Source organism: Pseudomonas sp. MYb541, from assembly GCF_037479595.1.
GTDB classification, from domain to species: Bacteria; Pseudomonadota; Gammaproteobacteria; order Pseudomonadales; family Pseudomonadaceae; genus Aquipseudomonas; species Aquipseudomonas canadensis.
The window spans coordinates 55,669-112,788 of sequence record NZ_JBBGYS010000001.1 but is presented as its reverse complement, the minus strand read 5'-3'; the positions used below and the strand labels follow the sequence as shown (position 1 = coordinate 112,788).

Here is a 57,120-nt window from a genome sequence, read left to right as displayed (position 1 = left end):
TTGCCGAACGGGCATATCGTGCCGGCGTTGCTGGCGGGTAACACCGTGCTGTTCAAACCGAGCGAACTAACCCCCAAGGTTGCCGAGCTGACCGTGCAATGCTGGATCGAAGCCGGGTTGCCGGCGGGTGTGTTGAACCTGCTGCAAGGCGCGCGGGAAACCGGCATCGCGTTGGCGGCCAACCCCGGTATCGATGGGTTGTTCTTCACCGGCTCCAGCCGTACCGGCAATCATCTGCACCAGCAATTCTCCGGGCGCCCGGACAAGATCCTCGCCCTGGAAATGGGCGGCAACAACCCGTTGGTGGTCGACGAAGTGGCCGATGTGGATGCAGCGGTCTACACCATCATCCAGTCGGCATTTATCTCCGCCGGCCAGCGCTGCACCTGTGCGCGCCGCCTGCTGGTGCCGCAAGGTGCTTGGGGCGACGCGTTGCTGGCGCGCCTGGTGGCGGTCAGCTCGACCATTGAGGTGGGCGCGTTTGATCAGCAACCCGCGCCGTTCATGGGCTCGGTAATCTCCCTCGCCGCCGCCAAAGCGTTGATGGACGCCCAGGAACTGATGCTCGCCAATGGCGCTGTGGCGCTGCTGGAAATGACTCAGCCTCAGGACCAGGCCGCCTTGCTGACCCCCGGCATCATCGACGTGACCGGCGTGACCGAGCGTGAAGACGAGGAACTGTTCGGCCCACTGTTACAGGTGATCCGCTACGCTGATTTTGAAGCGGCGATTGCCGAGGCCAACAACACCCAATACGGTTTGGCCGCTGGTCTGTTGTCGGACTCCGAAGCGCGCTACCAGCAGTTCTGGCTGGAAAGCCGCGCGGGCATCGTCAATTGGAACAAACAGCTGACCGGCGCCGCCAGTACCGCGCCGTTTGGTGGGGTAGGTGCGTCGGGCAACCATCGCGCCAGTGCGTATTACGCGGCGGATTATTGCGCGTACCCGGTGGCCTCGCTGGAAACCCCAACCTTGGTGGTGCCAGCAACGCTAACCCCCGGCATTACGCTGATCTAATGCAGGAACCGGCTTTGTGGTGAGTGGGCTTGCCCCGCGCTGGGCTGCGAAGCAGCCCCAGAATTCGGCGGTGTACCCGTCGGGGGGCAAGCCCCCTCACCACAGCAAGCCCGCTCCCACATTAGGTCGGTGGTGTGTTCAAGTAATTTGATGCCTATAAAAATACAGATGTTCGTGGAGCCTCGCCGATGAAATCCTATGAAGTCAATTTTGACGGTCTAGTGGGGCCGACCCATAACTACGGCGGTTTGTCCTTCGGCAACGTCGCGTCCCAGAGCAACAGCCAGCAGCATTCCAACCCCAAGGAAGCGGCGTTGCAGGGCCTGCAGAAAATGAAAGCCCTGATGGACATGGGCTTTGTACAAGGTGTATTGGCGCCCCAGGAACGTCCTGATGTGGCCGCCTTGCGCAACCTGGGTTTCAGCGGCACCGACGCCCAAGTGATCCAGCAAGCGGCCAAGGATGCGATGCCGTTGCTGGTCGCGAGCTGCTCTGCGTCGAGCATGTGGGTGGCCAACGCCGCCACCGTCAGCCCAAGTGCCGACACCTTTGACGGCCGCGTGCATTTCACCGCCGCCAACCTCAACTGCAAATACCACCGCAGCATCGAACACCCGACCACCAGCCGTGTGTTGGGCGCGATGTTTGCCGATGATAAACACTTCGCCCACCACGCCGCCTTGCCGGCCGTGGCGCAGTTCGGTGATGAAGGCGCGGCCAACCACACGCGCTTCTGCCGTGAATATGGCGAGGCGGGCGTCGAATTTTTCGTGTTTGGTCGCAGCGCGTTCGATCCCCGTTACCCGGCGCCGCAGAAATATCCGGCGCGCCAGACCCTGGAAGCGTCCCAGGCGGTCGCACGGCTGCACGGCTTGAAGGATGACGGCGTGGTCTACGCCCAGCAGAACCCGGCAGTGATCGATGCGGGCGTGTTCCACAACGACGTGATCGCGGTCGGCAACGGCGAAGTGCTGTTCTATCACGAAGATGCCTTCCTCAATACCGAACAGATGCTCGCGGAACTGCACGGCAAACTGGGTAAGTTGGGCGGTCACTTCCAGTCCGTCTGCGTGCCGCGCGCGCAAGTCAGTGTCGAAGACGCGGTACGTTCCTACCTGTTCAACAGCCAGTTGCTGAGCCGCGCTGACGGCTCGATGCTGCTGATCGTGCCGGAAGAGTGCCGTGCCAATGAGCGCGTCTGGCAGTACCTGCAAGGCCTGACCGCTGCCGGTGGCCTGATCCGCGAAGTGAAGGTGTTCGACCTCAAGCAAAGTATGCAGAACGGCGGTGGCCCGGCGTGCCTGCGTTTACGTGTGGCGTTGAACGAAACGGAACTGGCGGCGGTGAATCCAGGCGTTATCATGACCGCGCCGTTGTACGAAACACTGACCCAGTGGGTAGGCAAGCACTACCGCGACAGCTTGCGCGAAAGCGACCTGGCTGACCCGCAGTTGCTGCTTGAATGCCGGACGGCACTGGATGAACTGACGCAAATCCTTAAACTGGGCTCGGTTTATCCTTTCCAGATCAATTAAACGCCGCATGGCTGAGAGCTATTTATGACCACCGACACCCTGAAACTGATTCTTGAAGACACCGACGGCACCCAGCTGGAAACTTCCTGCACCCGCGTCGCCGTGGTCTGGCAGGGCAAGGAAATCTGGATCCAGCACGACGGCCGTGGCCAACTGCTGATCGGCGTTGACGTGGAAGAAGGCGATGCCGAATACGCCAATCTGCTGATGCGCCCACTGGCCACCAACCTGATGAGCCTGCAACTGGAAATGGAACCGGCCGACGTTGAAGGTGATGACGACGATCACGTCCACGGCCCAGGCTGCAACCACTAAGGAAGCTGCGTATGCTCGCCCTCGGCAAACTGCTTGAACTGACCCTCGCCGGTCGTGAACCGGCGCAAAAAATTCAACTGACTGTCGACGGCGTGCAGATGCGCTGGCTCAGCGAGGGCGCGCTTGAAGTGCGCCCACCTGAAGCGAAGGACAGCGGCGGCGACCTGCTGCTGTCGTCCGGCATCCATGGCAACGAAACCGCGCCGATCGAATTGCTCGACCGCCTGTTGCATGGCATCGCCCGTGGGGAGATCAAACCCCGCACCCGTATTCTGTTCCTGTTCGGCAACCCCGAGGCCATGCGCCGCGGCGAGCGTTACCTGGAACTGGACGTCAACCGGCTGTTCAACGGCCGTCACGAAAAAAATATCGGCCCGGAGGCCATGCGCGCCGCCGAGCTTGAGCAACTGGCCCGCAGCTTCTTCAGCCAGCCTGGCCGCTCGCGCCTGCATTACGACCTGCACACGGCTATTCGTGGCTCGAAGATCGAGCAGTTCGCTTTGTACCCGTGGAAGGAAGGCCGTCAGCATTCGCGCCATGAACTGGCACGCCTGAACGCTGCCGGCATGCAAGCGGTGCTGTTGCAGAACAAAACCTCGATCACCTTCACCGCGTTTACCTACGAGCAACTCGACGCCGAGGCTTTCACCCTGGAGCTGGGCAAGGCGCGGCCGTTCGGGCAGAACCAGGGTGTGGACGTATCTCGCCTGGAAACCCGCTTGAAGCAGATCATCGAAGGCACCGAGCCGGAAACCGAGAGCCTGGACGGCCTGCAATTGTTTGCCGTATCGCGCGAAGTCATCAAACACAGCGATGCCTTCCTGATGCACTTGCCCGCTGACGTGGAGAACTTCTCGCCGTTAGCGCAGGGCTACCTGCTGGCCGAAGACGTGGCCAAGACCCGCTGGGTGATCGAGGAGGAGGGTGCGCGCATCATCTTCCCTAACCCGAAGGTGAAGAATGGCTTGCGGGCCGGGATTCTGATTGTGCCCACCACCGACGCAGCACTGGTTTAAGCACTTGTCTGTGTCGACCTGGATGCAGTACGCGGCGGCAGCCCCAACGCTTTGCGCAAACCGTTCTCGCTGAAAGGTTCGGGGTTGGTCGTAGTGGGTTCGGTGCTTGGGTCGTTATCATGCAGCAGCGCCCCCATAAAAAACGCCCCGGCAAGCGAGCTTGTCGGGGCGTTTTTTTCGGGCTCAGTCTGTGTCAGACCGCCAGTTTTTGCTCACTGCGGCGGATCGCGCGGACCTTGTGCAGGGTGTCGGCGCAGGTGCGTGCAGCTTCCTGACCTTTGTGCACGAAGTGCTCGTAGAAGAAGGTCTGGTGTTCGCTGCCGGCGTGGAAGTGATGCGGGGTCAGGGACACCGAGAACACCGGCACTTCGGTTTCCAGCTGCACCTGCATCAGGCCGCTGACCACCGATTGGGCGACGAATTCGTGGCGATAGATGCCACCGTCCACCACCAGCGCGGCGGCAACGATACCGGCGTAACGGCCGGTCTTGGCCAGCAGCTTGGCGTGCAAGGGCATTTCAAAGGCGCCGCCGACTTCGAAGAAATCGATGTCCGATTCCTGGTAGCCCTGGGCGATCATTTCGGCGAGGAAACCTTTGCGCGATTGGTCGACAATATCCTTGTGCCAGCAGGCCTGGATAAACGCGACGCGCTCGCCGTGGTGGTTTTTGCTTTTGCTGTCGATTGCGGTGGGTTGCATGTTCTGACTCCTGTTTAAGAAAAAAACAGGGCGTTATGAATCGAATGGGATTTAAGGGTACGCAAGCACAATTCGTGCGCGGCCCTTAGGTGCCAATCCCGTTCTCTCTTCATCCGGACTATGACCGTCGGCCCCGGGATCACACCGGGTCTGCTGACCTTGTCGCCGTCCTGCCGGAGCAGTTCGAGGCGCCAAGCGCTCGCGGGCTATACACATTGCGTGTAATTACCGCCGGTGGGGAATTGCACCCCGCCCTGAGAACGTTGCCACCAGAACCCTGGCGGCGGAGAGTTTTTAACACGCTTTTTCGAAAACTGCACGACCGCTGTATCGATAAGCTATATCGCTTTGTTTGGTTGGTATTCGATTGAATGCATTGGGGGCTTGATATTCCGTGGCGTTGCCCGCAGTAATCACTCACAAAAGGAACTTACTCAACCCTTCAGAGGCTTGTTTCATGTCTGTGATCGACCTGCGCAGCGACACCGTGACCCAACCCACCCCCGGCATGCGGGACGCGATGGCCGCTGCCGTCAGCGGCGATGACGTGTATGGCGAGGACCCCAGCGTCAATCGCCTCGAAGCCGAACTGGCCAAGCGCCTGGGTTTTGCCGCCGCGTTGTTCGTGCCGACCGGCACCATGAGCAACCTGTTGGCGTTGATGGCCCACTGTGAACGCGGCGAGGAATACATCGTCGGCCAGCAGGCCCATACCTACAAATACGAAGGCGGTGGCGCGGCGGTGCTCGGTTCGATCCAGCCGCAACCCCTGGAAGTGCAGGCCGATGGTTCCCTGGACCTGGACCAGGTGCTGGCGGCGATCAAACCCGACGACTTCCACTTTGCCCGCACCCGTTTGCTGGCGCTGGAAAACACCATGCAAGGCAAGGTATTGCCGCTGGATTACTTGGCAAAGGCACGGGCATTCACCCGTGAACATGACCTGGCCCTGCATCTGGATGGCGCGCGGCTGTACAACGCAGCGGTCAAGCTCGGCGTGGATGCGCGCGAGATTGCCCAGCATTTCGATTCGGTGTCGGTGTGCCTGTCCAAAGGCCTTGGCGCGCCGATTGGTTCGGTGCTGTGCGGTTCCACGGCGTTGATCGCCAAGGCCCGGCGCCTGCGCAAGATGGTCGGCGGCGGCATGCGCCAGGCCGGCTCACTGGCGGCGGCGGGGCTGTATGCCCTGGATCACCAGGTGCAGCGCCTGGCTGATGACCACGCCAATGCCCAATGGCTGGGCGATGCGTTGCGCCAGGCCGGTTATGAGGTGGAGCCCGTGCAGACCAACATGGTCTACGTGCAGATCGGTGGCCAGGCTCAAGCCTTGAAGGCGTTTGCCGCCGAACGCGGGATCACGTTGAGCGCCGCCCCGCGTCTGCGCATGGTCACGCATTTGGATGTCAGCCGGGCGCAGATCGAGCAGGTCGCGCAGACATTCGTCGAATTTTCGCGGAAATGACCGTGCAGACCGTCTAATTGAACGTTTCAATCGTATAAACACGCTGTACCACCGGCAAAGGGCCGATATAATGCGGCCCTTTGCCGTCGCTCCGTCTGATGATGTTGCGCACTGGCCTTTGGCCGCAGCCTCCGTGGAAGAACCTAATGAAAAGCGCAGAAATCCGTGAAGCCTTCCTTCGCTTCTTCGAAGAGCAAGGCCACACCCGTGTAGCCTCCAGCTCCTTGATCCCAGGCAATGACCCCACCCTGCTGTTCACTAACGCGGGGATGAACCAGTTCAAGGACTGCTTCCTGGGCCAGGAAAAGCGCGCCTACACCCGCGCCACCAGCAGCCAGAAGTGCGTACGCGCCGGCGGCAAGAACAGTGACCTGGAAAACGTCGGTTACACCGCGCGCCACCACACCTTCTTCGAAATGCTCGGCAACTTCAGCTTCGGCGACTATTTCAAGAAAGACGCGATCACCTTTGCCTGGACCTTCCTGACCGGCGTGCTGAAGCTGCCGAAGGAAAAACTCTGGGTCACCGTCTACGCGACCGACGACGAAGCGTATGACATCTGGACCAATGAAATCGGTGTGCCGGTGGAGCGCATGATCCGCATCGGCGACAACAAGGGCGCGCCGTACGCCTCCGACAACTTCTGGACCATGGGCGATACCGGCCCGTGCGGCCCTTGCACCGAAATCTTCTACGATCACGGCGCCGACATCTGGGGCGGCCCGCCGGGCTCGCCGGAAGAAGATGGCGACCGTTACATCGAGATCTGGAACAACGTGTTCATGCAGTTCAACCGCACCGCCGATGGCGTGTTGCATCCGCTGCCGGCGCCGTCGGTAGACACCGGCATGGGCCTGGAGCGGATCAGTGCGGTGATGCAGCACGTTCACTCCAACTACGAAATCGACCTGTTCACCAACCTGCTGAGCGCCTCGGCTGCCGCGATTGGCTGCGCCAACGAAAACCAGTCGTCGCTCAAAGTAGTGTCGGACCACATCCGTTCCTGCGGTTTCCTGATCGCCGATGGCGTGCTGCCGTCGAACGAAGGCCGTGGTTATGTGCTGCGTCGCATCATCCGTCGTGCCTGCCGTCACGGCAACAAGCTGGGCGCCACCGGCAGCTTCTTCTACAAAATCGTCGCCGCGCTGGTTGCCGAGATGGGCGAAGCCTTCCCGGAACTCAAGCAGCAGCAAGACAACATCGAGCGCGTGCTCAAGGCTGAAGAAGAGCAGTTCTCCAAGACCCTGGAACACGGCCTGAAGATCCTGGAGCAGGACCTGGCCGGGCTCAAAGGCACCGTGGTGCCGGGCGACGTGGTGTTCAAGCTTTACGACACCTACGGATTCCCCATGGACCTGACCGCCGACATTGCCCGTGAGCGCGAGCTGACCGTCGATGAGGCCGGTTTTGAGCGTGAGATGGAAGCCCAGCGCGTGCGCGCTCGCTCCGCCAGCTCCTTTGGCCTGGACTACAACACCCTGGTCAAGGTTGATGTGCCTACCGAGTTCATTGGTTACCAGGCGACCGTTGGCTCGGCCAAAATTGTTGCTATCTATAAAGACGGCAAATCGGTCGACGTGTTGAACGAAGGCGATGAGGCCGTTGTGGTCCTGGACCAGACGCCGTTCTACGCCGAGTCCGGCGGCCAGATTGGTGACTGTGGTTTCCTCAGCTCGACCTCCGGTCGTTTTGAGGTGCGCGACACCACCAAGACCGGCGGCGCGTTCCTGCATCACGGTGTGCTGGTGCTGGGCAACCTGACGGTCGGTGCGCCGGTAGACACCCAGGTCGATGCCGACGTACGGCATGCAACCGCTTTGAATCACTCCGCCACTCACCTGCTGCACGCCGCGTTGCGTCAGGTACTGGGTGATCACGTTCAGCAGAAGGGTTCGTTGGTCGACAGTCAGCGCCTGCGCTTCGACTTCAGCCACTTTGAAGCGATCAAGCCGGAGCAGATCAAGGCCCTGGAAGACATCGTCAACGCCGAGATTCGCAAGAACACAGCGGTGGAAACCGAAGAAACCGATATCGAAACCGCTAAAAAGAAAGGCGCCATGGCGCTGTTTGGCGAGAAGTACGGCGATGAAGTGCGCGTGCTGAGCATGGGCGGCAGCTTCTCGGTGGAGCTGTGTGGCGGTATCCACGCCAACCGTACCGGCGACATCGGCCTGCTGAAAATCATCAGCGAAGGCGGTGTGGCGTCCGGCGTGCGTCGTATTGAAGCGGTGACCGGCGCTGCGGCGCTGGCTTACCTCAACGCGGCTGAAGAACAACTCAAGGAGGCGGCGGGCCTGGTCAAGGGCAGCCGTGACAACCTGATCGACAAGCTGTCCGCCGTTCTGGAGCGCAACCGTGCGCTGGAGAAACAGCTGGAGCAGTTGCAGGCCAAGGCAGCCAGTGCGGCGGGCGATGATCTGTCGGCCAGTGCGCTGGACGTCAAGGGTGTGAAAGTCCTGGCCGTGCGCCTGGACGGTCAGGATGGCAAGGCGCTGTTGGCCTTGGTCGATCAGTTGAAGAACAAGCTCGGCCGCGCAGTGATCCTGCTCGGCGGTGTCCATGAGGAAAAGGTCGTTCTGGTTGCCGGTGTAACCAAAGACCTGACTGGCCAACTCAAGGCCGGTGATTTGATGAAGCAAGCCGCCGCGGCAGTGGGCGGGAAGGGCGGTGGTCGTCCGGACATGGCGCAAGGCGGTGGTGTAGACGCCGGTGCCCTGGACGCGGCACTGGCCCTGACCGTGCCGTTTGTCGAGGCAGGCATTTAAGGCGCTGTTAATGAGCCCATGGTCTAGTCATGGGCTCGCTCGGTTGCTTGAATTTGTTTATTGGGCGCCCCTTTACGGGCTGAGGCGGCTTAGAAATGGCTTTGATCGTACAGAAATTTGGAGGCACCTCGGTCGGCTCTGTTGAAAGAATCGAGCAGGTGGCCGACAAGGTTAAGAAATTCCGCGATGCCGGCGACGACCTAGTGGTGGTGCTGTCGGCCATGAGCGGCGAGACCAATCGCCTGATCGACCTGGCCAAGGCAATCAGTGGTGATCAACAGCCGCTGCCACGTGAGCTGGATGTGATCGTGTCCACCGGCGAGCAGGTGACCATCGCTTTGCTGGCCATGGCGTTGAACAAGCGCGGTGTGCCGGCGGTGTCCTACACTGGCAGTCAGGTGCGCATCCTCACTGACAGCGCGCATACCAAGGCGCGGATCCTGCAGATCGACGATCAGAAAATCCGTACGGATCTGAAAGCCGGGCGCGTGGTAGTTGTAGCAGGGTTCCAGGGTGTGGATGAGCACGGCAACATCACCACCCTGGGGCGTGGCGGTTCGGACACTACCGGCGTGGCACTGGCCGCGGCTCTGAAGGCCGATGAATGCCAGATCTACACCGATGTGGATGGCGTTTACACCACGGATCCGCGCGTTGTCTCCGTGGCCCAGCGCCTGGACAAGATCACCTTTGAAGAGATGCTGGAAATGGCCAGCCTCGGTTCCAAGGTGCTGCAGATCCGTGCGGTGGAATTCGCCGGCAAGTACAACGTTCCGCTGCGCGTATTGCACAGCTTCAAAGAGGGTCCGGGCACCCTCATTACTATTGATGAAGAGGAATCCATGGAACAGCCGATCATTTCCGGTATCGCTTTCAACCGTGATGAAGCCAAGCTGACTATCCGTGGCGTGCCGGATACCCCGGGCGTGGCTTTCAAGATCCTGGGCCCTATCAGCGGCGCGAACATCGAAGTCGACATGATCGTGCAGAACGTTTCGCACGATAACACCACCGATTTCACCTTCACCGTGCACCGCAACGAGTACGATGCGGCGGAGAAGATCCTGCAGAACACCGCGAGCGAGATTGGCGCCCGTGAAGTGGTCGGCGATACCAAGATTGCCAAGGTGTCGATCGTGGGTGTGGGCATGCGTTCCCATGCCGGCGTTGCCAGCCGCATGTTCGAGGCACTGGCCAAGGAAAGCATCAACATCCAGATGATCTCCACCTCGGAAATCAAGGTCTCGGTGGTCATCGAAGAGAAGTACCTGGAATTGGCTGTACGCGCACTGCATACCGCTTTTGAGCTGGACGCTCCGGCCCGACAGGGCGAGTGACGAAGTGCCAGGAAGGCGCGGTTTACCGCGCCTTTCCTTTTTTTGTAGAGCGCATGTTCTTTTGCGTGCGCTCGACAATACTTAGGCGGGTAGGGCTATGGCCTTTGGGTTGTAGGTCGAAGGCCTTTTTTTTGCAGACTGTTGTTCCTGAACTGAAATGCGTGAGGAGAAAGGTATGCTGATTCTGACTCGTCGTTGCGCAGAAAGCCTGATTATCGGTGATGGCGAAATCACCGTGACCGTGCTCGGCGTCAAAGGCAATCAAGTGCGTATCGGGGTTAACGCTCCGAAAGAGGTGGCGGTACACCGCGAGGAAATCTACCTGCGGATCAAGAAAGAGAAGGACGAAGAACCAAGCCTTTAATTTTTATCGTTTTTTATGTTTGCAAACGGGGATGAACGTGGTTAATATACGCCCCGTGTTGCGGAGAGCTGGCCGAGTGGCCGAAGGCGCTCCCCTGCTAAGGGAGTACACCTCAAAAGGGTGTCGGGGGTTCGAATCCCCCGTTCTCCGCCATTATTTGCTTAGTACGTTGCAATCTGGTTTTTTCGCTAAGTTGTTGAAAATTAACGAAAAAATAGCTTTACATAGAGATTGAACGGCCTATAATGCGCGGCAACAAATGCACTCGTAGCTCAGCTGGATAGAGTACTCGGCTACGAACCGAGCGGTCACAGGTTCGAATCCTGTCGAGTGCACCATTTAAGAGTCAGTTGCAGCAATGCAAGTGATTCGGTTACAACCAGTTGTGATCTGGTCTAAAAACACAATCTGCACTCGTAGCTCAGCTGGATAGAGTACTCGGCTACGAACCGAGCGGTCACAGGTTCGAATCCTGTCGAGTGCACCATACAAACAAAAAGCCCGCCTAGTGCGGGCTTTTTGCCGTCTGGGGTTTGTGTAGGACTTTTTCTTTTTCTCTCGCGCCCATGTGTTTTCCTCCTCCACTGCGTCGTCGCAGTTCATAGATGCAGCCAATACTCAGCTTTGGCTCGCAAGCGCTTGTTCTTCCCAGTTTTTTGACGTTTAAAGTGGCCGGGCGGTGTATCATTGCGCCCGTCAGCCCCGCCGGGGCTTGTGGAATACCTCCATGGACTTACCCAGTAGTTGCTCAGTACCCCGTTTTACCAATCATGAATTGACTGATTGATCCTTCCGGCGTGCCCCGCTGCTGGGAGTGGAGTTCGCCTATGACCGAAGTAGAAGTAAAGAAAACACAAGAAAGCCTGCAGGATCGTCTGGCTCAAGTCATCGAGCTGCTGCAGCGCCAGCGCGTGGTCGAAGACCTCACGCACCGCCAGGATGGCCCGAACAACAATCTGGTCGAAAACCTGGTTCACCGGCAAAACCTCGTTGAGTTGCAACGCAAGCTCGACGACCTTCACTCTGCCGACGTCGCCTACATTCTCGAAGCCTTGCCGCTCGACGATCGACTGACCCTCTGGCAGTTGGTCAAGGCTGATCGAGACGGCGACATCCTGCTCGAAGTGTCCGACTCGGTTCGTGAAACCCTGATCGCCGACATGGACGATCACGAACTCCTGGCTGCGGCCAGGGAGATGGACGCCGACGAACTGGCCGACCTGGCCCCTGAACTGCCCCGTGATGTTGTCCATGAGCTGATGGAAGCCCTCGATGGCCAGCAACGTGAGCGTGTGCGCTCCGCGCTGTCCTACGACGAGGATCAAGTCGGCGCACTGATGGACTTCGAGATGGTCACCATCCGCGAAGACGTCAGTCTGGAAGTGGTCTTGCGTTACCTGCGTCGTCTCAAAGAGTTGCCGGGCCATACCGACAAGCTGTTCGTGGTCGACTATGAAGGCATTCTCAAGGGTGTTTTGCCGATCAAGCGGCTGCTGGTGAATGATCCAGACAAGAAAGTCGCAGACCTGATGGCCAGCGACACGGTGAGTTTCCACCCGGATGAAGACGCGTACGAGGCCGCCCAGGCGTTTGAGCGTTATGACTTGATCTCGGCGCCGGTGGTCGACAAGAACGGCAAGCTGATCGGCCGTTTGACCATCGATGAAATGGTCGACCTGATTCGTGAAGAGAGTGAGACCGAAGTCCTCAACATGGCAGGTTTGCGTGAAGAGGAAGATATCTTTGCCTCGGTCTGGCGTTCACTGCATAACCGTTGGGCGTGGCTGGCCATTAACCTGATTACCGCATTTATTGCGTCGCGGGTTATTGGATTGTTCGAGGGCTCAATCGAGAAGCTGGTGGCGCTCGCAGCGCTGATGCCGATTGTGGCTGGTATCGGCGGTAACTCGGGCAACCAGACGATTACCATGATCGTGCGCGCCATGGCGCTGGATCAGGTGAGTACGGCGAACTCGTCGCGTCTGCTGCGCAAAGAGTTGGCGGTTGGTTTGATCAATGGCCTGGTGTGGGGTGGGGTGATCGGTGTGGTGGCCTACTTGCTGTATGGCAGCTGGTCGCTCGGTGTGGTGATGACCGCCGCTATGACGCTCAACCTGCTGCTGGCGGCGCTGATGGGGGTATTGATCCCGATGACCCTGGCCCGCCTTGGGCGCGACCCGGCAATGGGTGCCAGCGTGATGATCACGGCCATGACCGACAGTGGTGGCTTCTTCATCTTCCTGGGTTTGGCAACGATCTTCCTACTCTGATCTTGCATGGCGCGCCGGCTTCCTCTTTAGGGGCCGGCTTGCCAGCGATCGCATCCCCTCGGTTTAAGTGATAGGCCGCATCGCTCGGATCGCCGGCAAGCCGGCTCCTACAAAAAATCCCACGCAAAAAAAAGCCAGCACATGGCTGGCTTCGGCTTTCAGTTGCAGATCAATTGGCTTCTGCGGCCGCCTCAACGTCATGCGCGATAAGCGAGACGAGAGCATTTTGCTGGCGGTGGGAGAGCTGACGAAAACGCTGCAGCAGTTCGCGTTCGTGCAGCGACAGCTCGGGGCTGTCCAGGCGCATGCTCAACTCGTCGCCCAGCGCACCTTCCTGAATGAGGCTTTGTTCCAGGCGCGCGATGATTTCGGAGTTCATGCTGCGGTGATGATTGCGAGCCACCTCGGCAATGCGTTCCCGCATTCCGTCTGGCAGACGTACGACGAACTTGTCAGCCGTACGGCTGGAATAAATTGCCTGTTTCAATGGGCGCATATATTTAACCGGTTAGTTCAGGGGAGCGGTTTTTGGAATTGGCCGCAAGATGAGTGTTAAGACAAGGCTCACGACCAAAGTTCAACCTGAATTGCAAAGAGGCCGCATCATGCCTCAGATTTGACATTTCCTTGGCGTCAATTCTGTGACAAATATTGAACTGGCTAAAGGCTTTATGCCAGCACTCATTTGCATTTTTGCGGACTGGTTGGAGAAATTTTCAACGCGTGAATCCGCGATGGAACTTCCCGTCAGCCCATGCCACCACAGGGTTTGAGGCCGCACATCCTATAGCAAAGTGGCCTTTTGCCCTTAAGTTTAAGACTAGTGGCAATTCGCCGATTAGCGAGGGGAAGGCGACATAAGGTAGGGAGGGGGGTTAGCGCAGGACTGGGTCAAATTTGATGCGTCGACCCACGATCAAGGTGAGCAGCAACAGGCTGGCGAACACGCCACTGGCGACGAATGCGGTCGTTTGGCCGTCTTGGGATTCAGTCCCCAGGCCCAGAATCCCTATCGATACGGTCAGGCATAAAAACAGCCAGGCAAATTTGTTCATCAGAGGTTCCTCAGAAAACCCAGTGCCCAGAGGCGGGTGCGGACTGAGTGCCTTGGGTCAGGCGTACAGGCGATTGCGCATTGGGGGTCATCACCGCCAGTTGCGGGCGTTGCTGCAGGTGATGTGGCACGGCCTGGCTGATCTGCGCAGGATCGTTGCTGCCGGTCGATTGAAAGTGAAACATCAGCAATGCAGCCAGGGCTACGGTGTTGAGGGCTAACAGAAGGGCACTGTTCATGGTCATGTTCTCCGCTTAACGCCGTGGCTTATTGGGTTTGTAGGAGAAGTATTGCAGGTGTCGTGCCAATCTATTAGTTCAATAAAATCAAAGGCTTGAGTCTACTTTAAACGACTGGAAGGTTGCAATTTGCAATGATGGCTTTTTGGGGGAGTGCATTTTGCACGATGGGCTCGCGGGCCTGTATTTTCGGGGGCAAGGCGGGATAAATGAGGTCGGTATCGGCCTACACTCAAAAAGCCCACGGACGACATGACAAAACTCACCTCGGCCGTTAACATGCACGCCGTCCGTCGCCGCGCCTTCAGCGCAGCGGCTGTCATTTGTCCCAGTAGCTCAATTGGATAGAGCATCCCCCTCCTAAGGGGAAGGTTGGCCGTTCGAACCGGCCCTGGGACACCAGATCCAAAGCCCCGCACAGATCCGTCTGGCGGGGCTTTTTTGTGGGCGTTTTCTGAAGATGGGTCGAACCTTGCCAGGGTTCTGGGTTCACACCCCTTGCGTCGTGTATTTATCGCAATCCGTGTATCCCGCGAGCAGCCAGACAGCGTCTGAGCCTTTAAGCAAAATAATCCCCGGAAACAGCGCATACCGCCTGTCCGGACCCGGCCACCCCGGACTATCATGCCGATAGCCCTGTCTCTCACCGCAAGGAGCCGCTCGGAACGCCGATGCGCCAGATCTGGAAATCTTTTCGAGCCCTTTATTTCGCCTCCTTGATGATGCTGATCGGCTCCGGCCTGCTCAGTACTTACCTAGCCCTGCGCCTGGCGGCTGATCATGTCGACAGCCTGTGGGTGGGTGCGTTGATGGCGGCCAACTATTTTGGCCTGGTGCTGGGTGGCAAGATCGGGCACCGCCTGATTGCCCGGGTCGGGCATATCCGCGCCTATGCAACCTGCGCCGGGATTGTCGGTGCGGCCGTGCTGGGCCATGGCCTGATCGACTGGCTGCCGGCGTGGATCGTGCTGCGGATGATCGTGGGCCTGGGCATGATGTGCCAGTACATGGTTATCGAGAGCTGGCTCAATGAGCAGGCGGACGCCAAGCAGCGTGGCGTGGTGTTCAGCGGTTACATGATCGCTTCCTACCTGGGCCTGGTCCTCGGTCAACTGATCCTGGTCATGCACCCTCAGCTTGGCCTTGAATTGCTGATGCTGGTGGCGCTGTGTTTCGCCCTGTGCCTGGTGCCGGTGGCCATGACCCGGCGGATTCACCCGGCGCCGCTGCATCCTGCGCCGATGGAGCCACGCTTCTTTATCAAGCGCGTGCCGCAGTCGTTGAGTACGGTGCTCGGTGCGGGATTGATCGTGGGCTCGTTCTACGGTCTGGCGCCGCTCTACGCGTCGCAGCAAGGGCTCACAACCGAGCAAGTCGGCTTGTTCATGGGTAGCTGCATTTTTGCCGGGCTGTTGGTGCAATGGCCGTTGGGCTGGTTGTCTGATCGTTATGATCGCGCGCTGTTGATCCGTTGTTTTGCCTTGGCTCTGGCTGTGGCGGCATTGCCTCTGGCGATCATGACTCAGGTTCCGCTGGAAGTGCTGTTTGTCGCCGGGTTCCTGTGTTCGTTGGTTCAGTTTTGCCTGTACCCGCTGGCCGTGGCGTTTTCCAACGACCACGTCGAAGGCGATCGTCGGGTATCCCTGACAGCGATGCTGCTGGTGACCTACGGTGTAGGCGCCAGCATCGGGCCGCTGCTGGCCGGCGTGGTGATGAAGCTCTTTGGCAGTCAGATGTTGTATGCGTTTTTCAGCCTGTGCGCTTTGATCCTGGTGTGGCGTATCCGGCCGAAAGCTGTGACCAACCTGCATCAGGTGGACGACGCACCGTTGCACCACGTCGCGATGCCAGACAGCATGTCCAGCTCGCCGCTGGTGGCGTGCCTCGACCCGCGGGTGGATGAGGCCGTGGTGCAGGAGCAAATGCAAACCGCCGTCCCGGACGCTGAGCCGCAAACGGATCCGAACCCAGAGCCGGATGAGCCGCTCTTTGAAGGGCCGCCTGAACCCGTGGGACCAGACGAGCACCCTCACGACTTGAGCCGGGCGCGTCCCTGAAAGCAAAAACGGGCAGATCCCATCAGGATCTGCCCGTTTTTTTGCCGCGATCTTTAAGCTTTAAAAATCATCGTCTTTGTCGAAGCGCCTTGCTTCGCGTTGCAGCTGATACACAAAACGCTCGACTTGGCGCTGCACCAAGCCACTCATGTTGTGGAAGCGCACACCGGCGAAGGTGGTGTTGATCTTCTCTTCGAAGTGCAAATAACGCAGTTCGACCGAGGTGGTCATGCTGCCAAAGGGCAGGGCGGCGATAAAGCGGTCGTAGACCTGGCCCAGTTGCAAGCGCTCGGAGATATCCCCTTCAAAGCGCAGTTTGCAGCCGGTGGCGGAAATATCCAGCAGCTTGCCGCTGATCGGTGCATTGAGCTTCTCGCCGCCCAGTTCGATGTTGACCAGTTGGGCCAGTTTCAAGGCGGCGCGGAAGGCATTGCGGCGCTGGTGGTAGACTACTTCGTCAGGCATGCCGCCGGTGTAGATGCGGTGGCCGTCTTTTTCACTGATGGTGTAAGTACCGTTGCTTTCCCATGCGACGCGCACGCCTTCATGAAAACCTTCGATACGAAACGGCTCGCCGCTTTCGAGGAAGCGCTCACCGTCACGCGGGATCATTTCGTCCAGTGCCAGGGTCTTGCTGTCCCGGTCCACGTCGACCAGGTAGCTCTGGAAGCGCTGGCTGCGCTCATGAAAGGTGATGATCAGCGGGTCATGGCTGTCTTGCAGCATCCGCAAGGTGCTGGCGATTTCCAGAGGCGTGGTGAGGACCTTGGGTGGCTGCGGGGCATCTTCCGCATTAAGGGCGTTGAACACGGTTCTTCCATCTCCAGACAAAATACGACTACACGCAAGAGCAGGCATTCTGCCAGTATGTGGTGCGCCTTGGAAAGGTGCGCTGTAAACCGGCGTCAGGCTTGGCTGCGGGTGCTTGGCTTGACCAGGCGCGAGGTGGAACCTTGGGCATTGTAAAGCGCCGGAGGCTCTCCGCCGTGAAGTATACGCAACTGGTTGGCGGTCGTGGCTTGCTGAAGCTGGATCGACTGACCGTTGAGCAAGTTGGCTTCCTGGCACTGGGTGAGCAATTGATTGAGTTCTTTGCTCTGGGCCAGTAGTTGATCGCCAACCGAAGAGTGGCTAGCCAACTGCGTCAGGCCATCATGGTCTGCGGGCAGGCCCAGGCTGACGAGGATCTGGCTGCGTTTTTTGCCGTGCTGTTCCAGCAGGACAATCAGCGACTGCTTGCGCGCCAGGATTTCTTCCAGCAGGGGCATGTCCCGGCCGTAGAGGGCCAGGGATTCTTCCCTGAGCAGCTCGAGCAGCTGTTGCGTCGGCGCTAGATCATCAATGATCAGTTGAAGCAGATTTTCGTCGTGATGCATGGCTGGCCTTGGGGTTTAAGCGTCCAAAAGCCCTGCGCAGGCCTGTGCCTAGCGCTCGGCTTCGAAATTAAGCAGCTTGCTGGCTACACGGTTGCTGTCGACTTTATAGCTGCCATCGGCGATTGCCTGTTTCAATTCGGCCACACGGGCTTTATTGACCACCGGTTGATCGCGCAGCGAGTCAGTGACCTTCTGCAACTGTTGAGCCTCATTGCTCAGGTGTACGGATTCCCCGCTCTGGCTGACGCTGGCCTGTTCTGCCTTGGCGGGCAGTGGCTGGGCCTTGGCTTCTACGCTGTCTTTGGTGCCAGTAGCTCGCGTAGGGGCCGACGTGGTCGGGGTGTTATTTAAACGACTGAAATCGATGACCATGATCAAAAAACCTCTGGGTATTTGGACGCTTGCCATGTTTTCGGCCATACCCGGACAAACTTTAGGCTCGATTGACAATAAAACCTGCAGGCCGGCATCCAACCGACAGTGTAGGAAAAGCGCGCGCCCGATACCAGTAGTCTATAAAGCCACCTCCACCTGACCCGGTGCGGTGACCCGTGCCTTGATCACTCGGTTGGAGTTGAGGTTCTTCACGCGAATCTGTTCGCTCATGCCGCCATTGGACAGGGCTTCCCCCGGCATCTTTACCTGCAGCGCACCGCTGCTGGCGGAAATCACCACTTGGTCGCCCTTGCGAATCACCTCCGCCTGCTCCAGATGCACCAAAGTGATGACCTGGTCGGTGACCACTGGTCGGGTCAATTTCTGCCCGACCGCCTGGTCGAGGGAGGTCAGGTAGCCCTGGCTGATCATGCTGATATCGCGTTCGCGTAGTACCACGTCCTCGAAACCGATGATCCCGGTACGTTTGAGCGGGCGGGCAACCACCACCACATCACGGAAGAGCTTGACCTGCGCCGGCACGAACACGGTCCAGGGCGAGGCGCCGTCGCAGCGCACCTTGACCGTCACACGGCCGATCGGCTGGGCGGGGCTTTCCAGGGTGGCTGTCAATTCCTTGTCGCACATGGGCATGCGCAGGCGTGGGTCCAACTGGTTGACCTGGATTTCATAACGCCCTGGTGTCTGGGTAGTTGCCAGATAATCTTCTACAGTGAACTCAAGAAAGCCTTGGGTGACGCCGATAAGTAGATCAGGCAAGGTGACGTTGTCTGCGCGGGCCGCGGTGCCCAGGCCGAAGGCAAGCAGCGCCAGCGGTGCGCAAAGCAATGTGCGGTACCGTGTCAGGATGGGGCGTCGGGAAAATGTCGTTTTAATATCCATGACCAATAAATAGCAAAGGCCGTGCCGTTTAGAGTTGGGTGCGCGTCACTGCCCTTATAGGTATGGCCAAAGGTTTTAGCGTGGGAGTCAAGGCATGGCAGGAGTAATGGATTCAGTAAACCAGCGCACACAGCTGGTAGGGCAGAATCGCCTGGAGTTGTTGCTTTTTCGCCTGGATGGCAAGCAGTTGTATGGCATCAACGTGTTCAAGGTGCGGGAAGTGCTGCAATGCCCCAAGCTGACGATCATGCCCAAGTCGAGCCCGGTGGTGTGTGGCGTCGCCAATATCCGTGGCGCGACGATCCCGATTCTTGACCTGTCCCTGGCCACGGGTTCGGCGGGTTTGCAGGACCGTGAGAACCCGTTCGTCATCATTACCGAGTACAACACCAAGACCCAGGGTTTCCTGGTGCGCTCGGTGGAGCGCATCGTCAACATGAATTGGGAGGAGATCCATCCGCCGCCCAAGGGCACCGGTCGCGATCACTACCTCACTGCCGTGACGCGGGTGGATAACCAGTTGGTGGAAATCATCGACGTGGAGAAGATCCTCGCCGAAGTGGCACCTACCTCGGAATCGATTTCCGTGGGGGTGGTGGACGCCGAAACTGCGCACAAGGCCGTTTCTCTGCGCGTGCTGACCGTGGACGATTCCTCGGTAGCGCGCAAGCAGGTGACCCGTTGCCTGCAGACGGTCGGCGTGGAAGTGGTGGCCCTCAACGACGGTCGCCAGGCGCTGGATTACCTGCGCAAGTTGGTGGACGACGGCAAGAAGCCGGAAGAAGAATTCTTGATGATGATCTCCGACATCGAGATGCCGGAAATGGACGGCTACACCCTCACGGCCGAGATACGCAACGATCCACGCATGCAAAAATTGCATATCATCCTGCATACTTCGTTGTCGGGTGTATTCAATCAGGCGATGGTCAAGAAGGTCGGTGCCGATGACTTCCTGGCCAAATTCCGTCCTGATGACCTGGCATCCCGGGTAGTCGACCGGATCAAGGCAGCAGATCACGGCTAGGGGGATTTCCCCCTGGCGGTCACACGATTTAAGAGGCGGTATCATTGTCTACGGGTAATTTGGATTTCGAACAGTTCCGGGTCTTCCTGGAAAAAGCCTGTGGCATACTGCTCGGTGAAAACAAGCAGTACCTGGTATCCAGCCGTCTCAACAAACTGATGGAACAGCAGGGCATCAAGTCGTTGGGTGAGCTGGTCCAGCGCATCCAGGGGCAGCCGCGCAGTGGGCTCAAGGAGATGGTGGTCGATGCCATGACCACCAACGAAACCCTGTGGTTTCGCGACACCTATCCGTTTGAAGTGCTCAAGAGCAAAGTGTTGCCGGAGGCCATCAAGGCCAGCCCCGGCCAGCGCCTGCGCATCTGGTCGGCCGCTTGCTCTTCGGGGCAGGAACCGTACTCGATTTCGATGTCCATCGATGAGTTCGAACGGACGAACATGGGCCAGTTGAAGGCCGGGGCGCAAATCGTCGCCACCGACCTGTCTGGCACGATGCTCAACAACTGCAAGACTGGCGAGTACGACAGCCTGGCCCTGGGCCGTGGTTTGTCGCAGGAGCGCCTGCAACGTTACTTCGATCCGAAAGGGGCGGGGCGCTGGGCGGTCAAGGCGCCGATCAAGAATCGTGTGGAGTTCCGCTCGTTCAACCTGCTCGACAGCTACGCCAGCCTGGGCAAGTTCGACATGGTGTTCTGCCGCAACGTGCTGATCTACTTCTCGGCCGAAGTGAAGAAAGACATCCTGCTGCGCATCCATGGCACGCTCAAGCGTGGCGGCTACCTTTTCCTGGGTGCTTCCGAAGCGCTGAACGGACTGCCGGATCATTACCAGATGGTGCAGTGCAGTCCGGGGATCATTTACCAGGCTAAGTAAGTCGTACGTGGTAAAAAATGTGGGAGGGGGCTTGCCCCCGATAGCAGTGGTTCAGTTGATGCATCTTTGACTGAAACACCGCCATCGGGGGCAAGCCCCCTCCCACATTTTGTTGCGGCAAACCGAAGTAAAGCGGCAACCCTTCATTGCCGCTTTACTGGCACCACGCGGAAACCGCTTGCCGCTTTTCTGGCATTGCCGCCCGGCAATCCGCCCCCAAGCCCTTTAAATACGGGCTTCCCACAAACTGGCACACACCTTGCTATAACCCTGTTAACGAAAAGCAGGTCAGCCCCTAAAGGTTTCCACCATGAGCATCAGCTTCGATAAAGCGCTCGGTATCCACGAACAAGCCCTGGGCTTCCGCGCCCAGCGTGCCGAAGTCCTGGCCAACAACATTGCCAACGCCGACACCCCGAACTACAAGGCTCGGGACCTGGACTTTTCCGCCGTGCTCGCTGCACAGCAGGACAAGACCAAGAACGGCACCTTCGCCTTGAACATGACCAACAGTCGTCATATCGAAGCCCAAGGCCTGAGCAATGGTGACGAGTCGTTGCTGTATCGCACGCCGATGCAGCCCTCGATCGACCAGAACACCGTCGACGCGCAGCTGGAGCAATCGGCCTACGCCGAGAACTCGGTGAACTTCCAAGCCAGCTTCACCCTGCTTAACAGCAAATTCAAAGGGCTGATGTCAGCCCTGCGTGGAGAGTAAGCCATGTCCCTGTCCAGTGTTTTCAATATTGCCGGCAGTGGCATGAGCGCGCAGACCACGCGTTTGAACACCGTCGCCAGTAACATCGCCAACGCCGAGACCGTGTCTTCGAGCATTGACCAGACTTACCGTGCCCGCCACCCGGTGTTCGCCACCATGTTCCAGGGCGGCCAGGCGGGCGGCAGCGATTCGTTGTTCCAGGACCAGGGTGCAGCAGGCTCCGGCGTGCAAGTGCTCGGTGTGGTCGAGGACCAGAGCAACCTTGAAGCCCGCTACGAACCCAACCATCCCGCCGCGAACGAAAAGGGTTATGTCTACTACCCCAACGTCAACGTGGTCGAGGAAATGGCCGACATGATTTCCGCCAGCCGCTCGTTCCAGACCAACGCGGAAATGATGAACACCGCCAAAACCATGATGCAGAAGGTCCTGACCCTGGGTCAGTGATAAGGGGCGCCAAATAATGGCCATTGTTGATACGAGTAACAACACGCCAGTCCAGGACCTTTTCAATTCCAAGGTCAAGACCGCCACAGACAACGCCAGCAGCCTGGGCGACGCTTCCAAGGCCGCGACCGGCAAACAGTCGCTGGGCAAGGATGCGTTCCTGCAACTGTTGGTAACCCAGCTGAAGAACCAGAACCCTCTGTCGCCGCAAGACAACGGCGCGTTCGTGGCTCAGTTGGCGCAGTTCAGCAGCCTGGAAGGCATCAATACGCTGAATGACTCGGTGAATGCGATCTCCAGCAACTTCAGCTCGTCGCAAGCGCTGCAGGCATCGTCGCTGGTAGGCCGCTCGATCATCATCCAGACCGACAAGGCCATGGTAGATACCAGCAAGAGCATGACCGGTTCGGTGGATGTGAAAACGGCGACGGGCAACGTCACCGTCAAGGTCACCGACAAAGACGGCAACCTGGTGCGCACCATCGAAATGGGCGCCCAGGCTGTCGGTAGTCAGAGCTTTATCTGGGATGGCAAGAACGAGAAGGGCGAGGTCGCTCCTGCGGGCACCTACACCTTCAATGCCACCACCAAGAATGACAAGGGCGACGCCGTTGCCCTGACCACTTCGCTGCCAGCAACGGTAACGAGCGTGACCTTGAGCAAGACCGGCGGCGAAATGCTGTTGAACCTGGCTGGCGGCATGGGCAGCGTCAAGCTGTCGCAAATTCAGACTATCGGTACATAGAGCCGGCTAAATACGGCAGAGGGAGAGAAACATGTCTTTTAACATCGGCCTTAGCGGCCTCTATGCGGCCAACAAACAACTGGACGTGACTGGCAACAACATCGCCAACGTCGCGACCACTGGCTTCAAGTCGTCCCGTGCGGAATTCGCGGACATCTACGCGGCCTCCAAGCTGGGCACCGGCCAGAACAGCATCGGTAACGGTGTGAACCTGGCGGCTGTATCCCAGCAGTTCACCCAAGGTGACGTGAACGGTAGCGGCGGCATCCTGGACATGGCGATCCAGGGCGGCGGCTTCTTCGTGCAGAAGGGCAGTGACGGTTCGCTGGAATACACCCGTAGCGGTGCCTTCCGTGCCGACAAAGACGGCTACATCACCAACAACACCGGCACCTCGCGCCTGCAAGGTTATGCGGCGGATGCGGATGGCAAGATCATCAAGGGCGGCCTGACCGACCTGCAACTGAACCTGTCGAACCTGCCGCCCAAGGCGTCCACCAAAGTGGACTCCACCAGTAACCTGAACTCTTCGGAACCGGTGATCGACCAGGCGGCCAAGCCGTTCAACCCGAACGACACCAGCACCTTTACCACCCAGTACAGCACCACCTTGTACGACTCCCAGGGCAATGCACACCCAATGGTGCAATACCTGGTGAAAACCGACGGCAACAAGTGGAATGCCTATACGCTGATTGACGGCCGCAACCCGGACGGTTCACCTCCTTTCGGCACCGGTGCCGATGTGAAGGCGCCAGTACCGTCGACATTGAGCTTTGACGGTGCCGGCAAACTCACCAGCGTCGTGACGGGTACTGTTTCCAACAAGACCTTGACCATCACCGGTTGGGTCCCTGGCACCGTGACCGATGGTGTGTGGAAGAAAAATGGTGCTGATGCGAACCCGACCGGCATCGCAGTCAACATGGCCAACATCACCCAGTACAACTCGGCCACTTACCGTAACCCACCGGTCACCGATGGCTACGCCACCGGCCAGATCACCGGCCTGAAAATCGACGGCAGCGGCGTACTGTTCGCAACGTTCAGCAACCAGCAGAGCAAGGCCATCGGCCAGATCTCCCTGGCCAGCTTCAACAACGAACAAGGCCTGCAGCCGGCTGGCGGAACCACCTGGAGAGAGACCTTCGCTTCGGGCCAGCCGGGTTATGACACCCCGCAAGCCGGCACTCTGGGTTCGATCGTGGCCAACTCCCTGGAGAACTCTAACGTCAACCTGACCAACGAGCTGGTGGACCTGATCAAAGCGCAGAGCAACTATCAGGCGAACGCCAAGACCATCTCCACCCAGAGCACCATCATGCAGACCATCATTCAGATGACTTGATGCTGTTGATCTGATACCGCTTAAAAAACCCCTCGATGAGGGGTTTTTTTTGGTCCGCGTTTACACATTCGATGTGCCCTTGAGGATGGAACCATTGATGACTTTTTCTTCACCCATTGAGCCGGTGATCAACTCAAAGGTGGGGATTCTATGCAGGGCGCACAGAGGTTGGCTCAAGTCGATCGGGTGTACTTCGGCGGCGAGAGCAATACGCATGAGACTAAAAAAAACCAAGACAAGACCGATGGCGGTGATGCAGATACGGCGGCCATTTCAACGTTGCTCAAGGCGCTGGAGGATGCTGAGAAAACCAATAAGAGCCAGACTGTCCAGGATTTGCGCGACAAACTCAATGAAATGCGCAAGAAGCTCGGCGAGGAGAAATTCAAGGAGTTGATTGAGCAGTTAAAGAAAGATGCTTCTAGCGATTGGCTGGCTTTTTTGAAGAGGATGTTTCCAGAACTTTTTCCAGATGATGTATCTCCACCGGCGCCGCCAATAGATAACGGCGGCGGTGGTGGCGGTGGTCGAGGTGGAGGGGGCGGCGGCGGAGGCGGGGTAAACCGAAATGACTTTGGTGGTTCGGAGCCCATGTCCAATGTGCCGCCCAGCAAAGGGGCAGGTTTTTATGACTACAAGACCAATACGGGTAAACCTGGGGAAAAGCCCAGCACAGAGTTCGGGGCCGGTAACATCTGGAGTGGTTTTTACCAGGGTGACAATGGAAGTTGCGTGACCGTTTCGGCCATAAAAGCGGCGATGATGAAATACGGCAAGAACCCTCAGGATATCTTTGACAAGGTAACCGAGACGGGCAATGGCTATGACGTCACCATGAAGGACGGCTTTAAGCTTCAGTTGTCTAAAAGCGAGTTGCAGCAGGCTGCGGCTTATGCAGGCTTTAGCGGGGATGATCCACAAATGCTGACCAACGCCAACTTTCTCTATGCGGCAAGCGCCAAGCGTGCCCAGATGGAAGGTAATGGACTGGATGACAACCCCAATGATGCAAAGCGCAGTTTTGCCCATGCGATGCAAAGCCTGAACAACGGTGAAATGCCCCATGAAGCGCTGGATCGCCTCGGTTTGAGAGGCCGTTATCACCAAACGTCGAGCAATGGGTTGGCAAACGGTCAGTTAGGGGTGGTGGGTTACAACAAACACTCAATGGCCGTTATTGGTGGGCAAGTCGAGTTGTGGGGGCAGCGAGGCGGTCGCCCTCAACCCGGTATTGCATATGCATTGACCTGATTGTAGGCATAAAAAAACCCGATAAACCCATGCAGTCGGGGGTTATCGGGTTTTTCAATCCCGGGCTTTCAAGCCCGGGACCGCCTCAGCTTATTGGCAGGCTTCACAATCCGGCTCGTCGATCGCGCAGGCTTTTGGCACTGGGGCCGGGCCGGCTGGAGCGGCGAGGACCGAATCATCACCGTGGTTGCCGCTGGAAACCGCGTTCAGCTTACCGGTGTTGATGGTCGACTTCTCGGTGCTGGTCGCGGCCAGGGCACGGAGGTAGTAAGTGGTTTTCAGGCCACGGTACCACGCCATGCGGTAGGTCACGTCGAGCTTCTTGCCCGAAGCGCCGGCGATGTACAGGTTCAGCGACTGAGCCTGGTCGATCCACTTCTGACGACGGCTGGCGGCGTCAACGATCCACTTGGTGTCCACTTCGAAGGCCGTCGCATAGAGCTCTTTGAGTTCTTGCGGGATGCGCTCGATCTGCTGCACGGAGCCGTCGTAGTACTTCAGGTCGTTGATCATGACCGAGTCCCACAGGCCGCGGGCTTTCAGGTCGCGGACCAGGTACGGGTTGATCACGGTGAATTCGCCCGACAGGTTCGATTTCACATACAGGTTCTGGTAAGTCGGTTCGATCGACTGCGATACGCCGGTGATGTTGGCGATGGTCGCGGTCGGTGCGATGGCCATGATGTTGGAGTTACGAATACCTTTCTGCACACGGGCACGTACTGGCGCCCAGTCCAGGGATTCTTCCAGGTCAACATCAATGTACTTCTGGCCACGTTGCTCGATCAGGATCTGTTGCGAATCCAGCGGCAGGATGCCCTTGGACCACAGCGAACCCTGGAACGTCTCGTAGGCGCCGCGCTCGTCGGCCAGGTCGCAGGAAGCCTGGATCGCGTAGTAGCTGACCGCTTCCATGGACTTGTCGGCGAACTCGACCGCCGCGTCCGAACCGTAAGGAATGTGCTGCAGGTACAGCGCGTCCTGGAAGCCCATGATGCCCAGGCCCACGGGACGGTGCTTGAAGTTGGAGTTCTGCGCCTGTGGCACCGAGTAGTAGTTGATGTCGATCACGTTATCGAGCATGCGCACGGCGGTGTTGACGGTACGTTCCAGCTTGGCGGTGTCCAGCTTGCCGTTGACGATGTGGTTCGGCAGGTTGATCGAGCCCAGGTTGCAAACGGCGATCTCGTCCTTGTTGGTGTTCAAGGTGATCTCGGTGCACAGGTTCGAGCTGTGGACCACGCCCACGTGCTGCTGCGGGCTGCGCAGGTTGCACGGGTCTTTGAAGGTCAGCCATGGGTGGCCGGTTTCAAACAGCATGGACAGCATTTTGCGCCACAGGTCTTTGGCCTGGATGGTCTTGAACAGCTTGACCTTGCCTGGGTACTCGGTGAGGGCTTCGTAGTACTCGTAGCGCTCTTCGAAGGCTTTACCGGTCAGGTCGTGCAGGTCCGGCACTTCGGATGGCGAGAACAGAGTCCACTTGCCGTCATCGAAGACACGCTTCATGAACAGGTCAGGGATCCAGTTGGCGGTGTTCATGTCGTGGGTACGACGACGGTCATCACCGGTGTTCTTACGCAGCTCGATGAACTCTTCGATGTCCATGTGCCAGGTTTCCAGGTAGGCACAGACAGCGCCTTTGCGCTTGCCGCCCTGGTTGACCGCAACGGCGGTGTCGTTCACGACTTTCAGGAACGGAACAACGCCCTGGGACTTGCCGTTGGTGCCCTTGATGTACGAACCCAGTGCGCGCACCGGGGTCCAGTCGTTACCCAGGCCGCCAGCGAATTTGGACAACATGGCGTTGTCGTGGATCGCGTGGTAGATGCCCGACAGGTCATCCGGCACGGTGGTCAGGTAGCAGCTGGACAGCTGTGGACGCAGGGTGCCGGCGTTGAACAGGGTCGGGGTCGACGACATGTAGTCAAAGGACGACAACAGGTTGTAGAACTCGATGGCACGGTCTTCTTTCTGCTTCTCTTCGATCGCCAGGCCCATGGCCACGCGCATGAAGAACACTTGCGGCAGTTCGAAGCGGATACCGTCCTTGTGGATGAAGTAGCGGTCGTACAGGGTTTGCAGGCCCAGGTACGTGAACTGCTGGTCGCGCTCGTGGTTGATCGCCTTGCCGAGTTTTTCCAGGTCGAAGGTGGCCAGGACCGGGTTCAGCAATTCGAATTCGATACCCTTGGCGATGTAGGCCGGCAGGGCCTTGGCGTACAGGTCGGCCATTTCGTGGTGGGTAGCGCTGTCGGCGACTTTCAGGAAGCCCAGGCCTTCGGCACGCAGGGTGTCCATCAGCAGGCGCGCGGTCACGAACGAGTAGTTCGGCTCACGTTCAACCAGGGTACGGGCGGTCATCACCAGGGCGGTGTTGACGTCGGTCAGGGCCACGCCGTCGTACAGGTTTTTCAGGGTTTCGCGCTGGATCAGGTCACCATCGACTTCTTCCAGGCCTTCGCAGGCCTCGGTGATGATGGTGTTCAGGCGGCCCAGGTCCAGCGGTGCAAAGCTACCGTCGGCCAGGGTGATGCGGATCGACGGGTGAGCCTGTACGGCGGCTTCTTCGGCCGGGGAACGTACGGCACGTTCCTTGGCGCGCGAGTCGCGGTAGATCACGTAGTCGCGGGCAACTTTCTGCTCGCCGGCACGCATCAGGGCCAGTTCGACCTGGTCCTGGATTTCTTCGATGTGGATGGTGCCGCCCGAAGGCATGCGACGCTTGAAGGTCGCGGTGACTTGTTCGGTCAGGCGGGCAACGGTGTCGTGGATGCGCGACGAGGCAGCAGCGGTGCCGCCTTCAACTGCAAGAAACGCTTTGGTGATGGCGACGGTGATTTTGTCATCGGTGTAAGGAACGACAGTGCCGTTACGCTTGATCACGCGCAATTGGCCAGGTGCGGTGGCGGACAGATCCAGGTTCGAATCGGCGGCCTGCGGCACGGAGCCTTGCGGGTTCTCGCGAGTTGTGTCGGTTTGCATGGGGGGTTGTCTCCACGTTCTATATTTGATTGCGAGTGCCAGGCTCTTCCTGCAACACCCGTACCGTTTTCCATATCGGGGATGGGAAACAGCTGCCATCCGCGTGAGCGGTTTGGTCTACTGAAAATCGGTTGGTTCCATGCTGCGCTAGCAATAAAACGCTTGAATTTCTTGCCACTTGTGTGGTTGGGCGCTTTCTTCAAAAACCCCACATGTAGGGTCTTCTCCAGTGCCGAGGTACAAGATAATGCGTTTTCGAGGGGTTAGCAACGCAGTAACCTGTGGATAACGCTGTGGGTAAAATGTGTAAGAAAGGTTGAATGGGTGTGTAGGCCGCACTGCTGCTGGATTACGCCGTTTGTCATTAAATGTTTCGGGCTTAAAACAACCTGCCCATTTTCGAAGGGCGCGAACCCTATCACAAAAAAACGTGATCACCGAATGGATTTCCCGGCTTGTGTTTGAGGGTTGGCCCGTGGCTACAATCGGCCGTATCGGGCTACGCAGTTACCCAGATCATGCCCGCCTTTTATGACAGACATTGAGGTCACCCGTGGAGCAAGAAGCCTGGCAGGTATTGATAGTCGAAGACGACCAGCGATTGGCCGAATTGACCCGTGAGTATCTGGAGAGCAATGGCCTGCAGGTGTCCGTGGAAGGCGATGGCGCCCTGGCAGTGGGGCGCATCATCGACGAGCAGCCGGACCTGGTGATCCTCGACCTGATGCTGCCCGGCGAAGACGGCTTGAGCATCTGCCGCAAGGTGCGCGAGCGCTATGACGGCGTGATCCTGATGCTCACCGCGCGGACCGATGACATGGACCAGGTGCTGGGCCTGGACATGGGCGCCGACGACTACGTGTGCAAGCCTGTGCGCCCGCGCCTGTTGCTGGCACGCATCCAGGCCTTGCTGCGGCGCAGCGAACCGGCGGAACCGGCTGTCGTGGAGAACCAGCGTCGCCTGCAATTCGGTCCTCTGGTGGTGGACAACGCCCTGCGCGAAGCCTGGCTGAACAATGCCAGTATCGAGCTGACCAGCGCCGAGTTCGACCTTTTATGGCTGCTAGTGGCCAATGCCGGGCGGATCTTGTCCCGCGAAGAAATCTTCATCGCCCTGCGCGGCATCGGCTACGACGGCCAGGACCGCTCCATCGATGTGCGTATCTCACGTATCCGCCCCAAGATAGGTGACGATCCGATTCATCCGCGCCTGATCAAGACCATTCGCAGCAAGGGCTACCTGTTCGTCCCCGAAGCCGCCGCCGACATGCCGCTGTGAACTCGATCTTCCTGCGCATCTACGGCGGCATGTGCGCAGCGCTGATTCTGGTGGCGTTGCTCGGCGTGCTGGCCCTGCACCTGCTCAACGAGGTGCGTAGCGGCCAATACCGCGAGCGCCTGGCCCACGGCACCTTCGCCTTGATGGGCGACAACCTCCAACCCATGAGCCCCATCGAACGCCAGCGCGCCCTGGCCGTGTGGGAGCGCTTGCTCGGCATTCCCTTGGACCTGCGCCCCCTGGCCGAGGCGCAACTGGACTTGAGCCAGCGCAATCGCCTGCAACGCGGCCAGGTGCTGGTGGAGCAGACCGGGCCTCATGCCGCACGGGTGCTGCGCTTGGTCAGTGATCAGTCGCAGTTGGTGCTTACGGGCGAAGTGCAGCAGATCAGCGAACAGCTGGCGCGTGCGACTATCTACCTGCTTGCCGACGAACTGGTGCGCTTTCCGGTGGCTGAACAGCCGCAGCGCCTGGCGGATATAAAAGAAGCCAAGGGGTTTGGCTTCGACATGCACCTGATGACCCTCGACCAGGCCGACATGGACGAAGACCAGCGCCGCCGTGTCTCGGAAGGCGACACGGTGATGGCCCTGGGCAAGGGCGGCGACTCGATCCGCGTGTTTGCCGGCATGGTCGGTACGCCGTGGGTGCTGGAACTCGGGCCGCTGTATCAGATGAACCCTTACCCGCCGCAATGGCTGATCCTGATCGCTTTGATCGGCCTGACCCTGATCGGTTTGATCGTCTATCTATTGGTGCGTCAGCTTGAACGGCGGCTGCGCGGCCTGGAAGCCGCCGCCACCCGCATCGCCAAGGGCAACCTGGAAGTACGTGTGCCGGCCCGTGGCGCTGACTCGGTGGGGCGTCTGGCCGCAGCCTTTAATGGCATGGCTGAGCACTTGCAGCAGTTGCTGGCGATCCAGCGTGAGCTGGTGCGCGCGGTGTCCCACGAACTGCGCACGCCGGTGGCGCGCTTGCGTTTCGGCCTGGAAATGGTCGGCGATGCCACCACGGCCGAGGCGCGGCGTAAATATCTGGAGGGCATGGACAGCGATATCCAAGACCTCGATGGCCTGGTCGATGAAATGCTCACGTATGCGCGCCTGGAACAAGGCTCGCCGGAGCTGAATTTCCAGCGGGTCGACCTCGATGCGCTGCTCGATCAGGTGATAGGCGAATTATCGCCACTGCGTCCGCAAGTCAACGTGAGCAGGGGTATTTGCCTGTCGTCGGCGCACTTGGACGATGCCTGGGTCGACGCCGAGCCGCGTTACCTGCACCGTGCGCTGCAGAATCTGGTGAGCAATGCCATGCGCCATGCCCAGGGCCAGGTGTTGATCAGTTATCAGGTGGGCCAGGTGCGCTGCCGCATCGATGTCGAAGATGATGGTCCCGGTGTGCCTGAGAGTGCCTGGGAGCGGATCTTCACGCCGTTCCTGCGCCTGGACGACAGCCGCACTCGTGCGTCTGGCGGGCACGGGTTGGGGTTGTCGATCGTGCGGCGGATTATCTACTGGCACGGCGGGCGGGCATTGATTGGCAAGAGCAACAATTTGGGTGGGGCGTGCTTTAGCCTGAGTTGGCCGAGGGATCAGGAGAAACCCTGATACTGCTATCGCCGGCAAGCCGGCTCCTACAGGAAAATGCATTCCAAATGCAGAAGCCGGCTTGCCGGCAATAGCGCCCTATCAGGCGCCGACAGCCACCAGGCTCAACAGCTGCCCATCATCCACTGCAAACTGCCCTGCCAATTCCTTGCCATGGCACCACTCCTCGGACAAGTCCGTCAGCAGTCGCAGCCTTATATACCCGGCCTCAGTCCACTCCATCACCTCGGCATGCTCAAAGTAGAAGCGCTTCTGCACAATCGGGTAGAGCGCCTTGAACAGGCTCTCCTTGGCCGAAAACGTCAATGTCACCAATTGTGCAATCTGCTCCCTCGGCAAGGCGGCCAGACGCTGCAGTTCATCGGCAGTAAGAATTTCTCCCGCCAATCGCTCCGCCCGCTCCAGGCTCAGCACAGTCTCCAGGTCCATCCCCAGCCCACGCCATTGCGCCTTGTGCGCGACAATCGCGGCCGCATGCCCGGTGCTGTGGGTGATGGAGCCACAGATATGCGCAGGCCACACCGGCGCGCGGTCTTCACCGATGGCGGGGATGTAGTTGAGGTGATCGAGTTGGTGCAGCGCGGCGCGGGCACACAGTCGGCCGGCCAGGAATTCGGCCTGGCGCTTGGCTACTGAGCGCTGGATGCTGGCCGGGGGCGGGACGGCGCTGCGCTGGAAATCGCCGGCCGTTAATAAGGCGGGGTCAAAGCGCGTGCTGAGAAACACCGTGCCGGGCAAGGATTCGGGCAGCGGCCAATGGGTGTCGAGTGGGGTGCAGCAAGCGGGTAGGGAGTTCATGGGCGGTATTTTGCCGAGTTGATGCAAAACAGGATAGCCCGCTGCGGTTCAGGCGAGGTTCAGAGCTCGTTCAGGGGGAGTTCAGGGGCGCCTGCGTAGTCTGGATTCATACCCAAGGGCAACAGCCAAACGCATAGAGGTAACACCATGACTGCGATCAAACAGCTGATGTTGGCGTTGACCATGCTCAGTGCCGCCACGGGGGCCCAGGCCGCAGACGGTGCCTTCGCCGCATTCGGCGGTGAGAAAACCAAGAAATCCAGCACTTTGATCCAGCGTGTCAGTTTCGAAGAATCTGCCAGCCAGCCCACGCCCTGGGGCCAGTCCCTGGGCCTGGCAACCCCGCAGCCGGCCTATCGCGCCGGCTATGAACACCTGACCGGCCAGTTCAATGGCATTCAATTGCGCCCGCAAGACCTGCAGGGCCGCTATGATATCCCTCTGTCGGACAGTTGATTTGCTTTGGAGAGCCTTATGAAATTGCTGGTGGTAGAAGATGAGGCGCTGCTGCGTCATCACCTGTTGACCCGCCTGACCGACAGCGGGCACGTGGTGGAGGCCGTGGCCAATGCCGAAGAGGCCCTGTACCAGACCGGCCAGTTCAACCATGACCTGGCGATCATCGACCTGGGCCTGCCCGGCATGGGCGGCCTGGACCTGATCCGCCAACTTCGCACCCAGGCCAAGACCTTCCCGATCCTGATCCTCACCGCCCGTGGCAATTGGCAGGACAAGGTCGAAGGCCTGGCGGCCGGTGCCGACGACTACGTGGTCAAGCCGTTCCAGTTCGAAGAGCTGGAGGCGCGGATGAACGCCTTGCTGCGCCGCTCCAGCGGGTTTACCCAGTCGACGATTGTCGCGGGCCCGCTGCTGCTGGACCTCAACCGCAAGCAGGCGTCCCTCGACGAACAGCCTTTGGCACTGACGGCCTACGAATACCGAATCCTTGAGTACCTGATGCGCCATCACCAGCAAGTGGTGGCCAAAGACCGTTTGATGGAACAACTCTACCCCGATGATGACGAGCGTGATCCGAACGTGATTGAAGTGCTGGTCGGTCGCCTGCGCCGCAAGCTGGAAGGCCCGGCCGGGTTCAAGCCGATCGACACCGTGCGTGGCCTGGGTTACCTGTTCAATGAGCGCTGCCGTTGATTCGCTCGCTACGCGTGCGCTTGATGCTGGCGGCCGCCACCCTGGCCGTGCTGTTCATGCTGGGTTTGTTGCCGGCGATGCAAGGGGCGTTCAGCCTGGCGTTGCAGGATTCCATCGAGCAACGCCTGGCATCGGACGTCACGACGCTGATCTCGGCCGCGCGGGTGGAAAACAACCGCCTGTTGATGCCGGCGCAGTTGCCGGATGAGCGCTTCAACCTCACCGACAGCCGCTTGCTCGGCTACATCTATGACCGTGAAGGTCACTTGGTGTGGCGTTCGCGGGCGACCAAGGAAGAAAACATCAACTACAAGCCGCGCTACGACGGGCGCGGCAATGAATTTGCGCGGATCCGTGAGGCCAACGGCCAGGAATTCTTCGTCTACGACGTCGAGGTCAGGCTGCTGGGCGGCAAGAGTGCGGCGTTCAGTATCGTTGCCCTGCAGCCGGTGCGCGAATACCAACTGACCCTCGAAGGCTTGCGCGAAAACCTCTACCTGGGCTTTGGCGCCGCGTTGCTGGTGCTGCTGACCTTGCTCTGGCTGGGCCTGACCTGGGGTTTGCAAGCCCTGCGGCGACTGAGCCAGGAACTTGACCAGATCGAAGGCGGTACTCGCGAAAGCCTGTCCGAACAACACCCCCGTGAATTGTTACGCCTCACCGGCTCCCTCAACCGTTTGCTGCACAGCGAGCGTGAGCAACGGGCGCGTTACCGTGATTCCCTCGACGACCTAGCCCACAGCCTGAAAACCCCGCTCGCCGTACTGCAAGGTGTGAGCGAAGACATGGCCCAGCGCCCGGAAGACCGCGACCAGGCCTGGGTGCTGCAATCGCAGATCGAGCGCATGAGCCAGCAGATCAGCTACCAGTTGCAGCGCGCCAGCCTGCGAAAAAGCGGCCTGGTGCGTCACCAGGTGCGGCTGGAACCGGTGCTGCAAAGCCTGTGCGACACGCTGGACAAGGTCTACCGCGACAAAGGCGTCACCGTGTCCTTTGAACTGCCGCAAGCATGCGACGTGCCGATCGAGAAGGGCGCCTTGCTGGAGCTGCTCGGTAACCTGCTGGAAAACGCCTACCGCCTGTGTTTGAGCGAAGTGCGCATCAGCTTCGTGGAAAACCTCGAAGGCAGTGAGCTGTGTATTGAGGATGATGGCCCTGGTGTGCCGCCGGATCAGCGTGCAAGGATTCTGCAGCGAGGTGAACGGCTGGACCGCCAACATCCGGGGCAGGGGATCGGCTTGGCGGTGGTCAAGGACATCATTGAAAGTTATGGCGCTCGGCTGACCTTGGGGGATTCGCCTCTGGGCGGCGCCGCGTTCAAGATTCACTTCCCGGCCGTTTGATCGGTTTTTGTGGCGGGTGGGCAAGCCTGCTCACCACAAAAACATCTTTCTCCTCTAACTCTCCTGCGCTCGATAAGCCCCCGGCGTCAGCCCCGTCCACTTCTTGAACGCCCGATGAAACGCCGACGGTTCCGAAAACCCGAGCTGTTCGGCAATCTCCTGCAACGACAAATCCGCCCGGCCCAAATGATAGATGGCGATGTCTCGCCGCAACTCATCCTTGAGCGCCTGAAAGCTGGTGCCTTCTTCACGCAAATGCCTGCGCAGGGTCTGCGGGCTGATATGCAGGTGCTGGGCGACGGCTTCCAGGTCCGGCCAGGGCGTGCGGTCGCGGCTGAGCAAGCGGCGTAGCTGGCTGCTCAAGCTGTCGCCTTCATCCGGACGAGAGAGCAAGTCGGCGGGTGAGCGCTCGAGGAAGTGCTTGAGGGTGCGTTCATCCTGCAACAACGGCAGGTTCAAATAGCGCGCGGGGAACACCAGGCTGCTGTTCGGTGCACCGAATACCTGCGCACAGGGAAACAGTAGGTCATATTCACCGGCGTGCGCCGGCATTGGGTAGCTGAAAGTGGCCTGATGCAGCCGGATACGTTGGCCTATCAGCCAACTGCCCAGTCGATGCCAGATCACCAGCAGGCACTCACTCAAGAAATGATCCGGATCCCACAACTGCGAGTCGTCCAGGCTCAAGCGGGCCATTTCGCCTTCGCGTGTCAGCTGCCAGCGCGGGCCTTGTGGGAATAGGCTATAAAATAATAAACCGCGTTCCAGAGCCTTCTCCAGGGTGCGGCAGTGGATCAATGCGTGGCACATCATGGCGAAGGTGCCGCGTTTACTCGGGCCGTCGGCGAACCCCAGGTATTCGTCGTCCAGTGCCAGCCACAGCATTTGCAGCAGGCGGGTGAACTGCTCCGGCGCGATACGGGCGCGGGGTTCGGTCAGCAGTTCCGGGGTAATGCCCACCTGCTGCAGCAAGCCCGAGTAGTCATAGCCGGCCCGACGCGCCCCGCCGAGGGCCGCCCTGGCGTAATGACTGGCGATGGTACGTTCACGCATGCGAAGGCCTCGTCCATGGAGGGCTGATGGTAGTCAGCCCCGAATGCGGTCACAAGGCGGATATCCGCCAAATTGTAGGACGGGATTGGACGAGTGGGCGGAAATCCGCCATCTGTTTTGCTGCGTGAAGGGGCGCTTCAAAACCCCAAGCCCTGATGTCTAAAGGCCTTCAGGGTTTTTCAGTAAAGTGGCACGGCGTTTGCGATAGGGATTACAGCGCAGGCTTGTTCCTACAGGGCTCGCAAACAACAAATCCCTCCAGTGCAGGAGGGTTCGCAATTCAAGTGTCGTGGGCAATGGCGGATCTTTGCCACACGGGACGATTGAGGAACTTTGCAATGACGACTCGTCAGCCAATCTACAAATCCCTGTACTTCCAGGTGATCGTTGCAATCGTTATCGGTATTTTGCTCGGTCACTTCTACCCGCAGACTGGTGTGGCCCTCAAGCCACTGGGTGACGGGTTCATCAAACTGATCAAAATGGTCATCGCCCCGATCATCTTCTGCACCGTTGTCAGCGGCATCGCTGGCATGCAAAGCATGAAATCGGTCGGCAAGACCGGCGGCTACGCGCTGCTGTACTTCGAAATCGTTTCGACCATCGCGCTGCTGATCGGCCTGATCGTGGTGAACGTCGTGCAACCGGGCGCCGGCATGCACATCGACGTAGCGACCCTGGACGCCTCCAAAGTGGCGGCCTACGTCACTGCCGGTAAAGACCAGAGCATCGTCGGCTTTATCCTCAATGTGATCCCTAACACCATCGTCGGCGCCTTCGCCAACGGCGACATCCTGCAAGTGCTGATGTTCTCGGTGATCTTCGGTTTCGCCCTGCATCGCCTGGGTGCCTACGGCAAGCCGGTGCTGGACTTCATTGATCGCTTCGCCCACGTGATGTTCAACATCATCAACATGATCATGAAGCTCGCGCCAATCGGTGCCCTGGGTGCCATGGCGTTCACCATCGGTGCCTACGGTGTGGGTTCCCTGGTGCAATTGGGCCAACTGATGATCTGCTTCTACATCACCTGCATCCTGTTCGTGCTGGTGGTGCTGGGTGGTATCTGCCGCGCCCACGGTTTCAGCGTGATCAAATTGATCCGCTACATCCGTGAAGAGCTGCTGATCGTTCTGGGTACTTCGTCTTCCGAATCCGCACTGCCACGTATGCTGATCAAGATGGAGCGTCTGGGCGCGAAGAAATCCGTAGTAGGCCTGGTGATTCCAACCGGCTACTCCTTCAACCTCGACGGTACTTCGATCTACCTGACCATGGCTGCCGTGTTCATCGCCCAGGCGACTGACACCCACATGGACATCACCCACCAGATCACCCTGCTGCTGGTGCTGCTGCTGTCCTCCAAAGGCGCTGCAGGTGTGACCGGTTCGGGCTTCATCGTACTGGCTGCCACCCTGTCGGCCGTAGGCCACCTGCCGGTTGCCGGCTTGGCGCTGATCCTGGGTATCGACCGCTTCATGTCCGAAGCTCGCGCGCTGACCAACCTGGTGGGTAACGCGGTTGCCACCATCGTTGTGGCCAAGTGGGTCAAGGAACTGGACACCGACAAGCTGCAAAGCGAGCTGGCGTCCGGCGGTACCGGTATCTCGGAAACCCGCGAGCTGGATGACCTGGGCGTGGCTGAAGGCCCTGCACCTGTCGTCAAGTAAGCCGCTGCTGGCGTGACCTGACGCCACAGCCACCCACAAACGCCCCGACTGGTTCGGGGCGTTTGCGTTTCTGGCGCATTACTTTGGCTGCTTTTGTTTTACAGTAAGTGAATCGTTTGTGACGCTTGCAGGAGGTTTTGTGGACAGTGTTGATTTGAATGTCCTGCGCAGCGTGCTCGAATGGCGCCGCGCCGGGCAGCGAGTAGTGTTGTACAGCGTGGTCCAGACCTGGGGCAGCGCACCACGCCCGCCAGGGGCGATGCTGGCGTTGCGCGGCGATGGTGTGGTGATCGGCTCGGTGTCGGGTGGTTGCATCGAGGATGACTTGATTGCACGCCTGCAGGATGGTCGCTTGCCTGAAGACGGGCCGCCTGTGCAGTTGGTGACCTACGGTGTCACCCGCGATGAAGCTGCGCGTTTTGGTCTGCCATGCGGTGGCACCCTGCGCCTGACCGAGGAACGCGTGGACGAGTGGGAGTGGGTGTCTGAACTGCTGGCGCGGTGTGAAGATCATCAGATCGTCGCACGCGAGCTTGACCTGGGCACCGGCAAGGTCACCTTGAGCGGCGCGAGCAAGACGGATGTCGTGACCTTCGATGGCGAACGCTTGCGCGCCATCTATGGCCCGCGCTGGCGCCTGCTGTTGATCGGCGCCGGCCAGTTGTCGCGTTATGTGGCGGAAATGGCGCGCTTGCTGGATTTCGAAGTGCTGATCTGCGACCCGCGCGACGAATTCGTCTACGGCTGGGAAGAGCAGCACGGCCGCTTTGTACCGGGCATGCCCGATGAAGCGGTGCTGAACATCCAGACCGATGAGCGCACGGCCATCGTCTGCCTCACCCATGACCCGCGCCTGGATGATATGGCGTTGCTCACGGCGCTGAATTCCTCGGCGTTCTACATCGGCGCCCTCGGTTCGCGTGTGAACACCCAGAAACGTCGGGAGAATCTCGCGGCGCTGGGGTTGTCGGCGGAGGCGATTGCGCGCTTGCATGGGCCGATCGGCTTGCATATTGGCAGCCACACGCCGGCCGAAATTGCGTTGTCGTTGATGGCGGAAATTGTCGCGATCAAGAACGGCGTGGCACCGATGCAGAAGAAGCCGTTGCCGGTGGTTGCTGAGTGACAGTCACTGCGATTGTGCTGGCGGCGGGGCAGGGCAGTCGTTTCCGCGCCGAAGCCGGGGCGGACAAGGACAAGTTGTTGGCGGATTGCGTTGGCCTGGACGGCAAGGTGCGGCCGGTGATCGAGCAGGTGCTGGTGAACCTGCCGGAGTGCGTCGTGAAGCGTTGGGTGGTGACGGCACCTGATCGTACGGATGTCATTCGGTTGGCTGAAACCTATGGCTGCGAAGTGCTGCTGCTGCGTTCGGCCGGTATGGGCGACAGCATCGCGGCGGCGGTGGCGGCCAGTGGCCCGGCAGATGGCTGGCTGGTGGTGCTGGGGGACATGCCGTTTATCCGGTCGTCGAGTATTGAGCGGGTGATCGATGGGCTGGAGGAGGGCGGTATCAGCGTGCCGTTGCAGGATGGGCGCTACGGGCATCCCGTGGCGTTTGGCCAGGCATTGGGGGCTGGGCTGATGGCCTTGACGGGTGATCGCGGCGCCAGGCCATTGTTTGCTCAGGCGACGGTACGGGAGGTGCCAGTAGATGACCCCGGCGTACTCTGGGACGTCGACCTGCCGCAATCTTTGAATTTCTCTGCACGCTAACTGTAGGAGCTGGCTTGCCAGCGATTGCGGTGTATCAGTCAAAGGTGAGTTGGCGGGTATACCGCTATCGCCGGCAAGCCGGCTCCTACAGTTGAATGGGTTCCAAGCCAGAAACCAGTAATCAATAAAAAAGCCCCGCCTGATCACTCAGGCGGGGCTTTTTAGTGGTTGCTGGAATCAGGCGAGAGGTTTGCTCTCGTGTTCTGCTTCCTGTGCTGCGGCAGCAGCTGCTGCGGCTTCAGCTTCCTTGCGACGACGACGCACTTCACGTGGATCGTTCGGTGCACGGCCATTTTCGGTCAGGGCGCTGACCGGTGCGGCTTCAACCACTGGCGCTGCCACTTCGGCAGCTACCGGCGCTTCAACTGCGGGTGCAGGTTCTGCGACCGGAGCAGGCTCAACCACTGGGGCTGGCTCGGCAACCACGACTTCGGCAACCGGTGCTGGCGCTTCTTCTACCGCTGGGGCAGATTCTGGCGCTTCAACCGGAGCGGCTGGTTCGGCGGTCCATTGGAAGGCGGTCTGTTCTTCGCGAACTTCACGCACTTCTGGAACGGCTTCGACAACCGGTGCTTCAACCACGGCCTCAGGCTCAACCACAGGTGCCGGCTCAACAACCGTCACTTCGACTTCTGGTTGGGTTTCAGGTGCCTGGGCAACTTCCACTTCCGGAACAACCGGCGCTTCGATTGGGGTAGTGGCTTCGACAACTGGAGCCTCTACGACTGGCGCTTCAACTGCAGGCGCTTCAACAACCGGCGCTTCAACCACTGGGGTCTCGGCAGCAGGTGCTTCAACCGCTACGGTTTCTTCAACAGCAGCAGTGGCACGTTCAGCCTGTTCGTGAGCCTGGGCTTCAGCCGGTGCGCTGATGACCGAGCTGGCAACCGCAGCGGTAACGGCCAGGCCGGCAGCCAGTTCGGCGCCAGTCGGTTCGCTGGTAGCGGCTTCTGCGTTTTCGCCGGTCTCTTCCGAGCCTTCGATCACGTTGCCGTTGGCATCACGTTGACGCTCACGACGGTTGCTGCGACGACGCTGGCCACGGGAGCGGCGGCGTGGACGATCGCCTTCGGCGCCTTCCTGACCGTCTTCCTGCAGTTGCTCTTCGCCGGTCAGCACTTCTTCTTCGCTGGCGGCAGCGGCTTGTTCGGCACGTGGTTGACGCTCTTCACGCGGGGCGCGAGGTTGGCGTTCTTCACGTGGCGCACGCTCTTCACGCGGCTGGCGAGCTGGACGCTCTTCGGTAGCAGCAGCGGCGGCACCGGCTACAGCAGGTGCTGCGTCCAGCGGCTCACGCAGTTCGCGCACACGTTCTTCACGCTCGCCACGTGGCTTGCGGTCTTCACGCGGGGCACGTGGAGTGCGCGGTGCGCGCTCTTCGCGTGGTGCGCGTTCTACGGTCGGGGTTTCTTCACGGGCTTCGCGAGGGGCACGCTCTTCGCGTGGAGCGCGTTCTTCACGCGGTGCACGTTCTTCGCGTGGAGCGCGTTCTTCACGCGGTGCACGTTCTTCGCGCGGCTTGCGCTCTTCGTCACGACGACCATTGCGGTTACGGCTCTGCTGGCGACCGTTGCGACGTTCTTCGTTGCGCGCAGGGCGCTCGGCGGCAGGTTTCTCAACCACAACCGGAGCAGCTGGCTCTTCCTTGGTGGCGAACAGGCTGACCAGCGACTTCACCAGGCCTTTGAACAGGCTTGGCTCAGGCAGGGCGGCCGGTGCGGCAACTGGCGCGGCGACTTCGGTCGGAACCGGTGCGTTGGCGCGGGCCGGCGCGGTCTTGACTGCGGCTTCCTGGCGAACCAGGGTGCGGGTCGCGGCGGCAGGCTGGACTTCTTCCACTTCGGCAGCGGCAGCGGCGATTTCGTAGCTGGACTGGCCGCTGTGGGCTTCCGGGCTGTCGTCACGCAGGCGCTGCACTTCGAAGTGCGGGGTTTCGAGGTGATCGTTCGGCAGGATGACGATACGGGCACGGGTGCGCAGTTCGATCTTGGTGATCGAGTTGCGCTTTTCGTTGAGCAGGAACGCTGCAACCGGGATCGGCACTTGCGCGCGGACTTCTGCGGTGCGGTCTTTCAGGGCTTCTTCTTCGATCAGGCGCAGGATCGCCAGCGACAGCGATTCAACGTCACGGATGATGCCGGTGCCGTTGCAACGCGGGCAGACGATGCCGCTGCTCTCGCCCAGGGATGGACGCAGGCGCTGACGGGACATTTCCAGCAGGCCGAAGCGCGAAATGCGGCCGACCTGTACACGGGCACGGTCAGCTTCCAGGCATTCGCGGACTTTTTCTTCCACGGCGCGCTGGTTCTTGGCCGGGGTCATGTCGATGAAGTCGATCACGATCAGGCCGCCGATGTCACGCAGGCGCAACTGGCGGGCGATTTCTTCAGCCGCTTCCAGGTTGGTCTGCAGGGCGGTTTCTTCGATGTCGCTGCCTTTGGTCGCACGCGCCGAGTTGATGTCGATGGACACCAGGGCTTCGGTCGGGTCGATCACGATGGAGCCACCGGAAGGCAGTTCGACCACGCGCTGGAAGGCGGTCTCGATCTGGCTTTCGATCTGGAAGCGGTTGAACAGCGGAACGCTGTCTTCGTACAGCTTGATCTTGCTGGCGTACTGCGGCATCACCTGGCGGATGAAGGTCAGGGCTTCGTCCTGGGCTTCAACGCTGTCGATCAGCACTTCGCCGATGTCCTGGCGCAGGTAATCGCGGATGGCGCGGATGATCACGTTGCTTTCCTGATAGATCAGGAACGGCGCGGAACGATCCAGGGACGCTTCTTTGATAGCGGTCCACAGTTGCAGCAGGTAGTCGAGGTCCCACTGCATTTCTTCGCTGCTGCGGCCCAGGCCTGCAGTGCGAACGATCAGGCCCATGTCGGCCGGTGCGATCAGGCCGTTCAGCGCTTCACGCAGTTCGTTGCGCTCTTCGCCTTCGATGCGACGGGAAATGCCGCCGGCACGTGGGTTGTTTGGCATCAGGACCAGGTAACGGCCGGCCAGGCTGATGAAGGTGGTCAGGGCTGCGCCCTTGTTGCCACGTTCTTCTTTTTCTACCTGGACGATGACTTCCTGGCCTTCGCTCAGGACGTCCTTAATGTTCACGCGGCCTTCAGGGGCTTTCTTGAAGTATTCGCGGGAGATTTCTTTGAGTGGCAGGAAGCCGTGGCGCTCGGAGCCGAAATCGACAAAGGCAGCCTCAAGGCTTGGTTCGATGCGAGTAATACGGCCTTTATAGATGTTGGCCTTCTTTTGCTCGCGTGCACCGGATTCGATGTCCAGGTCGTAGAGGCGTTGGCCATCTACCAGTGCAACACGCAACTCTTCGGGTTGAGTTGCGTTAATCAGCATTCTTTTCATGTTGTACCGTCGGTTTCCGGGCTGCCGGAAACGGCGTTCGGCACACACGACTTCTCACGGTCGGTGTCAGGTGCGTCAAGAGTGGTTGGCCACTCCAGTGTCCAGCAAAAACCAGCCAATTGGGCCGGTATCGCGACGGACGCGTCCTGCTTGTTAGCGGTGGTGACAAAGGCACCACTTCAACAAAAGCTAAGGTCAGGAGGAGGAATCAACCGGCGACTGTGGACGAGATGAAGCGTCTAAATATAAGCCTAGTGCTACACAGTCCGACGGTTGTGCATCTCCACCCTACACGTATCCCTGATAATTCGGGTGCTGCCGCGCGCAGAATCCGCAGCGGGTTGGCATTTACCGTGTTCTCCAATGGGGAGTCCACGCTCATGGCTAAACAAGACTAGGTGTGGGCGGTTGCGCTCTCACTCAGCTCTTAACAGGCGTTGTTTCCGAAGTATTCGCCGTGGTCTGGTCCAAGACTGACTGCACTTTGTGAACTGGCCGTAAATATCGGCGCAGAATGCGAGTATTCACTCTGCTTTCTGCACTCGCTTCAGGCCTCATGTCACCTGCGCTTGTTACAATCTTGAGCCTTCCAGGGTGGCGAAAGCCCCGTAGGACGGCCTCGCGTCCTGATGAATTGCGATGGTCAGGGCCGGCAGTTTGCCGCAAGTCCTCTGTCCAGGCCGCTTTTGGCGGCGTTCGCGACTATAGCAGCAATGATTAAGTGCTTCAATTCCATAAAAAATTGTTATCATCGCCGCCATGACGACTACCGCCCCCCAGACCCCCAGCGTCCAGCTGCTTGAGGTCTCGCCGGAATATGCCGGCCAACGCATCGACAATTTTCTCCTGGCCAGGCTCAAAGGCGTGCCCAAGACCTTGATTTACCGCATCTTGCGTAAAGGTGAAGTGCGGGTGAACAAGGGCCGGATCAAGCCCGAGTACAAGTTGCAGGCGGGCGATATCGTCCGTGTGCCGCCGGTTCGCGTGCCGGAGCGTGACGAGCCTGTGCCCTTGGCGCAGGGGTTGTTGCAGCGCCTGGAAGCCTCGATTGTCTTCGAAGACAACAAGCTGATCGTGATCAACAAGCCTTGCGGCATTGCGGTTCACGGCGGCAGTGGGCTGAATTTCGGCGTGATCGAAGCCTTTCGTCAGTTGCGCCCGGACGCCAAGGAGCTGGAGCTGGTCCATCGCCTGGACCGCGACACCTCTGGCCTGCTGATGATCGCCAAGAAACGCAGCATGTTGCGCCACCTGCACACCGCCCTGCGTGGCGATGGTGTGGACAAGCGCTACATGGCGCTGGTGCGCGGCAACTGGGCCAGTTCCATCAAGAGCGTCCGTGCGCCGTTGCAGAAGAGCAACCTGCGTTCCGGCGAGCGCATGGTGGAAGTGGACGAGGAGGGCAAAGAGGCCCTGACCCTGTTCAAGGTGCTGCGCCGCTTCGGTGACTTCGCCACCCTGGTCGAGGCCAAGCCGGTGACCGGGCGTACCCACCAGATCCGCGTGCACACCTTGCACGCTGGTCATTGCATCGCTGGCGATACCAAGTACGGCGACGAGGATTTCTCCAAGGAGATCCGCGATCTGGGCGGCAAGCGCCTGTTCCTGCACGCTTACATGCTCACCGTGCCGCTGCCCGATGGTGGCGAGTTGAAGCTGCAGGCGCCGGTCGATGAAATGTGGGCCAAGACCGTGGAGCGCTTGAGTGTCGCACCTTGATTACAAACTGCTGATTTTCGATTGGGACGGCACTCTGGCCAACTCCATTGGCCGGATTGTCGAGTCGATGCATGCGGCGTCGACCCGCTCGGGCTACGCGCTGTGCACCGATCATGCGGTCAAGGGCATTATCGGCCTGGGCCTGCCTGAGGCGATTCGTACCTTGTACCCCGAGATCAGTGACGCCGAACTGGTCACCTTCCGTGATCACTATGCCGATCACTACATCGCCCTGGAGGCCACACCTTCGCCGTTGTTCGACGGTGTGGTGCAGTCTCTGGAGGCGTTCCGCGCCGAGGGTTATCACCTGGCGGTCGCCACCGGCAAGGCGCGTCGCGGGCTGGACCGTGTGCTCAAGGCTCACGGTTGGGAAGATTATTTCGATATCACCCGTGCCGCCGATGAAACTGCCAGCAAGCCTCACCCTCTGATGCTGGAGCAGATCCTGGCCCATTGCGGCGTGTCGCCACGCCAGGCCTTGATGGTGGGTGATGCTTCCTTCGACTTGATGATGGCGCGCAATGCGGGCATGGACAGCGTGGCGGTCAGTTATGGCGCCCAGGCTGCCGAGGCCTTGCAGCAATACGAGCCGCGTCTGACGATCGATCATTTTTCCGAATTGCAGGCCTGGCTCGGCCGGGTCCGATAAGTCTTTGCTGGGGTTGATGGCATGAATGACGAGTGGAAAGCGCCCGAAAAGGCTGAAAGCAGTGATGACAAAAGCTGGAAGCTGCTGGAGAAAACCCTTTTGGCCAGCGTTCAGGAGCAGCGTCGTGCACGGCGTTGGGGGATTTTCTTCAAGTTGCTGACGTTCGTCTGGCTTATCGCCATGCTCGCCTTGTTCAGCCCGCTGATGGACATGGAAAAAAGCGCAACCCGTGGCGCCAATTACACCGCGTTGATCGAAGTGCGCGGGGTGATTGCCGACAAGGAGTCCGCCAGCGCCGACAGCATCGTCAGCAGCCTGCGTGCTGCGTTTGAAGACCCCAAGGTCAAGGGCGTGATCCTGCGCATCAACAGCCCGGGTGGCAGTCCGGTGCAGTCCGGCTATGTGTATGACGAGATTCGCCGTCTGCGTGGCCTGCACCCTGATATCAAGCTGTATGCGGTGATTTCCGACCTGGGGGCTTCGGGTGCTTATTACATCGCCAGTGCTGCTGATCAGATTTACGCCGACAAGGCTAGCCTGGTGGGGTCCATTGGTGTGACGGCGGCCGGTTACGGGTTTGTCGGCACCATGGAGAAACTGGGGGTGGAGCGTCGCACCTACACGTCGGGCGAGCACAAGTCGTTCCTTGATCCGTTCCAGCCGCAGAAGGCTGACGAGACTCAGTTCTGGCAGGGCGTGCTCGACACCACCCATCGCCAGTTCATCGCCAGCGTGAAGCAGGGGCGCGGCGATCGCCTGAAGGACAAGGATCATCCGGAACTGTTCTCTGGGCTGGTGTGGTCGGGCGAGCAGGCGTTGCCGCTGGGTCTGATCGACGGCCTGGGCAGTGCCAGTTCGGTGGCGCGGGATGTGATTGGCGAGAAGGAGCTGGTGGATTTCACGGTGGAAGAATCGCCGTTTGATCGTTTCTCCAAGCGGCTCGGTGCCAGCGTGGCGGAGAAGCTGGCCTTCTATATGGGCTTCCAAGGCCCGACCTTGCGCTGAGCCGCAGGTTACATGTAGATCAAAATGTGGGAGGGGGCTTGCCCCCGATTGCGGTGGGTCAGCTACGGGTTAGTTGGCTGATCCTCTGCTATCGGGGGCAAGCCCCCTCCCACATTTGGTCTTGGTGTGCTCAGGGGGTCTGTACGCCTTCGGCCAGCAGCATATCTACCAGTCGGATCAGTGGCAGGCCTACCAGGCTCGTCGCATCCGGTCCTTCGGTGCTTTGAAACAGGCTCACGCCCAGCCCTTCAGCCTTGAAACTGCCTGCGCAGTCATAGGGCTGCTCTATGCGCAGGTAACGCTCGATGCGTTCAGCGTCCAACTCACGCATGTGCACCGTAAAAGGTACGCAGTCGACCTGGCAGCGGCCTGTCTCGGCATTGAGCAGCGCCAGGCCAGTCAGGAAACTCACACGCTTGCCACTGGCGGCCAACAGTTGTTCGCGAGCGTTTTCGAAGGTGTGCGGTTTGCCGATGATCCGGCCGTCGAGCGCCGCGACCTGGTCGGAGCCTATAATCAAATGCCCTGGATGGCTGGCGGCGAGGGCGCGGGCTTTCTGTTCGGCCAGGCGCTTGACCAGTTCCACGGCGGACTCATTTTCACGGTGGCTTTCGTCGATATCCGGCGAACTGCAGATGAACGGCAGGTGCAGGCGGCTCAGCAATTCCCGGCGATAAACCGAGCTGGATGCGAGTAATAAAGGCAGCATGGGCGTCTCCTCAGGGCTGCCGGGGATTCTAGCGGGGCGACCGGCTGACGCACAGGGCTGAATTTCCTTTGACATGGCTGGGTGCATCCCTATAATGCTGCGCCTATGTTGAATGACCCGATTCCACCTCACGTTGACCCGCGCAAATTGGCTGATCGTGGCACTTCCCTTCAAGGTGAGTTGCTGCTGGCCGATTTGGAGAGACTCTGCGACCCGCTTTCCGACACTGTCGGTACGGTGCAGGCCAAATTCGTTTTTGAACGAGATGAACGTAAGTCTGTGGTAATCCACAGCTTTATCGACACCGAGGTCAAAATGGTTTGCCAGCGTTGTCTTGAGCTGGTCACCCTGCCGATCCACAGCGAGTGCAGTTATGCTGTGGTGAAGGAGGGTGCGAATACCCAGTCGTTGCCGAAAGGTTATGACGTGCTGGAACTGGGCGAAGATCCTTTGGATCTGCATGCACTGATCGAGGAGGAGCTTCTGCTCGCCTTGCCCATTGTGCCTGCTCATCATCCGGAAGAATGCCAGCAGCCGGCGGGTCTCGATGACGAGCCCGAACCGAGCGAGGACGAGGTAACGCGGTCCAACCCGTTCAGTGTATTGGCGCAGTTAAAGCGTGACCCAAACGTTTAGGAGTTAATCAATTATGGCTGTTCAGCAGAACAAAAAATCCCGCTCTGCCCGTGACATGCGTCGTTCGCACGATGCCCTGACGGCGAGCACTCTGTCTGTAGAAAAAACCACCGGTGAAATTCACCTGCGTCACCACGTATCGCCAGAAGGCGTATACCGTGGTCGTAAAGTGATCGACAAGGGCGCTGACGAGTAATCACTTGTCTGCTCTAGTCATCGCGATAGACGCAATGGGCGGGGACTTCGGTCCCCGCAGCATTGTTCAGGCCTGCATTGCCAGCCTGACTGCAACACCCTCGCTGCACCTGACCCTTGTCGGTCAACCCTCCCTACTTGAAGAACTGATTGCCAGCCATCCGGCGGTGGATCGTGCGCGCCTGACGATTACTCCGGCCAGCGAAATCATCACCATGGATGAAAAGCCGGCCTCTGCCCTGCGTGGCAAGCCCGACTCTTCGATGCGCGTGGCGCTGGAGCTGCTGCGTGATGGCAAGGTGCAAGCCTGTGTCAGCGCCGGCAATACCGGGGCGTTGATGGCGTTGTCGCGGTTTGTACTCAAGACCTTGCCCGGCATTGACCGGCCGGCGATGGTGGCGGCAATTCCAACGCAGAAAGGCTATTGCCAACTGCTGGACCTGGGCGCGAACGTCGATTGCAGTGCCGAGCACCTGTTCCAGTTTGCGGTGATGGGCTCGGTGGCCGCCGAGGCGCTGGGCGTGGCCCGCCCGCGGGTGGCGTTGCTGAATATCGGTACCGAAGACATCAAGGGTAACCAGCAGGTCAAGCTGGCCGCCACTTTGCTGCAAGGCGCGCGTGGCTTGAACTACATCGGCTTTGTAGAGGGTGACGGCTTGTATCGCGGTGAGGCGGATGTAGTGGTGTGCGACGGGTTCGTCGGCAATATCCTGCTCAAGTCCAGCGAGGGCCTGGCGACCATGATTGCCACGCGTATCGAGGCTTTGTTCAGGCGGAACCTGGCGTCCCGTCTCGTTGGCGCCCTGGCGCTGCCGTTGATGCGTCGCCTGCAGGCCGACCTGGCCCCGGCGCGGCATAATGGCGCGAGTTTCCTGGGCTTGCAGGGCATTGTGGTGAAAAGCCATGGCTCGGCTGGCGTAGAAGGCTTTCAAAGCGCGATAGCACGGGCCCTGATCGAGATCCAGGAAAACCTGCCGCAACGCTTGCACGGCCGTCTTGAGGACCTGTTGCCTTAGGCGAATCGGCCCGAGAGTGCTTAAATGTGACCGGCCAGTTCAATTGTCCATCCAATCTGTCAGTTTCGTGCGCTCCCACCGTAGGAGTGCGCATTTTTGACGACCAGATCATTAGGGGCTTGTTACATGTCTACATCCCTCGCATTCGTCTTTCCAGGGCAGGGTTCGCAGTCCCTCGGCATGTTGGCCGAGTTGGGCGCGCAATACCCGCTGATCCTGGACACCTTTAAAGAAGCTTCCGACGCCCTCGGTTATGACCTGTGGGCATTGACCCAGCAAGGGCCGGAAGAGCAACTCAATCAAACCGATAAAACCCAGCCGGCCATCCTGACCGCTTCGATCGCCCTGTGGCGCTTGTGGCTGGCGGAAGGCGGCGCGCGTCCTGCATTCGTTGCCGGTCACAGCCTGGGCGAATACAGCGCGCTGGTGGCTGCGGGCAGCCTGACCCTTGGTGAGGCGGTCAAGCTGGTCGAGCGTCGTGGCCAGTTGATGCAAGAGGCCGTTCCGGCCGGGCAGGGCGGCATGGCCGCTATCCTGGGTCTGGACGACGCCGTGGTGATCGAAGCCTGTGCTGAAGCAGCCCAGGGCGAAGTGGTCAGCGCCGTGAACTTCAACTCACCTGGCCAGGTGGTGATCGCCGGTGCCAAGGCGGCTGTTGAACGTGCCATCGAAGGCTGCAAGGCCCGTGGCGCCAAGCGTGCGTTGCCGCTGCCGGTGAGCGTGCCGTCGCACTGCGAGCTGATGCGCCCGGCGGCCGAGCGCTTTGCCGAGTCCATCGCCGCCATCAACTGGCAGGCGCCGCAGATCCCGTTGGTGCAGAACGTCAGCGCAGCCGTGGCTGCCGACCTCGACACCCTCAAGCGCGACCTGCTGGAGCAACTCTACAAGCCCGTACGCTGGGTTGAATCGGTCCAGACCCTGGCGGCCAACGGCGCCACCGAGCTGGTCGAGTGCGGTCCGGGCAAAGTCCTGGCCGGCCTGAACAAGCGCTGCGCCGACGGCGTGTCGACTGCCAACCTCAATACCCCGGATGCCTTCGCTGCCGCTCGCGCGGCACTGGCCTAATCCCCGAACTAAGGAGAAGCCTGCATGAGTCTGCAAGGTAAAGTTGCACTGGTTACCGGCGCAAGCCGTGGCATTGGCCAGGCGATCGCCCTGGAACTGGGCCGTCAGGGCGCCGTTGTGATCGGCACTGCCACGTCCGCTTCGGGCGCCGAGCGTATCGCCGCGACCCTGAAGGAAAATGGCGTGCAAGGCACTGGCCTTGAGCTGAACGTGACCAGCGATGAGTCCGTGGCTGCCGTATTGGCCGAGATCACCGCACAATTCGGTGCGCCGGCGATTCTGGTGAACAACGCCGGTATCACCCGCGATAACCTGATGATGCGCATGAAAGACGACGAGTGGTACGACGTGGTCGACACCAACTTGAACAGTCTGTTTCGCCTGTCCAAGGGCGTTTTGCGCGGTATGACCAAGGCGCGTTGGGGCCGAATTATCAATATTGGCTCCGTAGTGGGTGCCATGGGCAACGCAGGCCAAGTAAACTACGCCTCCGCCAAAGCCGGTCTGGAAGGTTTCAGCCGTGCCTTGGCACGTGAAGTCGGCTCGCGGTCGATTACGGTCAACTCGGTGGCCCCAGGGTTCATCGACACCGATATGACCCGCGAACTGCCGGAAGCACAGCGTGAAGCTTTGCTGACGCAGATTCCGCTGGGCCGTCTGGGCCAGGCTCAAGAGATCGCGAATGTGGTCACTTTCCTGGCATCCGACGGTGCGGCATACGTGACTGGGGCTACAATCCCGGTGAACGGCGGGATGTACATGAGTTAAATTGTGACGGATCGCTTCAAAAAAATGTCATACGAGCTGTCTAAAATCCGTTATAAAGCTGCAACTTAATTTATAGGCAGGTGGCCGACCGGGTACAGGGTGAAGCTTTCAGTTGAAAAGCTGAAATGGCTTTCTATACACTTACCCACTGGCCAGCTGCCTGAATTTGTCCATTAGGAGTTAAACAAGGTATGAGCACCATCGAAGAGCGCGTCAAGAAAATCGTCGCCGAGCAACTGGGCGTTAAAGAAGAAGAAGTGGTCAACACTGCTTCCTTCGTAGAAGACCTGGGTGCCGATTCCCTTGACACCGTTGAGCTGGTGATGGCTCTGGAAGAGGAATTCGAGACCGAAATCCCGGACGAAGAAGCTGAAAAAATCACTACTGTTCAAGCTGCTATCGACTACGTTACTAGCCACCAGGCGTAATAGTTTGTAGTCGTCGCTTGCTGTCAGGGAAAAACCGCACTGCTGTAACGGCGTGCGGTTTTTTCTTTAGCCCTGATGAAAAACAAGCGCTGAAGCAAAAGTGTCGTCATTAGAAAAAGGAGAGTGCTGTGTCGCGTAGACGCGTCGTAGTCACCGGTATGGGTATGTTGTCGCCACTGGGCACGGATGTGCCGAGCAGTTGGCAGGGCATTCTGGCTGGCCGCAGTGGTATTGGTCTGATCGAACACACGGACCTTTCTGCCTATTCCACCCGTTTTGGCGGCTCGGTAAAGGGTTTCAATGTCGAGGAATATCTCTCGGTCAAAGAATCCCGCAAACTCGACCTGTTCATTCAATACGGCTTGGCAGCCGGTTTTCAGGCAGTGCGTAACGCTGGCCTGGAAGTCACCGACGCCAACCGTGATCGCATCGGCGTGGCCATGGGTTCGGGTATTGGCGGTTTGACCAATATCGAAGAAACCAGCCGCACGTTGCACGATTCCGGCCCCCGTCGAATTTCACCGTTCTTCGTTCCGGGCTCGATCATCAACATGATTTCCGGTTTCCTGTCGATCCACTTGGGCGCACAGGGGCCTAACTACGCTATCGCCACGGCGTGCACCACCGGCACGCACTGCATCGGCATGGCTGCACGCAACATCGCTTATGACGAAGCCGACGTGATGATCGCTGGTGGCGCCGAGATGGCGGCCTGCGGTCTCGGCATGGGCGGCTTCGGCGCGTCCCGTGCGCTGTCGACACGCAACGACGAGCCGACCCGCGCCAGCCGTCCATGGGACAAAGGCCGTGACGGTTTCGTCCTGTCAGACGGTGCCGGCGCCCTGGTGCTGGAAGAGTTGGAACACGCCAAGGCGCGTGGCGCCACCATCTACGCCGAGCTGATCGGCTTCGGCATGAGCGGCGATGCTTACCACATGACTTCGCCACCGTCCGACGGTGCCGGTGCTGCGCGTTGCATCACCAACGCCCTGCGTGACGCGAAGGTCAATGCGGACCAGGTGCAGTACATCAACGCCCACGGCACGTCGACTCCGACTGGCGACTTGGCGGAAGCCGAAGCCATCAAGTCGGTGTTCGGCGAGCATGCCTACAAGCTGGCGGTCAGCTCCACCAAATCCATGACCGGCCACTTGTTGGGTGCGGCGGGCGCGGTCGAAGCGATCTTCAGCGTCATGGCCATCAAGGACCAGGTCGCTCCGCCGACCATCAACCTGGATGAGCCGGACGAAGGCTGCGACCTGAACTTCGTGCCCCACGAAGCGCAACCGATGCCGATCGACGTGGTGATCTCCAACTCGTTCGGTTTTGGTGGCACCAACGGTTCCCTGGTGTTCCGCCGGTTCGCTGAGTGATGCACAGCTGGGTCGACGGTCAGCCAGCGGACAGCGTGCCCCTGAAAGATCGCGGCCTGGCGTATGGCGATGGGCTGTTCGAGACCATCGCCGTCAGAGCCGGGCAGCCGGTGCTGCTCGACCGTCACCTGCAACGCCTCGCTGAGGGTTGCAGGCGCCTCGCCTTGGTTGCGGATCATGGGTTGATCCGCAGCGAAGTGCTGGCCTATTCCGCCGCCCTCGGCGACGGTGTCCTCAAGTTGATCCTCACCCGTGGCGACAGCCTGCGCGGTTATGGCATCAACCCTGGCGCGCCGGTGCGCCGTATTTTGCAGGGCAGTCCGCCCGCTACCTATCCTCACGCCCATGCAGTCGACGGCATCCGTCTATTTGCGTGTGCGACCCGCTTGGCCGAGCAGCCGTTGCTGGCCGGTCTCAAGCACCTCAATCGCCTCGAACAGGTAATCGCCCGTGCCGAGTGGCAAGACGCCGAGCACGCTGAAGGCTTGATGCTGGATGTGTCCGGGCGTGTCATCGAGGGCGTGTTCAGCAACCTGTTCCTCGTGCGCAACGGCTTGTTACTAACCGCTGATCTGACCCGTTGCGGCGTTGCCGGCGTGATGCGTGCCGAGATTCTGGCCCAGGCAGATCGACTGGGCCTCCCGGTGGCCGTGGCCCACATCGATCTTGAGCAGTTGCAGCAGGCCGACGAAGTCTTCGTGTGCAACAGCGTTTATGGCATTTGGCCGGTGCGCGGTTGTGCTGGGATGAGCTGGCCGGTTGGGCCGCTCACCCGTAAACTGCAAGGCATTGTTCGCGCGCTATTGGAAATTTGAGTTGATACGAAAACTGGTTGTACTGCTGCTGATCGGTCTGTTCTCGGCGGCTTTGCTGTTGGGCTATGGCGCCTGGAAATACGACGCGGCCCTGAAGCAGCCCTTGAACCTGACTCAGGAGCAATTGCTCGACGTACCGGCCGGGGCGACCCCCACCGGCACCTTCAATCGCCTGGAAGCCGAGGGTGTGCTGGATGGCGCCTTCTGGTTGCGCCTGTACTGGCGCTTCAACCTTGACGGCCAGCCTCTGCACAGCGGCGAATACCGCATGACCCCTGGCATGACGGCGCAAGGCCTGATCGGCCTGTGGCAGCGTGGCGAAGTGGTGCAATACAGCCTGACGCTAGTGGAAGGCTGGAACTTCCGTCAGGTGCGCTCGGCGTTGGCCAAGCATGAAAAGATCGTGCAGACCCTCGCAGGCCTTAGTGACAGCGAAGTCATGGACAAGCTCGGCCACCCCGGCGTGTTTCCCGAAGGGCGATTCTTCCCCGATACCTATCGCTTTGTGCGTGGCATGACCGACGTCGAATTCCTGAAAAAAGCCTACAACCGCCTGGATGATGTCCTCGCCCAGGAGTGGAGCAAGCGCGCTCCCGATGCGCCGTACACCGACCCTTATCAAGCGCTGATCATGGCCTCCCTGGTGGAAAAAGAGACTGGCGTGCCTGAAGAGCGTGGGCAGATCGCCGGGGTATTTGTGCGTCGCCTGAAAATCGGCATGCTGTTGCAGACCGACCCAACAGTGATCTACGGCCTGGGCGAGCGCTACAACGGCAAGTTGACCCGCGCCCACCTCAAGGAAGCCAACCCTTACAACACCTATATGGTCGCCGGCCTGCCGCCGACGCCCATCGCCATGGTCGGCCGCGAGGCGATTCATGCCGCGCTGAACCCGGTGCCGGGCAGCAGCCTGTATTTTGTTGCCCGAGGTGATGGCAGCCATATTTTCTCTGATGATCTGGATGCGCATAATGCCGCCGTGCGGGAGTTCCAGCTCAAGCGCCGCGCCGATTATCGCTCCAGCCCGGCGCCAGTGGTGAAGCCTGCGGAAGATGCAACGCCGCCGGCCGATGTGCCCGTTGAAAAGCCGGCCGAGTCTGCGCCAGATGTTGAAGCGCCGCAAAACCCGCAATAATTCTGACTAAGGACTGCCTGTGACTGGCTTGTTTATAACCCTGGAAGGCCCCGAAGGCGCCGGCAAAAGCACCAACCGTGATTACCTGGCTGGGCGTCTGCGCAGCGAAGGCATTGAGGTGGTGTTGACCCGTGAGCCCGGTGGCACGCCGCTGGCCGAGCGTATCCGCGAAGTGCTGCTGGCGCCAGGTGAAGAGCAGATGAACCCGGACACCGAGCTGCTGCTGGTGTTCGCCGCCCGTGCCCAGCACCTGGCCGAAGTGATTCGTCCGGCCCTGGCACGCGGTGCCGTGGTGATCTGCGACCGGTTCACCGACTCCACCTATGCCTACCAGGGCGGTGGTCGGGGCCTGTCCCTGGAACGCATCGCCACCCTGGAAACCTTCGTTCAAGGCGACCTGCGCCCTGATCTGACCCTGGTCTTCGACCTGCCGGTGGAAGTGGGCCTGGCTCGCGCCAGCGCCCGGGGTCGCCTGGATCGCTTCGAGCTGGAAGGCCAGGCCTTCTTTGACGCCGTACGCACCGCGTTCCTCAAGCGTGCCGCGGCCGAACCTGCGCGCTACTACCTGCTGGACGCCGCCCAACCGCTGGCCCAGGTGCAGCACGCCATCGACGCGCTGTTGCCGACACTGCTGGAGCGCGCCCGTGGCTGAAGCCTACCCGTGGCAGGACAGCCTGTGGCAACAACTGGCCGGCCGCGCGCAGCACGCCCACGCCTACCTGTTGCATGGGCCGGCCGGGATCGGCAAGCGTGACCTGGCCGAGCGCCTCATGGCCAGCCTGCTGTGCCAGCGCCCGGTCAGCCTGGAAGCTTGCGGCGAGTGCAAGTCCTGCCTGCTGCTCAAGGCCGGCAGTCATCCGGATAACTACCTGTTGGAGCCCGAGGAGGCCGACAAGGCGATCAAGGTCGACCAGGTGCGCGACCTCGTCAGCTTCGTGGTGCAGACCGCGCAGATGGGCGGGCGCAAGGTCGTGTTGATCGAACCGGTGGAGGCGATGAACATCAACGCCGCCAACGCCTTGCTCAAGAGCCTCGAAGAGCCGTCCGGCGATACCGTGCTGTTGCTGGTCAGCCACCAGTCCAGCCGTTTGTTGCCGACCATCCGCAGCCGTTGTGTACAGCAGGCGTGCCCGCTGCCGAGCGAGGCCATGAGCCTCGAATGGCTCGCGCAGGCGTTGCCGGACTGCGGTCAGGACGAGCGGGTCGAACTGCTGACCCTGGCGGCCGGTTCGCCGTTGGCGGCGGTCAAGCTGCAAGCCCAGGGCGTGCGTGAGCAACGCGCGCTGGTGGTGGAAGGCGTGAAGAAACTTATCAAGCAGGAAGTGTCCGCCACTCAACTGGCCGAAAGCGCCTGGAAGGACATTCCCCTGCTGCTGCTGTTTGACTGGTTCTGCGACTGGTCGAGCCTGATCCTGCGCTACCAGCTGACCCAGGATGAAAACGGCCTGGGCCTGCCGGACATGCGCAAAGTGGTGCAGTACCTGGCGCAGAAAAGTGCCCAGGAGAAGGTGCTGACGATCCAGGACTGGATCCTCGCCCAGCGCCAGAAGGTACTCGGCAAGGCCAACCTTAACCGCGTGCTGTTGCTTGAGGCGCTGCTGGTGCAGTGGGTTGGCTTGCTCGGCCGCCGTTAAATTCTGTGGCCGACAGGTGTATCGTCGGCCAGACACTTTTCGTGACTGAAGTTGTAGATCCCTATGCTCGTAGATTCCCATTGCCACCTCGATCGCCTTGACCTGACCCAGCACGGCGGTTCCCTTGATGCTGCCCTCGAAGCCGCGCGCCAGCGCGGAGTAGGGCACTTCCTGTGCATCGGCGTCAGCGCGGAAAACGCGGCCGACGTCAAGGCCCTGGCTGATCGCTACGCTGATGTGGATTGCTCGGTGGGCATTCACCCGCTGGACCTGAAGCCTGGCGAAGCCCCTGCCCTCGACTGGCTGCTGACTGAGCTCAATCACCCGCGCGTAGTGGCCATCGGCGAAACTGGCCTGGATTACCACTACGAGCCCGAAGCCGCCGAGTTGCAGCAGGCTTCGTTCCGCCTGCACTTGCAAGCCGCCCAGCAGACCGGCAAACCGGTGATCGTCCACACCCGTGGCGCCCGTGCCGACACCCTGACCCTGCTGCGCGAAGCCGCGCTGCCCCAAGCCGGCGTGTTGCATTGCTTCACCGAGGACTGGGACATGGCCAAGGCGGCCCTGGACCTGGGGTTCTACATTTCCCTGTCGGGCATCGTCACCTTCCGCAACGCCGACGCCCTGCGCGACGTTGCGCGCCAAGTGCCGGCCGACCGCTTGCTGGTGGAAACCGACTCGCCGTACCTGGCGCCGATTCCTCATCGCGGCAAGCCAAACCTGCCCGAGTACGTGCGTGATGTGGCGGATTACCTGGCAATGCTGCGTGGCGAGTCCTACGAGCGTTTTGCCGAGCAGACCACCGAGAACTTCAAACGCCTGTTCCCGCTGGCTCACGTCGCTGGCTGACGCGGCCAAATCCCAGGCAAAAAAAACCCGGGTTCTGGGGGGTGAATCCGGGCTAAGACCATTAGGAGTAAAACAAGGGTACGCGGTCCGTTGGTACCCAGATCGGCGCGTCACTTGGGGGAGATGTCACGCCGACAGTTCAAGTATTGATCAGTATCCGATTCAGTCCAGTCGCGACTGGTCGTTTTTTAAACAGATTTGGAATACGCGCGCTTCGCTTGAGTTCTCATTGGGCAGGTGCACGGCGGCGGTTGTTGCGTATTATTTCTGACTGAGATCCATCAAAACGTTGGCGCGCTGAAAGTAAAGTGCGTTTGCGGTTCACATAGGCATTGCCCAGCGACCGTTCAGTCGGGATAATCCCTCGCACCGGGTAAATCGTATCGCCGCGTATCCGTGGCCGTGCGTAACCCTCCCTATTTTGACCTTTGCAGACCTCTTCCTCATGCACAAAGAACCCCGTAAGGTCCGTGAGTTTCGCCGCCGTGAGCAGGAAATTCTCGACACCGCCCTCAAGCTGTTCCTCGAACAGGGTGAAGACAGCGTCACCGTCGAGATGATCGCGGATGCCGTGGGTATCGGCAAAGGCACGATCTACAAGCACTTCAAGTCCAAGGCCGAGATCTATCTGCGCCTGATGCTCGACTACGAGCGCGACTTGAACGAACTGCTGCATTCGGCCGACGTGGACAAGGACAAGGAAGCCCTGTCCCGCGCCTATTTCGAGTTCCGCATGCGTGACCCGCAACGCTATCGCCTGTTCGACCGTCTGGAAGAGAAGGTGGTCAAGGGGCATCAGGTGCCGGAGATGGTCGAGGAACTGCACAAGATCCGTGCATCGAACTTCGAACGCCTGACCCTGTTGATCAAGGGGCGCATCAGCGAAGGCAAGCTTGAAGACGTGCCGCCGTATTTCCACTACTGCGCCGCCTGGGCGTTGGTGCACGGCGCCGTGGCGCTGTATCACTCGC

Annotated in this window: 54 protein-coding genes, 4 tRNA genes and 1 riboswitch (2 of these 59 cut by a window edge); of the genes, 45 read left to right on the top strand and 13 right to left on the bottom strand. The window is 59.9% G+C overall.

The window, feature by feature from the left end; all coding sequences use genetic code 11:
* The 4 genes from astD to astE all read left to right on the top strand — a co-directional run.
* Positions 1-1,017, top strand: partial view of a succinylglutamate-semialdehyde dehydrogenase gene (gene astD, locus WH299_RS00585; protein WP_164393720.1) — the 3' portion only. 453 nt of this gene lie to the left of the window's left edge; the window shows 1,017 of its 1,470 coding nt (coding positions 454-1,470); the start codon falls outside the window, past its left edge; it ends in the stop codon at positions 1,015-1,017.
* Between the two features lie 188 nt (positions 1,018-1,205).
* Positions 1,206-2,552, top strand: coding sequence for an N-succinylarginine dihydrolase (gene astB / locus WH299_RS00580; RefSeq protein WP_339549369.1), 1,347 nt, complete (start codon positions 1,206-1,208; stop codon positions 2,550-2,552).
* 24 nt (positions 2,553-2,576) lie between these two features.
* A complete protein-coding gene (locus WH299_RS00575) occupies positions 2,577-2,867 on the top strand; it encodes a hypothetical protein (RefSeq protein WP_003214319.1) in 291 nt (96 codons plus the stop codon).
* Positions 2,868-2,878: 11 nt separating this feature from the next.
* Positions 2,879-3,883 (top strand): succinylglutamate desuccinylase, encoded by a 1,005-nt coding sequence (gene astE, locus WH299_RS00570; protein WP_122726375.1) that lies wholly within the window; start codon positions 2,879-2,881, stop codon positions 3,881-3,883.
* 193 nt (positions 3,884-4,076) lie between these two features.
* Here the strand turns inward: astE and WH299_RS00565 are convergent, their stop codons facing one another.
* Complete coding sequence (locus WH299_RS00565; RefSeq protein ID WP_010208324.1) at positions 4,077-4,583, bottom strand: 6,7-dimethyl-8-ribityllumazine synthase; 507 nt, start codon at positions 4,581-4,583, stop codon at positions 4,077-4,079.
* 96 nt (positions 4,584-4,679) lie between these two features.
* Positions 4,680-4,849, bottom strand: a riboswitch (FMN riboswitch).
* Positions 4,850-5,040: 191 nt separating this feature from the next.
* On the opposite strand from WH299_RS00565, the gene ltaE reads away from it, so the two are divergent.
* The 8 genes from ltaE (at position 5,041) to mgtE (ending at position 12,781) form a co-directional block, all read left to right on the top strand.
* On the top strand, positions 5,041-6,045 hold the full coding sequence (gene ltaE / locus WH299_RS00560; RefSeq protein WP_028617611.1) for a low-specificity L-threonine aldolase: 1,005 nt from the start codon (positions 5,041-5,043) through the stop codon (positions 6,043-6,045).
* Between the two features lie 146 nt (positions 6,046-6,191).
* The gene (gene alaS / locus WH299_RS00555; protein WP_028617610.1) at positions 6,192-8,810 is read left to right on the top strand and encodes an alanine--tRNA ligase; all 2,619 of its coding nucleotides are present in this window, start codon (positions 6,192-6,194) and stop codon (positions 8,808-8,810) included.
* A 95-nt stretch (positions 8,811-8,905) separates the two neighbouring features.
* Positions 8,906-10,147, top strand: coding sequence for an aspartate kinase (locus WH299_RS00550; protein ID WP_028617609.1), 1,242 nt, complete (start codon positions 8,906-8,908; stop codon positions 10,145-10,147).
* A 175-nt stretch (positions 10,148-10,322) separates the two neighbouring features.
* On the top strand, positions 10,323-10,511 hold the full coding sequence (gene csrA, locus WH299_RS00545; RefSeq protein WP_003175645.1) for a carbon storage regulator CsrA: 189 nt from the start codon (positions 10,323-10,325) through the stop codon (positions 10,509-10,511).
* Positions 10,512-10,573: 62 nt separating this feature from the next.
* Positions 10,574-10,664: transfer RNA gene (locus WH299_RS00540), tRNA-Ser, on the top strand.
* A 108-nt stretch (positions 10,665-10,772) separates the two neighbouring features.
* Positions 10,773-10,849, top strand: a tRNA-Arg gene (locus WH299_RS00535).
* Between the two features lie 72 nt (positions 10,850-10,921).
* Positions 10,922-10,998: transfer RNA gene (locus WH299_RS00530), tRNA-Arg, on the top strand.
* Between the two features lie 340 nt (positions 10,999-11,338).
* The gene (gene mgtE, locus WH299_RS00525) at positions 11,339-12,781 is read left to right on the top strand and encodes a magnesium transporter (protein ID WP_122726378.1); all 1,443 of its coding nucleotides are present in this window, start codon (positions 11,339-11,341) and stop codon (positions 12,779-12,781) included.
* Positions 12,782-12,950: 169 nt separating this feature from the next.
* On the opposite strand, the gene WH299_RS00520 is transcribed toward mgtE, so the two are convergent.
* The 3 genes from WH299_RS00520 to WH299_RS00510 all read right to left on the bottom strand — a co-directional run bounded on the left by WH299_RS00520 (position 12,951) and on the right by WH299_RS00510 (position 14,074).
* The gene (locus WH299_RS00520) at positions 12,951-13,277 is read right to left on the bottom strand and encodes an Arc family DNA-binding protein (RefSeq protein WP_003175643.1); all 327 of its coding nucleotides are present in this window, start codon (positions 13,275-13,277) and stop codon (positions 12,951-12,953) included.
* A 379-nt stretch (positions 13,278-13,656) separates the two neighbouring features.
* Positions 13,657-13,836 (bottom strand): PA3371 family protein, encoded by a 180-nt coding sequence (locus tag WH299_RS00515; RefSeq protein WP_122726380.1) that lies wholly within the window; start codon positions 13,834-13,836, stop codon positions 13,657-13,659.
* Between the two features lie 10 nt (positions 13,837-13,846).
* Positions 13,847-14,074 carry a hypothetical protein gene (locus tag WH299_RS00510; protein WP_126570502.1) on the bottom strand — a complete coding sequence of 76 codons (228 nt, stop codon included), beginning with the start codon at positions 14,072-14,074 and terminating at the stop codon, positions 13,847-13,849.
* Positions 14,075-14,399: 325 nt separating this feature from the next.
* Here WH299_RS00510 and WH299_RS00505 point away from each other — a divergent pair.
* Together WH299_RS00505 and WH299_RS00500 are read left to right on the top strand one after the other, a co-directional pair.
* Positions 14,400-14,476, top strand: a tRNA-Arg gene (locus WH299_RS00505).
* A 269-nt stretch (positions 14,477-14,745) separates the two neighbouring features.
* The gene (locus tag WH299_RS00500; protein ID WP_122726411.1) at positions 14,746-16,131 is read left to right on the top strand and encodes an MFS transporter; all 1,386 of its coding nucleotides are present in this window, start codon (positions 14,746-14,748) and stop codon (positions 16,129-16,131) included.
* 60 nt (positions 16,132-16,191) lie between these two features.
* Here WH299_RS00500 and WH299_RS00495 read toward each other — a convergent pair whose 3' ends face one another.
* From WH299_RS00495 to flgA, 4 genes are all read right to left on the bottom strand, one after another.
* Positions 16,192-16,941 (bottom strand): flagellar brake protein, encoded by a 750-nt coding sequence (locus WH299_RS00495; RefSeq protein WP_122726414.1) that lies wholly within the window; start codon positions 16,939-16,941, stop codon positions 16,192-16,194.
* A 95-nt stretch (positions 16,942-17,036) separates the two neighbouring features.
* On the bottom strand, positions 17,037-17,507 hold the full coding sequence (locus WH299_RS00490; RefSeq protein ID WP_028617603.1) for a flagella synthesis protein FlgN: 471 nt from the start codon (positions 17,505-17,507) through the stop codon (positions 17,037-17,039).
* A gap of 48 nt (positions 17,508-17,555) precedes the next feature.
* Positions 17,556-17,879 carry a flagellar biosynthesis anti-sigma factor FlgM gene (flgM, locus tag WH299_RS00485; RefSeq protein ID WP_122687331.1) on the bottom strand — a complete coding sequence of 108 codons (324 nt, stop codon included), beginning with the start codon at positions 17,877-17,879 and terminating at the stop codon, positions 17,556-17,558.
* 141 nt (positions 17,880-18,020) lie between these two features.
* Positions 18,021-18,785, bottom strand: coding sequence for a flagellar basal body P-ring formation chaperone FlgA (flgA, locus tag WH299_RS00480; RefSeq protein ID WP_122726416.1), 765 nt, complete (start codon positions 18,783-18,785; stop codon positions 18,021-18,023).
* Positions 18,786-18,879: 94 nt separating this feature from the next.
* On the opposite strand from flgA, the gene WH299_RS00475 reads away from it, so the two are divergent.
* From WH299_RS00475 to WH299_RS00445, 7 genes are all read left to right on the top strand, one after another.
* The gene (locus WH299_RS00475; RefSeq protein ID WP_123474583.1) at positions 18,880-19,812 is read left to right on the top strand and encodes a chemotaxis protein CheV; all 933 of its coding nucleotides are present in this window, start codon (positions 18,880-18,882) and stop codon (positions 19,810-19,812) included.
* A gap of 44 nt (positions 19,813-19,856) precedes the next feature.
* Complete coding sequence (gene cheR, locus WH299_RS00470; RefSeq protein ID WP_122726421.1) at positions 19,857-20,684, top strand: protein-glutamate O-methyltransferase CheR; 828 nt, start codon at positions 19,857-19,859, stop codon at positions 20,682-20,684.
* A 310-nt stretch (positions 20,685-20,994) separates the two neighbouring features.
* A complete protein-coding gene (gene flgB, locus WH299_RS00465) occupies positions 20,995-21,402 on the top strand; it encodes a flagellar basal body rod protein FlgB (RefSeq protein ID WP_010208346.1) in 408 nt (135 codons plus the stop codon).
* Between the two features lie 3 nt (positions 21,403-21,405).
* Positions 21,406-21,849, top strand: a complete 444-nt coding sequence (gene flgC / locus WH299_RS00460) for a flagellar basal body rod protein FlgC (RefSeq protein WP_010208347.1) — start codon at positions 21,406-21,408, stop codon at positions 21,847-21,849.
* Positions 21,850-21,865: 16 nt separating this feature from the next.
* Positions 21,866-22,594 carry a flagellar hook assembly protein FlgD gene (flgD, locus tag WH299_RS00455; protein WP_028617598.1) on the top strand — a complete coding sequence of 243 codons (729 nt, stop codon included), beginning with the start codon at positions 21,866-21,868 and terminating at the stop codon, positions 22,592-22,594.
* A 31-nt stretch (positions 22,595-22,625) separates the two neighbouring features.
* Entirely contained in the window at positions 22,626-23,942 is a 1,317-nt protein-coding gene (flgE, locus tag WH299_RS00450) for a flagellar hook protein FlgE (RefSeq protein WP_122687168.1), read from the top strand.
* 150 nt (positions 23,943-24,092) lie between these two features.
* Entirely contained in the window at positions 24,093-25,193 is a 1,101-nt protein-coding gene (locus WH299_RS00445) for a hypothetical protein (RefSeq protein WP_256656604.1), read from the top strand.
* A 90-nt stretch (positions 25,194-25,283) separates the two neighbouring features.
* Here the strand turns inward: WH299_RS00445 and WH299_RS00440 are convergent, their stop codons facing one another.
* The gene (locus tag WH299_RS00440; protein WP_028617595.1) at positions 25,284-28,178 is read right to left on the bottom strand and encodes a ribonucleoside-diphosphate reductase subunit alpha; all 2,895 of its coding nucleotides are present in this window, start codon (positions 28,176-28,178) and stop codon (positions 25,284-25,286) included.
* Positions 28,179-28,731: 553 nt separating this feature from the next.
* Between WH299_RS00440 and WH299_RS00435 the strand changes: the two genes are divergently transcribed.
* Both WH299_RS00435 and WH299_RS00430 read left to right on the top strand, forming a co-directional pair.
* The gene (locus WH299_RS00435; RefSeq protein ID WP_028617594.1) at positions 28,732-29,457 is read left to right on the top strand and encodes a response regulator; all 726 of its coding nucleotides are present in this window, start codon (positions 28,732-28,734) and stop codon (positions 29,455-29,457) included.
* A complete protein-coding gene (locus tag WH299_RS00430; protein ID WP_028617593.1) occupies positions 29,454-31,064 on the top strand; it encodes an ATP-binding protein in 1,611 nt (536 codons plus the stop codon). The genes WH299_RS00435 and WH299_RS00430 overlap by 4 nt, the downstream gene beginning before the upstream one ends.
* 81 nt (positions 31,065-31,145) lie before the next feature.
* Here WH299_RS00430 and WH299_RS00425 read toward each other — a convergent pair whose 3' ends face one another.
* Positions 31,146-31,862: a 4'-phosphopantetheinyl transferase family protein gene (locus WH299_RS00425; protein WP_339549368.1), complete on the bottom strand. Its 717-nt coding sequence runs from the start codon at positions 31,860-31,862 to the stop codon at positions 31,146-31,148.
* A gap of 147 nt (positions 31,863-32,009) precedes the next feature.
* Here WH299_RS00425 and WH299_RS00420 point away from each other — a divergent pair, with 147 nt between their 5' ends.
* The 3 genes from WH299_RS00420 to WH299_RS00410 are packed head-to-tail and all read left to right on the top strand — an operon-like array spanning position 32,010 to position 34,357.
* Positions 32,010-32,318 carry a hypothetical protein gene (locus WH299_RS00420; RefSeq protein WP_028617591.1) on the top strand — a complete coding sequence of 103 codons (309 nt, stop codon included), beginning with the start codon at positions 32,010-32,012 and terminating at the stop codon, positions 32,316-32,318.
* Positions 32,319-32,336: 18 nt separating this feature from the next.
* Positions 32,337-33,014, top strand: coding sequence for a response regulator transcription factor (locus WH299_RS00415; protein ID WP_016973689.1), 678 nt, complete (start codon positions 32,337-32,339; stop codon positions 33,012-33,014).
* Positions 33,011-34,357, top strand: coding sequence for an ATP-binding protein (locus tag WH299_RS00410; protein ID WP_028617590.1), 1,347 nt, complete (start codon positions 33,011-33,013; stop codon positions 34,355-34,357). The genes WH299_RS00415 and WH299_RS00410 overlap by 4 nt, the downstream gene beginning before the upstream one ends.
* Before the next feature lie 54 nt (positions 34,358-34,411).
* On the opposite strand, the gene WH299_RS00405 is transcribed toward WH299_RS00410, so the two are convergent.
* Complete coding sequence (locus tag WH299_RS00405; protein WP_016979763.1) at positions 34,412-35,410, bottom strand: AraC family transcriptional regulator; 999 nt, start codon at positions 35,408-35,410, stop codon at positions 34,412-34,414.
* 338 nt (positions 35,411-35,748) lie between these two features.
* On the opposite strand from WH299_RS00405, the gene WH299_RS00400 reads away from it, so the two are divergent.
* From WH299_RS00400 to WH299_RS00390, 3 genes are all read left to right on the top strand, one after another.
* Positions 35,749-37,080 carry a dicarboxylate/amino acid:cation symporter gene (locus WH299_RS00400; RefSeq protein WP_028617588.1) on the top strand — a complete coding sequence of 444 codons (1,332 nt, stop codon included), beginning with the start codon at positions 35,749-35,751 and terminating at the stop codon, positions 37,078-37,080.
* A 139-nt stretch (positions 37,081-37,219) separates the two neighbouring features.
* Complete coding sequence (locus WH299_RS00395; protein WP_122726436.1) at positions 37,220-38,206, top strand: XdhC family protein; 987 nt, start codon at positions 37,220-37,222, stop codon at positions 38,204-38,206.
* Positions 38,203-38,793: a nucleotidyltransferase family protein gene (locus tag WH299_RS00390; protein ID WP_339549366.1), complete on the top strand. Its 591-nt coding sequence runs from the start codon at positions 38,203-38,205 to the stop codon at positions 38,791-38,793. Before WH299_RS00395 ends, WH299_RS00390 begins: the two co-directional genes overlap by 4 nt.
* Positions 38,794-38,970: 177 nt before the next feature.
* On the opposite strand, the gene rne is transcribed toward WH299_RS00390, so the two are convergent.
* Positions 38,971-42,144: a ribonuclease E gene (rne, locus tag WH299_RS00385; protein ID WP_339549364.1), complete on the bottom strand. Its 3,174-nt coding sequence runs from the start codon at positions 42,142-42,144 to the stop codon at positions 38,971-38,973.
* 768 nt (positions 42,145-42,912) lie between these two features.
* On the opposite strand from rne, the gene rluC reads away from it, so the two are divergent.
* From rluC to WH299_RS00370, 3 genes are read left to right on the top strand one after another with little or no spacing between them, the layout of a single operon-like run.
* Positions 42,913-43,872 (top strand): 23S rRNA pseudouridine(955/2504/2580) synthase RluC, encoded by a 960-nt coding sequence (rluC, locus tag WH299_RS00380; protein WP_028617584.1) that lies wholly within the window; start codon positions 42,913-42,915, stop codon positions 43,870-43,872.
* A complete protein-coding gene (locus WH299_RS00375; protein ID WP_068937479.1) occupies positions 43,859-44,521 on the top strand; it encodes an HAD-IA family hydrolase in 663 nt (220 codons plus the stop codon). The genes rluC and WH299_RS00375 overlap by 14 nt, the downstream gene beginning before the upstream one ends.
* 21 nt (positions 44,522-44,542) lie before the next feature.
* Positions 44,543-45,526, top strand: coding sequence for a S49 family peptidase (locus WH299_RS00370; RefSeq protein ID WP_339549363.1), 984 nt, complete (start codon positions 44,543-44,545; stop codon positions 45,524-45,526).
* A gap of 130 nt (positions 45,527-45,656) precedes the next feature.
* Here the strand turns inward: WH299_RS00370 and WH299_RS00365 are convergent, their stop codons facing one another.
* Positions 45,657-46,235, bottom strand: coding sequence for a Maf family protein (locus tag WH299_RS00365; protein WP_122726444.1), 579 nt, complete (start codon positions 46,233-46,235; stop codon positions 45,657-45,659).
* Positions 46,236-46,340: 105 nt separating this feature from the next.
* Between WH299_RS00365 and WH299_RS00360 the strand changes: the two genes are divergently transcribed.
* From WH299_RS00360 to WH299_RS00300, 13 genes are all read left to right on the top strand, one after another.
* Positions 46,341-46,871 carry a YceD family protein gene (locus tag WH299_RS00360; protein ID WP_010566563.1) on the top strand — a complete coding sequence of 177 codons (531 nt, stop codon included), beginning with the start codon at positions 46,341-46,343 and terminating at the stop codon, positions 46,869-46,871.
* A 13-nt stretch (positions 46,872-46,884) separates the two neighbouring features.
* Positions 46,885-47,067: a 50S ribosomal protein L32 gene (rpmF, locus tag WH299_RS00355; protein WP_008152339.1), complete on the top strand. Its 183-nt coding sequence runs from the start codon at positions 46,885-46,887 to the stop codon at positions 47,065-47,067.
* Positions 47,068-47,071: 4 nt separating this feature from the next.
* A complete protein-coding gene (plsX, locus tag WH299_RS00350) occupies positions 47,072-48,082 on the top strand; it encodes a phosphate acyltransferase PlsX (RefSeq protein WP_122726446.1) in 1,011 nt (336 codons plus the stop codon).
* A 126-nt stretch (positions 48,083-48,208) separates the two neighbouring features.
* Positions 48,209-49,147 carry an ACP S-malonyltransferase gene (fabD, locus tag WH299_RS00345; protein ID WP_021491483.1) on the top strand — a complete coding sequence of 313 codons (939 nt, stop codon included), beginning with the start codon at positions 48,209-48,211 and terminating at the stop codon, positions 49,145-49,147.
* A gap of 24 nt (positions 49,148-49,171) precedes the next feature.
* Entirely contained in the window at positions 49,172-49,915 is a 744-nt protein-coding gene (gene fabG / locus WH299_RS00340; protein ID WP_005790544.1) for a 3-oxoacyl-ACP reductase FabG, read from the top strand.
* Positions 49,916-50,106: 191 nt separating this feature from the next.
* Complete coding sequence (gene acpP / locus WH299_RS00335; protein ID WP_003175607.1) at positions 50,107-50,343, top strand: acyl carrier protein; 237 nt, start codon at positions 50,107-50,109, stop codon at positions 50,341-50,343.
* Between the two features lie 128 nt (positions 50,344-50,471).
* On the top strand, positions 50,472-51,716 hold the full coding sequence (gene fabF, locus WH299_RS00330; protein ID WP_058427473.1) for a beta-ketoacyl-ACP synthase II: 1,245 nt from the start codon (positions 50,472-50,474) through the stop codon (positions 51,714-51,716).
* Positions 51,716-52,531 carry an aminodeoxychorismate lyase gene (gene pabC, locus WH299_RS00325; RefSeq protein WP_339549362.1) on the top strand — a complete coding sequence of 272 codons (816 nt, stop codon included), beginning with the start codon at positions 51,716-51,718 and terminating at the stop codon, positions 52,529-52,531. Before fabF ends, pabC begins: the two co-directional genes overlap by 1 nt.
* A gap of 1 nt (position 52,532) precedes the next feature.
* The gene (gene mltG / locus WH299_RS00320; RefSeq protein WP_068935421.1) at positions 52,533-53,666 is read left to right on the top strand and encodes an endolytic transglycosylase MltG; all 1,134 of its coding nucleotides are present in this window, start codon (positions 52,533-52,535) and stop codon (positions 53,664-53,666) included.
* Between the two features lie 19 nt (positions 53,667-53,685).
* Positions 53,686-54,318 (top strand): dTMP kinase, encoded by a 633-nt coding sequence (tmk, locus tag WH299_RS00315; protein WP_126570513.1) that lies wholly within the window; start codon positions 53,686-53,688, stop codon positions 54,316-54,318.
* Entirely contained in the window at positions 54,311-55,300 is a 990-nt protein-coding gene (locus tag WH299_RS00310; protein WP_123474572.1) for a DNA polymerase III subunit delta', read from the top strand. The genes tmk and WH299_RS00310 overlap by 8 nt, the downstream gene beginning before the upstream one ends.
* A 63-nt stretch (positions 55,301-55,363) precedes the next feature.
* Complete coding sequence (locus tag WH299_RS00305; protein WP_016979742.1) at positions 55,364-56,149, top strand: TatD family hydrolase; 786 nt, start codon at positions 55,364-55,366, stop codon at positions 56,147-56,149.
* Positions 56,150-56,594: 445 nt separating this feature from the next.
* A protein-coding gene (locus WH299_RS00300; RefSeq protein WP_016979740.1) for a TetR/AcrR family transcriptional regulator crosses the window boundary here: on the top strand, positions 56,595-57,120 show its 5' portion. The gene runs 128 nt beyond the window's last position; the window shows 526 of its 654 coding nt (coding positions 1-526); it begins with the start codon at positions 56,595-56,597; its stop codon lies off the right edge, out of view.

Coding starts and splice junctions, on each gene's coding strand:
- WH299_RS00515 (WP_122726380.1), bottom strand. CDS start 13,836: ATGAACAAATTTGCCTGGCTGTTTTTATGCCTGACCGTATCGATAGGG.
- acpP (WP_003175607.1), top strand. CDS start 50,107: ATGAGCACCATCGAAGAGCGCGTCAAGAAAATCGTCGCCGAGCAACTG.
- flgC (WP_010208347.1), top strand. CDS start 21,406: ATGTCCCTGTCCAGTGTTTTCAATATTGCCGGCAGTGGCATGAGCGCG.
- flgA (WP_122726416.1), bottom strand. CDS start 18,785: ATGGATATTAAAACGACATTTTCCCGACGCCCCATCCTGACACGGTAC.
- WH299_RS00550 (WP_028617609.1), top strand. CDS start 8,906: ATGGCTTTGATCGTACAGAAATTTGGAGGCACCTCGGTCGGCTCTGTT.
- astB (WP_339549369.1), top strand. CDS start 1,206: ATGAAATCCTATGAAGTCAATTTTGACGGTCTAGTGGGGCCGACCCAT.
- flgD (WP_028617598.1), top strand. CDS start 21,866: ATGGCCATTGTTGATACGAGTAACAACACGCCAGTCCAGGACCTTTTC.
- WH299_RS00445 (WP_256656604.1), top strand. CDS start 24,093: ATGCAGGGCGCACAGAGGTTGGCTCAAGTCGATCGGGTGTACTTCGGC.
- ltaE (WP_028617611.1), top strand. CDS start 5,041: ATGTCTGTGATCGACCTGCGCAGCGACACCGTGACCCAACCCACCCCC.
- WH299_RS00510 (WP_126570502.1), bottom strand. CDS start 14,074: ATGAACAGTGCCCTTCTGTTAGCCCTCAACACCGTAGCCCTGGCTGCA.
- WH299_RS00425 (WP_339549368.1), bottom strand. CDS start 31,862: ATGAACTCCCTACCCGCTTGCTGCACCCCACTCGACACCCATTGGCCG.
- WH299_RS00415 (WP_016973689.1), top strand. CDS start 32,337: ATGAAATTGCTGGTGGTAGAAGATGAGGCGCTGCTGCGTCATCACCTG.
- WH299_RS00520 (WP_003175643.1), bottom strand. CDS start 13,277: ATGCGCCCATTGAAACAGGCAATTTATTCCAGCCGTACGGCTGACAAG.
- WH299_RS00565 (WP_010208324.1), bottom strand. CDS start 4,583: ATGCAACCCACCGCAATCGACAGCAAAAGCAAAAACCACCACGGCGAG.
- WH299_RS00370 (WP_339549363.1), top strand. CDS start 44,543: ATGAATGACGAGTGGAAAGCGCCCGAAAAGGCTGAAAGCAGTGATGAC.
- WH299_RS00575 (WP_003214319.1), top strand. CDS start 2,577: ATGACCACCGACACCCTGAAACTGATTCTTGAAGACACCGACGGCACC.
- WH299_RS00420 (WP_028617591.1), top strand. CDS start 32,010: ATGACTGCGATCAAACAGCTGATGTTGGCGTTGACCATGCTCAGTGCC.
- pabC (WP_339549362.1), top strand. CDS start 51,716: ATGCACAGCTGGGTCGACGGTCAGCCAGCGGACAGCGTGCCCCTGAAA.
- fabD (WP_021491483.1), top strand. CDS start 48,209: ATGTCTACATCCCTCGCATTCGTCTTTCCAGGGCAGGGTTCGCAGTCC.
- rluC (WP_028617584.1), top strand. CDS start 42,913: ATGACGACTACCGCCCCCCAGACCCCCAGCGTCCAGCTGCTTGAGGTC.
- flgM (WP_122687331.1), bottom strand. CDS start 17,879: ATGGTCATCGATTTCAGTCGTTTAAATAACACCCCGACCACGTCGGCC.
- WH299_RS00490 (WP_028617603.1), bottom strand. CDS start 17,507: ATGCATCACGACGAAAATCTGCTTCAACTGATCATTGATGATCTAGCG.
- alaS (WP_028617610.1), top strand. CDS start 6,192: ATGAAAAGCGCAGAAATCCGTGAAGCCTTCCTTCGCTTCTTCGAAGAG.
- WH299_RS00405 (WP_016979763.1), bottom strand. CDS start 35,410: ATGCGTGAACGTACCATCGCCAGTCATTACGCCAGGGCGGCCCTCGGC.
- rpmF (WP_008152339.1), top strand. CDS start 46,885: ATGGCTGTTCAGCAGAACAAAAAATCCCGCTCTGCCCGTGACATGCGT.
- mgtE (WP_122726378.1), top strand. CDS start 11,339: ATGACCGAAGTAGAAGTAAAGAAAACACAAGAAAGCCTGCAGGATCGT.
- rne (WP_339549364.1), bottom strand. CDS start 42,144: ATGCTGATTAACGCAACTCAACCCGAAGAGTTGCGTGTTGCACTGGTA.
- astE (WP_122726375.1), top strand. CDS start 2,879: ATGCTCGCCCTCGGCAAACTGCTTGAACTGACCCTCGCCGGTCGTGAA.
- fabG (WP_005790544.1), top strand. CDS start 49,172: ATGAGTCTGCAAGGTAAAGTTGCACTGGTTACCGGCGCAAGCCGTGGC.
- WH299_RS00475 (WP_123474583.1), top strand. CDS start 18,880: ATGGCAGGAGTAATGGATTCAGTAAACCAGCGCACACAGCTGGTAGGG.
- csrA (WP_003175645.1), top strand. CDS start 10,323: ATGCTGATTCTGACTCGTCGTTGCGCAGAAAGCCTGATTATCGGTGAT.
- WH299_RS00400 (WP_028617588.1), top strand. CDS start 35,749: ATGACGACTCGTCAGCCAATCTACAAATCCCTGTACTTCCAGGTGATC.
- flgE (WP_122687168.1), top strand. CDS start 22,626: ATGTCTTTTAACATCGGCCTTAGCGGCCTCTATGCGGCCAACAAACAA.
- flgB (WP_010208346.1), top strand. CDS start 20,995: ATGAGCATCAGCTTCGATAAAGCGCTCGGTATCCACGAACAAGCCCTG.
- WH299_RS00360 (WP_010566563.1), top strand. CDS start 46,341: ATGTTGAATGACCCGATTCCACCTCACGTTGACCCGCGCAAATTGGCT.
- WH299_RS00365 (WP_122726444.1), bottom strand. CDS start 46,235: ATGCTGCCTTTATTACTCGCATCCAGCTCGGTTTATCGCCGGGAATTG.
- WH299_RS00500 (WP_122726411.1), top strand. CDS start 14,746: ATGCGCCAGATCTGGAAATCTTTTCGAGCCCTTTATTTCGCCTCCTTG.
- WH299_RS00440 (WP_028617595.1), bottom strand. CDS start 28,178: ATGCAAACCGACACAACTCGCGAGAACCCGCAAGGCTCCGTGCCGCAG.
- WH299_RS00305 (WP_016979742.1), top strand. CDS start 55,364: ATGCTCGTAGATTCCCATTGCCACCTCGATCGCCTTGACCTGACCCAG.